40 protein-coding genes (1 of these 40 running past the window's edge) are annotated in these 57,671 nt (G+C 63.5%); 22 read left to right on the plus strand and 18 right to left on the minus strand.

All coding sequences use genetic code 11. The features are described from left to right. Window positions 1-113 precede the first annotated feature (113 nt). On the minus strand, window positions 114-1,289 hold the full coding sequence (gene pncB / locus BC443_RS03855; protein ID WP_071230535.1) for a nicotinate phosphoribosyltransferase: 1,176 nt from the start codon (window positions 1,287-1,289) through the stop codon (window positions 114-116). 71 nt (window positions 1,290-1,360) lie between these two features. Continuing rightward, window positions 1,361-1,654 (minus strand): DUF4190 domain-containing protein, encoded by a 294-nt coding sequence (locus BC443_RS03860; RefSeq protein WP_247643214.1) that lies wholly within the window; start codon window positions 1,652-1,654, stop codon window positions 1,361-1,363. A 176-nt stretch (window positions 1,655-1,830) separates the two neighbouring features. Here BC443_RS03860 and BC443_RS03865 point away from each other — a divergent pair, with 176 nt between their 5' ends. From BC443_RS03865 to BC443_RS03875, 3 genes are all read left to right on the plus strand, one after another. Beyond that, complete coding sequence (locus BC443_RS03865) at window positions 1,831-2,973, plus strand: GNAT family N-acetyltransferase (protein WP_071230537.1); 1,143 nt, start codon at window positions 1,831-1,833, stop codon at window positions 2,971-2,973. Between the two features lie 105 nt (window positions 2,974-3,078). Continuing rightward, window positions 3,079-4,941, plus strand: a complete 1,863-nt coding sequence (locus tag BC443_RS03870; protein WP_083387200.1) for a monovalent cation:proton antiporter-2 (CPA2) family protein — start codon at window positions 3,079-3,081, stop codon at window positions 4,939-4,941. Continuing rightward, on the plus strand, window positions 4,892-5,764 hold the full coding sequence (locus tag BC443_RS03875; protein WP_071230538.1) for a fructosamine kinase family protein: 873 nt from the start codon (window positions 4,892-4,894) through the stop codon (window positions 5,762-5,764). Before BC443_RS03870 ends, BC443_RS03875 begins: the two co-directional genes overlap by 50 nt. A gap of 13 nt (window positions 5,765-5,777) precedes the next feature. Here the strand turns inward: BC443_RS03875 and BC443_RS03880 are convergent, their stop codons facing one another. Together BC443_RS03880 and BC443_RS03885 are read right to left on the minus strand one after the other, a co-directional pair. Then, complete coding sequence (locus BC443_RS03880; protein ID WP_083387211.1) at window positions 5,778-6,734, minus strand: SMP-30/gluconolactonase/LRE family protein; 957 nt, start codon at window positions 6,732-6,734, stop codon at window positions 5,778-5,780. A 190-nt stretch (window positions 6,735-6,924) separates the two neighbouring features. Then, window positions 6,925-7,584 carry a TetR family transcriptional regulator gene (locus tag BC443_RS03885; protein WP_071230607.1) on the minus strand — a complete coding sequence of 220 codons (660 nt, stop codon included), beginning with the start codon at window positions 7,582-7,584 and terminating at the stop codon, window positions 6,925-6,927. Window positions 7,585-7,760: 176 nt separating this feature from the next. Between BC443_RS03885 and BC443_RS03890 the strand changes: the two genes are divergently transcribed. From BC443_RS03890 to glgB, 12 genes are all read left to right on the plus strand, one after another. Further along, window positions 7,761-9,050: an efflux RND transporter periplasmic adaptor subunit gene (locus BC443_RS03890; protein WP_247643215.1), complete on the plus strand. Its 1,290-nt coding sequence runs from the start codon at window positions 7,761-7,763 to the stop codon at window positions 9,048-9,050. After that, window positions 9,050-12,244 (plus strand): efflux RND transporter permease subunit, encoded by a 3,195-nt coding sequence (locus BC443_RS03895; RefSeq protein WP_071230541.1) that lies wholly within the window; start codon window positions 9,050-9,052, stop codon window positions 12,242-12,244. Before BC443_RS03890 ends, BC443_RS03895 begins: the two co-directional genes overlap by 1 nt. 496 nt (window positions 12,245-12,740) lie before the next feature. After that, window positions 12,741-14,219 (plus strand): glycogen synthase GlgA, encoded by a 1,479-nt coding sequence (glgA, locus tag BC443_RS03900; protein ID WP_071230542.1) that lies wholly within the window; start codon window positions 12,741-12,743, stop codon window positions 14,217-14,219. Between the two features lie 59 nt (window positions 14,220-14,278). After that, window positions 14,279-15,553 carry an alpha amylase C-terminal domain-containing protein gene (locus BC443_RS03905; RefSeq protein ID WP_170835843.1) on the plus strand — a complete coding sequence of 425 codons (1,275 nt, stop codon included), beginning with the start codon at window positions 14,279-14,281 and terminating at the stop codon, window positions 15,551-15,553. Then, window positions 15,550-17,415 (plus strand): malto-oligosyltrehalose trehalohydrolase, encoded by a 1,866-nt coding sequence (gene treZ, locus BC443_RS03910; RefSeq protein WP_247643216.1) that lies wholly within the window; start codon window positions 15,550-15,552, stop codon window positions 17,413-17,415. The genes BC443_RS03905 and treZ overlap by 4 nt, the downstream gene beginning before the upstream one ends. Beyond that, on the plus strand, window positions 17,412-19,544 hold the full coding sequence (gene malQ / locus BC443_RS03915; RefSeq protein WP_071230544.1) for a 4-alpha-glucanotransferase: 2,133 nt from the start codon (window positions 17,412-17,414) through the stop codon (window positions 19,542-19,544). Before treZ ends, malQ begins: the two co-directional genes overlap by 4 nt. Beyond that, a complete protein-coding gene (gene treY / locus BC443_RS03920) occupies window positions 19,541-22,285 on the plus strand; it encodes a malto-oligosyltrehalose synthase (RefSeq protein ID WP_071230545.1) in 2,745 nt (914 codons plus the stop codon). The genes malQ and treY overlap by 4 nt, the downstream gene beginning before the upstream one ends. A gap of 108 nt (window positions 22,286-22,393) precedes the next feature. After that, on the plus strand, window positions 22,394-22,858 hold the full coding sequence (locus BC443_RS03925) for a DUF2934 domain-containing protein (RefSeq protein WP_071230546.1): 465 nt from the start codon (window positions 22,394-22,396) through the stop codon (window positions 22,856-22,858). Between the two features lie 56 nt (window positions 22,859-22,914). Further along, window positions 22,915-25,101, plus strand: a complete 2,187-nt coding sequence (gene glgX, locus BC443_RS03930; RefSeq protein WP_083387203.1) for a glycogen debranching protein GlgX — start codon at window positions 22,915-22,917, stop codon at window positions 25,099-25,101. A 229-nt stretch (window positions 25,102-25,330) separates the two neighbouring features. After that, window positions 25,331-27,358, plus strand: coding sequence for an alpha-1,4-glucan--maltose-1-phosphate maltosyltransferase (locus BC443_RS03935; RefSeq protein ID WP_083387204.1), 2,028 nt, complete (start codon window positions 25,331-25,333; stop codon window positions 27,356-27,358). Between the two features lie 21 nt (window positions 27,359-27,379). Further along, complete coding sequence (treS, locus tag BC443_RS03940) at window positions 27,380-30,748, plus strand: maltose alpha-D-glucosyltransferase (protein WP_071230548.1); 3,369 nt, start codon at window positions 27,380-27,382, stop codon at window positions 30,746-30,748. Then, window positions 30,745-32,982 carry a 1,4-alpha-glucan branching protein GlgB gene (glgB, locus tag BC443_RS03945; protein ID WP_071230549.1) on the plus strand — a complete coding sequence of 746 codons (2,238 nt, stop codon included), beginning with the start codon at window positions 30,745-30,747 and terminating at the stop codon, window positions 32,980-32,982. Before treS ends, glgB begins: the two co-directional genes overlap by 4 nt. Here the strand turns inward: glgB and treF are convergent. Together treF and BC443_RS03955 are read right to left on the minus strand one after the other, a co-directional pair. Beyond that, on the minus strand, window positions 32,953-34,509 hold the full coding sequence (gene treF, locus BC443_RS03950; RefSeq protein ID WP_071230550.1) for an alpha,alpha-trehalase TreF: 1,557 nt from the start codon (window positions 34,507-34,509) through the stop codon (window positions 32,953-32,955). The genes glgB and treF overlap by 30 nt on opposite strands. A 156-nt stretch (window positions 34,510-34,665) precedes the next feature. After that, a complete protein-coding gene (locus BC443_RS03955) occupies window positions 34,666-35,430 on the minus strand; it encodes a 3-oxoacyl-ACP reductase family protein (RefSeq protein ID WP_071230551.1) in 765 nt (254 codons plus the stop codon). 224 nt (window positions 35,431-35,654) lie between these two features. Here BC443_RS03955 and BC443_RS03960 point away from each other — a divergent pair, with 224 nt between their 5' ends. After that, window positions 35,655-37,883 (plus strand): mechanosensitive ion channel domain-containing protein, encoded by a 2,229-nt coding sequence (locus BC443_RS03960; RefSeq protein ID WP_244179804.1) that lies wholly within the window; start codon window positions 35,655-35,657, stop codon window positions 37,881-37,883. A gap of 81 nt (window positions 37,884-37,964) precedes the next feature. On the opposite strand, the gene BC443_RS03965 is transcribed toward BC443_RS03960, so the two are convergent. The 3 genes from BC443_RS03965 to BC443_RS03975 form a co-directional block, all read right to left on the minus strand. Next, the gene (locus tag BC443_RS03965) at window positions 37,965-38,870 is read right to left on the minus strand and encodes a LysR substrate-binding domain-containing protein (protein ID WP_071230610.1); all 906 of its coding nucleotides are present in this window, start codon (window positions 38,868-38,870) and stop codon (window positions 37,965-37,967) included. A gap of 83 nt (window positions 38,871-38,953) precedes the next feature. Beyond that, on the minus strand, window positions 38,954-40,990 hold the full coding sequence (locus BC443_RS03970) for a CocE/NonD family hydrolase (protein ID WP_071230553.1): 2,037 nt from the start codon (window positions 40,988-40,990) through the stop codon (window positions 38,954-38,956). Further along, window positions 40,987-42,555, minus strand: a complete 1,569-nt coding sequence (locus tag BC443_RS03975; protein ID WP_071230554.1) for a BCCT family transporter — start codon at window positions 42,553-42,555, stop codon at window positions 40,987-40,989. Before BC443_RS03975 ends, BC443_RS03970 begins: the two co-directional genes overlap by 4 nt. 207 nt (window positions 42,556-42,762) lie before the next feature. Between BC443_RS03975 and BC443_RS03980 the strand changes: the two genes are divergently transcribed. Further along, window positions 42,763-42,969 (plus strand): DUF3820 family protein, encoded by a 207-nt coding sequence (locus BC443_RS03980; protein WP_071230555.1) that lies wholly within the window; start codon window positions 42,763-42,765, stop codon window positions 42,967-42,969. Window positions 42,970-43,021: 52 nt separating this feature from the next. Here the strand turns inward: BC443_RS03980 and BC443_RS03985 are convergent, their stop codons facing one another. From BC443_RS03985 to BC443_RS04020, 8 genes are all read right to left on the minus strand, one after another. Beyond that, window positions 43,022-43,429, minus strand: coding sequence for a hypothetical protein (locus BC443_RS03985; RefSeq protein WP_071230556.1), 408 nt, complete (start codon window positions 43,427-43,429; stop codon window positions 43,022-43,024). A gap of 73 nt (window positions 43,430-43,502) precedes the next feature. Beyond that, window positions 43,503-44,612, minus strand: a complete 1,110-nt coding sequence (locus BC443_RS03990; protein ID WP_071230557.1) for a J domain-containing protein — start codon at window positions 44,610-44,612, stop codon at window positions 43,503-43,505. A 166-nt stretch (window positions 44,613-44,778) separates the two neighbouring features. Then, window positions 44,779-45,225: a cytidine deaminase gene (locus BC443_RS03995; protein ID WP_071230558.1), complete on the minus strand. Its 447-nt coding sequence runs from the start codon at window positions 45,223-45,225 to the stop codon at window positions 44,779-44,781. Then, entirely contained in the window at window positions 45,222-45,950 is a 729-nt protein-coding gene (gene deoD, locus BC443_RS04000; protein WP_071230559.1) for a purine-nucleoside phosphorylase, read from the minus strand. The genes BC443_RS03995 and deoD overlap by 4 nt, the downstream gene beginning before the upstream one ends. Window position 45,951: 1 nt before the next feature. Next, window positions 45,952-47,208, minus strand: a complete 1,257-nt coding sequence (locus BC443_RS04005) for a phosphopentomutase (protein ID WP_071230560.1) — start codon at window positions 47,206-47,208, stop codon at window positions 45,952-45,954. Window positions 47,209-47,255: 47 nt separating this feature from the next. Further along, window positions 47,256-48,614, minus strand: a complete 1,359-nt coding sequence (gene deoA / locus BC443_RS04010; RefSeq protein ID WP_071230561.1) for a thymidine phosphorylase — start codon at window positions 48,612-48,614, stop codon at window positions 47,256-47,258. A gap of 64 nt (window positions 48,615-48,678) precedes the next feature. Continuing rightward, window positions 48,679-49,455 carry a deoxyribose-phosphate aldolase gene (gene deoC / locus BC443_RS04015; RefSeq protein WP_071230562.1) on the minus strand — a complete coding sequence of 259 codons (777 nt, stop codon included), beginning with the start codon at window positions 49,453-49,455 and terminating at the stop codon, window positions 48,679-48,681. A 163-nt stretch (window positions 49,456-49,618) separates the two neighbouring features. Continuing rightward, complete coding sequence (locus tag BC443_RS04020; protein ID WP_071230611.1) at window positions 49,619-50,890, minus strand: NupC/NupG family nucleoside CNT transporter; 1,272 nt, start codon at window positions 50,888-50,890, stop codon at window positions 49,619-49,621. Between the two features lie 363 nt (window positions 50,891-51,253). Here BC443_RS04020 and BC443_RS04025 point away from each other — a divergent pair, with 363 nt between their 5' ends. From BC443_RS04025 to BC443_RS04045, 5 genes are all read left to right on the plus strand, one after another. Further along, window positions 51,254-52,258: a nucleoside-specific channel-forming protein Tsx gene (locus BC443_RS04025; RefSeq protein WP_083387207.1), complete on the plus strand. Its 1,005-nt coding sequence runs from the start codon at window positions 51,254-51,256 to the stop codon at window positions 52,256-52,258. A 115-nt stretch (window positions 52,259-52,373) separates the two neighbouring features. Continuing rightward, complete coding sequence (locus tag BC443_RS04030; RefSeq protein ID WP_071230563.1) at window positions 52,374-53,150, plus strand: DeoR/GlpR family DNA-binding transcription regulator; 777 nt, start codon at window positions 52,374-52,376, stop codon at window positions 53,148-53,150. A gap of 120 nt (window positions 53,151-53,270) precedes the next feature. Next, complete coding sequence (locus tag BC443_RS04035; RefSeq protein WP_083387213.1) at window positions 53,271-54,794, plus strand: NAD-dependent succinate-semialdehyde dehydrogenase; 1,524 nt, start codon at window positions 53,271-53,273, stop codon at window positions 54,792-54,794. Next, window positions 54,794-56,380 (plus strand): PucR family transcriptional regulator, encoded by a 1,587-nt coding sequence (locus BC443_RS04040; protein ID WP_210766242.1) that lies wholly within the window; start codon window positions 54,794-54,796, stop codon window positions 56,378-56,380. The genes BC443_RS04035 and BC443_RS04040 overlap by 1 nt, the downstream gene beginning before the upstream one ends. A gap of 60 nt (window positions 56,381-56,440) precedes the next feature. Continuing rightward, window positions 56,441-57,157 carry a haloacid dehalogenase type II gene (locus BC443_RS04045; RefSeq protein ID WP_071230564.1) on the plus strand — a complete coding sequence of 239 codons (717 nt, stop codon included), beginning with the start codon at window positions 56,441-56,443 and terminating at the stop codon, window positions 57,155-57,157. Window positions 57,158-57,216: 59 nt separating this feature from the next. Here the strand turns inward: BC443_RS04045 and BC443_RS18455 are convergent, their stop codons facing one another. Then, window positions 57,217-57,671 carry the 3' portion of a hypothetical protein gene (locus BC443_RS18455; RefSeq protein ID WP_139284239.1) on the minus strand. 124 nt of this gene lie beyond the right edge of the window, so the window shows 455 of its 579 coding nt (coding positions 125-579); its start codon lies beyond the right edge, outside the window; the stop codon is at window positions 57,217-57,219.

Here is a 57,671-nt window from a genome sequence, read left to right on the forward strand (position 1 = left end):
CCTGAGCCCTGTGCAGTACAGGGCCCAGGCCTTAAACGCCGGCTAAATGAATCGTCCAACTTTATGGGGTCAGTTCAACCGCGTTCGTGGCTTTTTCGTTGGCGAGCTGAAAACTATTCGCTGGGGCGACTGAGGGCGAGCACGCGTTTGGCGAGGGCAATCATTTCCGGGTCGCCGGTATGCTTGTCGGGCACGTCGGAAAGCTTGACCACGGGCAGCCAGTGCTGGCCTTCCGGTCTCGCCTCGACCATCTTGATCACCATGTTCATCGGCTCGACGCCCACGTCATTGGTGAAGTTGGTGCCGATGCCGAACGCCATGCCGACGCGGCCTTGGCAGAACGACTGGATCCGCTCGACCTTCTCGGGTGTCAGCGCGTCGGAGAAGATGATCGTCTTGCTGCGCGGGTCGATCCCCAGTTTCTCGTAATGCGCGATGGTCGAGGCCGCGAAGTCGATGGGGTCCGCGCTGTCGTGTCTGACTCCATCGAAGAGCTTGGCGAACTTCTTGTCGAAGCTCTCGAAGAAGGCGCGGGAAGTGAACGTGTCGGTCAGGGCGATGCCAAGGTCGCCGCGATAGACATCGACCCAGTGCTCCAGCGCCAGGCTGTTGGCCATCTTGAAACCGAAACGGGCGCCGTGAAACATGAACCATTCGTGGGCGTGGGTGCCGATGGGCTTGACGCCGTGGCGCATGGCCAGCAAGACGTTACTGCTGCCGCTGAAGGCTTCGCCGCCATGATGGCGAAGCGCGCCGACCACCCGGTCGTGAACGTCGAAGGAAAACCGCCGCCGGGTGCCGAATTCGGCAATTTTCAGGCCCAGCCGCTGATACTGTTCGATCTTGGCTCGGGTGCGTGCCTCGACCGTTTCATCGTCGTCGCGCTTGACACCTCGCAGGCGATACCAGAGCTCGCTGATCAGCGCCATCAGCGGGACTTCCCACAGGATGGTGCGATACCACAGCCCCTCGATAGCGACCGAGAGTTCGCTGCCGGTCTGCTCGATGATGACTTCGGCGGGGTTGAAGCGAAAGCCGGCCAGAAAGTCCAGGTAGGTCGGATCGAGATAGGGACAGGTAACCTCGAGATAGCGCTTTTCCGCGTCGGTGAGCACGAGGCTGGCCATGGCATCGACTTCGCGTCGCAGGGCGTCACCGAATCCTTCGGGAAACGCATGCTCGCCGCGATTGATGAAAGCGTAGCGGGCCTGTGCATAGGGGAAGCGCTTGATCACGGCGTTCTGCATCGTGATCTTGTAGAAATCGTTATCGATAAGCGAAGTCAGCATGAAAACTCGTCATCAGCGTGAACACAATCCGCGGCCGTTGGCGCCAGCGAGCGTTTCTTCAATGAGATCGGCTACAGGAAAGCCATGATACCGAACATTGTCGCGACGAAACCGCCGAACAGCAAAAGACCGGCCAGCGAAAGCAGAATCAACAGATAGCCCAGTATCAAACCGGCGAGCGCCCAGCTATCGCCGGATTCCTGCCGCTGGCGAATCTGGCGCCGAGCCAGATGGCCGCAGACCACGCCGCCCAGTGCTGCTGGCGGCACCAGAGTGCCCAGCACGCTAAGCGCGAAAGCTGCCAGCGCCATGATATTGGTGGGCGGTGGCGTTGACGGGCTGGGAGGCGTCGGGGTGGGTGTCATCGGGTTGGGGTGGCTCTCTGTCTTGGCTGTTGCCAGAGTATCGCACGCTTGCCCGCGGCTCTCGAAGTTTTCAACATAGACTGAGCGACGAGCGACGAGCGACGAGCGACGAGCGACGAGCGACGAGCGACGAGCGACGAGCGACGAAAGACCGGAAAAGCAACGGGGGAGATCGGATGGCATTGCGGGTCGAGAATATCGGTAGCCTCGCGGCTACCCGTGCGTCGCTCTGGAATCATGTGGTCGGCGATCGTTATCCGTTTCTGCGCCACGAGTTCCTGGTGGCGCTGGAAGCCTGCGGCTGTGCCGATACGGATACCGGCTGGGAGCCGGATCACTTGATGGTCTTCGACGACGACCGGACGGTGGCGGTCTTGCCGCGCTACGCCAAATACCACTCGCGAGGCGAGTACGTATTCGACTGGTCCTGGGCGGATGCCTGGGAGCGCGCTGGCGGCGATTACTATCCCAAGTCGCTGTCGGCGATTCCGTTCACGCCGGCCTCGGGGCCGCGGCTGGCCGTGGTGGGCGACGTGGATCGGCGGGCGGTTATCGCGGCGCTGGCGCCGGTGATCCGCGATACCGGCCTGCAGAGCTGGCATCTACTGTTTGCCGACAGCGGCGAGGTGGACGACTGGCAGGCGGCGTTCGAAGCGCCGTTGATGGAGCGCCAGGCCGTGCAGTTTGCCTGGCGCGACGATGGATTCGGCAGTTTCGACGGCTTTCTGGCGCGGATGAGCTCGCGCAAACGCAAGGAGATCCGTCGGGAGCGTCGCAAGCTGGCGGAGCAGGGCTTCATGTTCGAGCGGCTGACGGGAGCGCGGATCGACGACGAGGCGCTGACACAGTTCTATCGCTGCTACTGCATGACATACCTGGAACGGGGCCAGCGTCCCTATCTGTCGCTCGAGTTCTTTACCCGGTTGCGCGACGACCTGGGCGATACGCTGCTGCTGGTCCGCGCCAGTGTGGAGGGACGGGCCGTGGCAGCCGCGCTCTGCCTGCAGGGAAGCGACACGCTCTACGGCCGCTACTGGGGCAGCGAGGTCGAGGCCGACTTTCTGCATTTCGAGACTTGCTACTACCAGGGGATCGAGCACTGCCTGGCACAGGGCTTGTCCCGTTTCGATCCGGGGACGCAAGGGGAGCACAAGCTGACCCGAGGTTTCGCGCCGGTCATCAGCCGCTCGCTGCACTATCTCGATCATCCGGGGTTTCGGGATGCCGTCGAGGATTTCTGCCGCGAGGAGCGAGCCTACGTTCATGCCTATTTCGAGCAGTGCCGATCTCGCCTGCCGTTCAAGGATCCGCTGCCTTGAGCGTGCAGACGTCAGGCGCGTGCTGCTGTCGTGCCGAGGTGAGTGATATGCTGAACCCAGGTTAAATTGGGCGGCGGATCTTGCCGCGACGAGGACAGATATTCGATGGGCTTTCTCACTGAAGCGGCTGTGCTGCTGGGCGCAGCCATCCTTGCGGTTCCCCTGTTTCAGCGTCTGGGGCTGGGGTCGATCCTGGGCTACCTCTGCATCGGCCTGCTCGCGGGCCCGTCGATCAGCGGCTTCATCTCCGAGCCGGAATCGGTGCTGCATTTCTCCGAGTTCGGCGTGGTCATGCTGTTGTTCATCATCGGCCTGGAGCTGGAGCCGCGTCGCCTGTGGGGGATGCGCAAGCGTCTGCTGGGTCTGGGGACGCTGCAGATGGCGGGCTGCGCAGCGCTGCTGATGCCGGTCGGGCTCCTGCTGGACCTGCCGCCGAGTATCGCCATCTTCCTCGGCCTCACGCTGGCGCTGTCGTCGACCGCCTTTGCGCTGCAGGTTCTCAACGAACGCCGTCAACTGGCGACGCCGCACGGTCAGAGCGCGTTCTCCATTCTGCTGTTTCAGGATCTGGCGGTGATACCGCTGCTGGCGCTGCTGCCGTTTCTGGCTGGGCGTGCCGACGCCGCGCCCGGCGACGGTTGGCTCATCGCCCGCAGCATTGGCGTGGTGATCGCCGCCATCGCCTTCGGTCGCCTGGTATTCCCTCGCGTGCTGGCGCTGATCGCACGTAGCGACGTGCACGAGATATTCACCGCCGCGGCACTGTTTCTGGTGCTGGCGATGGCGCTGGTCATGGAGTGGGCGGGGCTGTCGATGGCGCTGGGTGCCTTCCTTGGCGGTGTGATGCTGGCGGACACCCCGTACCGGCACGAGCTGGAAGCCAATATCGAGCCTTTCAAGGGGCTGCTGTTAGGGCTCTTTTTCATTGCCGTCGGCATGTCGGTCAACCTGGCATTGGTGCTGGACAACGTCTGGCTGGTGCTGGGGCTGGCCGTTGCGATGACGCTGGCCAAGTCCGTGGTACTGGTGATCGTCGGCCTGCTGGCGCGATTGCCCCGTCCGGAAATCCCCCGGCTGGCGACGATCATTTCCCAGGGCGGCGAATTCGACTTCGTGCTGCTGACGGCGGCGGTGGCGGCCGGCGTCATCGATCAGCGCATCGCCAGCCTGTGTATCGCGGCGGTCACGCTGAGCATGGCGGCCACGCCGTTTTTGTATCAACTAGGGGAGAAGGCGGGTGATCGTCTCAAGGAGAGCCGGCCGTTCGATACCGACTTCGGCGACGATACGCCGCCGGTGATCATTGCCGGCCTTGGCCGCTTCGGGCAGATGGTCGGGCGTATGCTGAAAATACAGGGGATCAATTTCACGGCGCTGGACCCCAATATCGCTCAGGTCGAGTTCATTCGCCGTTTCGGTTCGCGCATCTTCTATGCCGATGCGACCCGGCTCGATCTGCTGCGCGCGGCGGGCATCGACAAGGCGCGCCTGCTCGTCATCGCGGTGGATGGCGAGAACACCGCGCTGACCATCGCGAGACTGGCAAAGACGCATTTTCCGCATCTCACCGTCTATGCGCGGGCGCGCAATCGCCATCACGCCTGGCAGTTGATGGAGATCGGCGTCGATGGCGTGGTCCGTGAAACGTTCGCCTCGAGCATGGAGATGAGCGTCGAGGTCCTCAAGGGATTGGGGTATCCCAGCGCCAACGCCATCAATGCGGTGCGCACCTTCCGCGATTTCGACAACCAGTTGCTCAAGGATACCTATGCGCATCGCAACGATACCGAGCAATTGATGGCGACCGAGAAGGCGGCCATGGCCGAGTTGCAATCCCTGTTCCAGCAGGAGCTCAACCGGGGGCGCGCCGGCAGACGCGAAGAGGACACCGACTCCGACGATCGCGAGGAGATGCGCGATGACGCAGACACCGTTGCAGAGACTGAAACGTCGGCTCGCGGCGCTTGAGCTGCCGACCGGCACCGGGCTGGAACTCGACGCCGGCGTCACGCCGCTTTCCGGTGGCGACAGCGGCGCGGGGCTGTGGCGAATCGAGGGTGCGAGACCTTGCATCGTCAAGCAGGATTCGGCGGCGCGCGTCGCCGGAGAGGCCGATGGGCTGCGGGCGCTGGCCAGCGTTTGCCGTCTGCTCGTCGTACCGGCTGTCGTTGCCGAGGATGACGACCTGCTGGTGATGGAAGCCCTGGATGCCACGGGGCGACGCGACGGCGCAGCGCTGGGTGAAGGGCTGCGCCAGATGCACCGCGATTCCCGAGAGCCGCAGGGCGAGCACGGCTGGCCGCGGGACAATGCCTGCGGCGCGACGCCTCAGCCCAACGCGCCGCTAGCGGACGGCCGTGTCTTCCAGCGTGACCGCCGTCTGCTGCCGCTCACGAGGCTGTGTCGCGAGCAGGGGTTGCTGGATGCCGGTCTCGCCGAGCGTATCGAACGTGTCGCCGAGTCGCTCGAAAGCTGGCTGCCCGATACGCCGCCCTGCCTGGTGCACGGCGATCTATGGTCGGGCAACGTGCTGTTCACGCCCGCCGGACCTGCCATCATCGATCCGGCGGTCTACCGGCATTATTCGGAGGTGGATATCGCCATGCTGACGCTGTTCGGCGGGCCGGGCGATGCCTTCTTCGAAGCCTACTGGGATGGCGATCGTCCCGTCGACTGGGAGCGGCGCGAGGCGCTGTTTCAGCTCTATCCGCTGCTCAATCATCTCTCTCTGTTTGGCCGGGGCTATCTCGGTGGCGTCTCGCGCGCGGTGGATCGCATACTGGCCGGATAGAAGTGGACTCTGCTCAGGTTCGGCTCGCTGTGCGAATCTCCGAAGGCGCAATCGCTTCACCGATGACATGGTGGCCACGTGTATTGAGCGTGACTGCATAGAGCGACGTGGTAGCGCAGATATAGAGTCGGTTGCGACTGACGCCACCAAAGCAGACGTTGGCTACGGTTTCCGGAATCAGAATGCGACCAAGGCGTTTGCCATCCGGCGCGTAGCAGTGGACGCCGTCCCCGGCGCTCGTCCAGAGGTTGCCGGCGACATCCAGACGGAAGCCATCGAACAGCCCGCAGTCCGAGACCGCGAAAATCTCGCCGCCGACGAGGCGGTGACTCTCCTCGACCCGAAAGCGACGAATATGCCGGGGGGCATCGGCTCGGTGGGTCGCACCGGTATCCGACACGTAGAGCCAGGCTTCGTCGGGGGAGAACGCCAGGCCGTTGGGCTTTTCGAAATCCTCGGCAACGCGATGCAGTTGGCCATCGACGGTCAGGCAATAGACGTGGCAACCCATCTCGGAAGTTCTCAGCCCCCCTTCGTAATCGCTGTCGATGCCGTAGCTGGGATCGGTGAACCAGATCGAGCCGTCCGACCTGACGGTGACATCGTTGGGGGAATTGAGTCGGCTGCCCTCGTAGGTATCGGCCAGCGTAATGATACGGCCGTTGTGTTCGGTACGGGTGACGCTACGGCTACCGTGCTCGCAGGTAACGAGGCGGCCTTCCCGGTCCAGTGTCTGGCCGTTGCTGAAAGCGGAAGATTGACGAAAGATGGAAACATGACCGTCATTCTCGTCGTAACGCATGATGCGGTCGTTGGGGATGTCCGACCACAGCAGATAGCGCCCGGCAGCGAAATAGGCCGGCCCCTCGCACCAGCGGCCTCCTCGCCAGAGAGAGTCGAGCTGGCCGTTGGGCAGCACCAGGGAAGAGAAACGTTCGTCCTCGATAACGAGCCAGTCGGGGTGGGGCATGATAGGCATTCTTCTCTTGGTCTTGGGAAAGCTCTTGTCTTGGAAAAGTTCTTATCTTGAAAAAAGCTCTTGTCTTGAAAAGCTTCGATCTCGAAAAACGTCCAGTGTCGAGTGTCAAGCCAATCGTGTCTTTGCGACGATAGGAGGAGACCGGACGCTGATCATGGCATGTGGGTCCGGCCTGGCCGTGTCATTTCGTTCGTGCGGCAGGCTTGCCGGGTGAAGACGACGTCACCGAGGGAAGAGAAATGCGTTCGAAGAAGGTGTCGAGCATGCGCGGGCCGACATCGCCGATATCATAGCGCTCAGGATCACGCAGCCAGTCATGCAGGAGGCCCAGAATCATCGACATCAGCATGCGAGAGGCAATTTCCGGTTCGACGTTATCGATCAGGGTTCCGGTATCACGCGCTTCTTCGAAGCGTTCGACCATCGTTTCATAGCAGTCGCACGCCAGTTGATCCTGCAGCGCGAGAATATCGACATCGCTGGCGGACTCGCTGCAGTGCAGCAAAATGGTGTGCACGCGGCGCGAGCGCGGACCCTGTAGTCGCTCGAGAGCGTGAAGCGTGGCAAGGCGCAGGCTTTCCAGCGGCGCGTTGGGCTGGTCGGGATCCTCGACATCATCGAGTAACTGGCGCAGTGGCATCTTGACGCGATCGAGCATGGCGTGGAACAGATCGGACTTGTTCTTGAAATGCCAATAGACCGCGCCGCGCGTCATGCCGGCTTGCCGGGCTATCTGCTCGAGCGAGGTTCGTGACACGCCGCGTTTGAGAAAAATGACCTCGGCAGCGTCGAGCAGCGCTTCGCGGGTAGCCTCGGCTTCGGCTTTGGTACGTTTGGGCATGATGTTGTCGTCGACAGATGAGTGGAGTGCGAGACGTTGGGCCGGCATTTCTTATGATGTGGTTCAAGCTGCCGTTGGCAAAGCATACCAATTTCCCCGCAAGTTTACATTCATGTATGTATGCCTGTAAGCTCGCTGGATTACCCTAGGCATTCTTTCTTCCAGGACGGAGACTCATGCGCCCTAATCTCATGAATTGCACCCTCGGCTTCGGTGGGGCGTTGTTGCTGTCATTGGCACTGGCCGGCTGTGGCGGGGACGATCAGCAAAGTGCTCAGCAAGGTGGAAACCAGCAGCAGAAGCCGCCCACCAAGGCCGAAGTGATGGAAGTCGAGGCGCATGATGTCTCGCTCTCCAAGGAGTATCCCGCCCAGGTTCGCAGTAATCGCGAAGTGACCGTGATGGGGCGTGTCGAGGGCATTCTCGAAGCGCGTCATTACCGCGAGGGCAGCATGGTCGAGAAGGGCGACAAGCTCTTCACCATCGAGCAGGCGCCTTATGAAGCGACCGTCAAGCAGCGCCAGGCGGACGTGCAGAGCGCCAAGGCGGAAGTCTATCGTGCCCAGCGTGATGCCGAACGCTATCAGCGCCTGTACAACCAGAACTCCATCAGTCAGCAGCAGCGTGATCAGGCCCAGGCCGATCTGCGCACGGCTCAGGCGGCCCAGGCTCAGGCTCAGGCAGCGCTGGACAGCGCCCAGATCGATCTCAGCTATACCGAGGTCAATGCGCCGGTCAGCGGCATGATCAGCTTGAGCGAGATCAATGTCGGCAATCTGGTACAGCCGCCCCAGGAGCTGGCGACCATCACACCGCTTAACCCGATCGAGGTGCGCTTCTCGCTGCCTGCCGATGACGCCTTCTCGCTGCGCCAGCAGCGTCAGAAGGAAGATGAAGGCGTGGCGGATACCGCGGTTCTGACCGCACCCGGCACGGAAAGCGCCACCCGAGATGCGCTTCAGCTCCGGGGCAAGCTGGACTTTCTGGGTTCGCGAGTCGATGAATCCACCAGCACGGTGCAGGCCGAAGCCGTATTTCAGAATGAGGATCAGCTCTTCCTGCCGGGCCAGTTCGTGCGCGTGACGCTGCCTAACGTGATGCGTTACGACGTCTATGCCGTGCCGTCGATCGCCGTGACCGAAGGGCTCAAGGGGCCGCAGGTTTTCGTGCTCGATGACGAAGGCAAGACCGAGACGCGATTCGTGTCGCTGGGCGAGATCGCCGGTGACTGGCAGATCATCACCGAGGGGCTGAACCCCGGAGACCGAGTCGTCGTGTCGGGAATCGGCAGTATTTCCCCCGGCGATCAGATCGATGCGCAGCCGTTCACCGGCAAGGTGCCCAAGCCGCAGAACAACGCCGGTGAAAACCCCTCCCAGGAGCCCGACGCACAAGGTGGCGAAGGCGTCGCGGGCGCCCAGCGTGATGCGCAAGAGGCGAACGGCGGACAGAACGGAGCCAACTGATGAATTTTTCCAGCGTTTTCATCAGGCGGCCTATATTCGCGACCGTCGTCTCGGTCATCATTACACTGATCGGCTTGATGGCGATGCGTACGCTGCCCATCGAGCAGTATCCTTCGGTCGTGCCGCCGACGATCAGCGTTTCCGCGACCTATCCGGGAGCCAGTGCGCAGACGGTTTCCGATACGGTCGCCGCCGTGCTGGCGCAGGAGATCAACGGCACCGAGGACATGATCTATCTGACCTCGAGCAGTTCCGATAGCGGTCAGATGTCGATGAGCGTCTATTTCAACATCGGCACCGATCCGCAGACGGCACAGATCAACGTCAACAACCGCGTGCAACAGGCGCTGTCCCAGTTGCCGAGCGAAGTGCAGTCCCAGGGGGTCACGGTCGAGCAACGCTCATCGAGCGTACTGCTGTTCGTCGCGGTGACCGCGGAAGGGGGCAGCGATGCCTACGATTCGCTCTATCTGACCAACTACGCCAACATCAACATCACCGATACGCTCAAACAGCTGCCGGGTGTCGGGCAGGCGGAAGTGCTGGGCAGCCAGGAATTCGCGATGCGCGTCTGGCTCAATCCGGACAAGCTGGCGCAGTACGACCTGACACCGGCAGAGGTATCGTCGGCGATTCAGGCCCAGAACTCGGTAGTTGCCGCAGGCAAGCTGGGTGCCGAACCACAGAGCAACCCCACGCCCTACACCTACACCATCACGACCGAGGGTCGTTACGAGAACGTCGATCAGTTCCGGGATATCGTGCTGCGCACCAACCCGGACGGCTCCTCGTTGCGCTTGAGCGATGTCGCGCGGATCGAACTGGGCAAGAACAGCTACGGCATTCAGGGGTACGTCAACAACAGCCCGATCGCGCCGATCGCCATCTATCTGCAGCCAGGCGCCAACGCGCTCGACGTGGCGGCCGAGGTGAAGGCGTCGATGGCGGATCTCAAGACCCGCTTCCCGCCGGGCCTGAGTTACGAGATTCCCTATGACACCACGCTGTTCATCGATGCTTCCATCGAATCGGTGGAACAAACCTTCATCGAGGCGCTGCTGCTCGTCGCGGTGATCGTGTTCGTGTTCCTGCAGAGCTGGCGCTCGACGCTGGTGGCGATGTCGGTAGTGCCGATCTCGGTAGTAGGTACCTTTGCCGGCATGTACCTGCTCGATTTCTCGATCAACCTGCTTTCGCTTTTCGGCATGATCCTGGCGATCGGTATCGTCGTGGACGACGCGATCGTGGTCATAGAGAACGTCGAGCGCATCATGGAGGAAGACGAGGAGGCGACACCATTCAGCGCCAGTCTCGAGGCGATGAAGGAAGTTTCCGGCGCGGTCATCGCCACCGCCTTCATCATGTCGGCGGTGTTCGTGCCGGTTGGCTTCATGAGCGGCCTGACGGGGCAGATGTACCAGCAGTTCGCGATCACCATCGCGATCTCGGTGGCCATCTCCGCGATCGTGGCGCTGTCGTTCACGCCGGCGATCAGTGCGATCTTCCTGAAGCATCAGGATCGCATGAAGCAGTCCGGGTTCGTGCGTGTCATTCGCAAGCCGTTCGACTGGTTCAACAAGCTCTTCGACAAGATTACCGACCTGTTCATGGCGATCACCAACTTCATCATTCATCAGCTGTGGCTGGTGCTGGTCGGGTTGGTTGCCGCCGGGGTCTTCTCCTGGATGATCTTCGCCCAGTTGCCGGCGGCGCTCCTGCCTTCCGAAGACCAGGGGGTGGCTCTGGCCTCCGTCAGCCTGCCGGCAGGATCCTCGGTGGCACGGACCGACGCCTATGTGCAGGAGTTGAGTCAGCGGCTTCGAGATGCCGTCCCGGGGATCAATTACGTGGTCGGGATACCCGGTTTCGACATCCTGTCTAGCTCGCCCAATACCTCCAAGGGCACGGTCTTCGTCACCATGAAACCATGGGAAGATCGCGATATCACGGTGGATCAGCTGACGCAGAAGATCATGCAGATCGGTGGTCAGATCCAGGGCGGGCAGACGGTTGCCTTCAACCTGCCGCCGATACAGGGCCTGTCTCCCACCGGTGGCTTCACCGGTTACCTGCAGGCTTTCGGCGGCGACACGTCGCAGCAGCTCGCGGATGCCGCCGGCAAGGTGATGCAGGCCGCGGCGGAGCGGCCGGAGCTCTCCGGGGTGTTCTCGTCGCTCGATGTCAATGTGCCGGTCTACCGGGCCAAAGTGGATATCGAGAAGGCGCGTAGTCTCGGCGTGGATATCAGCGACCTGAATACGACCATGGCGAGCACGTTCGGTAGTTCTTTCGTCAACTACTTCACTCGCTCGAGCCGCAACTTCCAGGTCTATCTCCAGTCCGAAGACGATTTTCGTCGTAATCCCGAAGATCTGAGCAAGGTCTATGTACGCGGCGGTGACGGGCAGCGCGTTCCGCTCTCCGAGCTGGTCACGTTGACGCGAGGCAAGGCGCCGACGGTGCTGCAACGCTACAACACCTATCCGGCGGCGCAGTTCTCAGGTGGTCCGGCGCCCGGCTACAGTTCGGGTCAGGCCGTGGCGGCGATGCAGGAAGTGGTTGCCGATACCCTGGGTGTCAACTACTCGATGGGCTGGAGCGGTGAAGCCTACCAGCAGGTCAATGTGGGCACGGCGGCGACGCTGGCACTGTCGTTCGGCGTCATCATGATGTTCCTGATTCTGGCTGCGCAGTACGAAAGCTGGACCTTGCCGCTGGCGGTGGTTTCCGCCGTGCCGTTCGCCTTCGTCGGCGCTATCCTGGCGGTCTACCTGGCTGGCTTGAGCACCAGTGTCTACTTGCAGGTGGGCTTGCTGGTGGTGGTCGGCCTGGCGGCGAAGAACGCCATCCTGATCGTCGAGTTCGCCGAACAGCAGCGCAAGCATGCGGGACTGTCGGTGGTCGATGCGGCCAAGGTGGCGGCACGCCAGCGCTTCCGTCCCATCGTGATGACGTCTCTGGCATTCATCGGCGGTACGCTGCCCCTGGCATTGGCTTCCGGTGCCAGTGCGGCAAGCCGTAATCAGATCGGCACGCCGGTGGTCGGCGGGATGATCTCCATCACGCTGTTGGCGACGGTTTTCGTGCCGGCAACCTATGTGTTGATCATGAAGGTCACGCACGGGCTGCAGGCGAAATTTGGCAAAGGTGAACAGCGTCACGACCGTCAGCCGGAGGCGCGCGAAAGCCAGTAATCGACTGCGTCAAAATGACCAGTAATTCGGTCTTTCGAAGGCAACCCCCCTTGGGGGTTGCCTTTTTTGTTGGCTGGCGTTCATCGGCTGCGGTGACGTCTCAAAACAGGCTTTGACGCTTTCCGGCCGGTGGCATATATCTGTAATCGGGGCTGGAGGTCGGTGCCGGGGCGAGGTCGGTTGCGCCGAAAGATCGCCATCCCGTCGTGCCCGCGAATCATCGCTCAGCACATTGGCAGGTAACCGCGATCGCCGTTGATCTCCTTGATTAACGTCGGTTATGGCTGTGCCTGACGCCTGAGCGCAGGATGATGAGTCGAAGCTGGTTAATATTGACTGGTGAACCGAATGTTCAGGGAGGCTGAACATGACGCAGGCCGCAGTTCATGGAAGGGAAAGTCAGACGGCTGCGAGAGCTGAGGGGAAATCCCGCTGGTCCGCGTCGATAACCGGTCAGGCCTCGTCGAGGTCGCCTGCAGGCGTGTTGTCGCGACCGATGCCCGCATCGCCGACCCGGCGTCGGCGTGTGCTGTTCGTGACGACCGAGATTGCCGATTTCATCAAGGCTGGCGGATTGGGTGATGTCTCCGCCGCCTTGCCTCGTGCACTGAAACCCAATTACGACGTACGCATCCTGATGCCAGGCTACCGGCAAGTGCTGACTGCCGGCCGGCCGATCGTGCATGTGGCCAGTCTGCCCGCCAGTCATGACTTGCCTGCCTGCGAGATTGGGCGTCTTCTCTGCGAGGATGGCCTGATCGTCTACGTCGTGCTCTGTCCGGAGCTCTACGACCGGGATGGTAACGCCTACGGTGACGAACTGGGGGTGGGCTGGCCCGACAACGATATCCGCTTTGCGCGTCTGGCGATGGCGGCCGCCGAGATCGTCAATGACGCGACCCTGCTCGACTGGCAGGTGGAACTGCTCCATCTCAACGACTGGGCGACCGGACTGGCGGCCGGTTATGTCCGCTGGCTCGGAAAGCGTTACGTTCCTTCGGTCTATACCATCCATAACCTCGCCTATCAGGGCATCTTCCCCGCCGAGCGTCTCCCGGCACTCGGGATCCCGGCATCCGCGTTTCATATCGATGGGGTGGAGTTTCACGGCCAGCTCTCCTTCATGAAGGCGGGGCTTTCCTACGCTTCCCATGTCACGACGGTCAGCAGCAATTACGCCGACGAAATCACCACGGCTCCCCTGGGTTGCGGGCTGGAGGGCTTGCTCAAGAAGCGTGCGCTGGAAGGGCGGCTCAGCGGTCTGCTCAACGGCATCGATGATCATTGGGACCCGCGCACGGACCCTCATTTGGCGCCCAACTTCGGTATTAACGACTGGCATGGCAAACGTGCCAATACGCAGCGCGTGCGCCGGATGTTCGGCCTGGATCCGAGCAGTGGCCCGCTGTTTGCGGTGGTTTCCCGCCTGGTGGCGCAGAAAGGGCTCGATCTGACCATTCAGGTCGCCGACGCCATCGTGCGAGCCGGCGGACAGCTGGTGGTGATCGGTCGCGGCGAATACGCCATCGAGCAGGCGCTGGTCGAAATGGCCGCGCTCTACCCTGGGCAGGTCGGCGTCAATATCGGCTTCGACGAGGGCGAGGCGCGACAGATCTACGCGGGCAGCGACTTCCTGTTGATGCCGTCTCGTTTCGAGCCCTGTGGCCTGAGCCAGCTTTACGCCCAACGCTTCGGCTCATTGCCGATCGCGCATCGGACCGGCGGCCTGGCGGATACGATCCAGGATGGCATCAACGGGCTGTTGTTCGACGACATGAGCCTGGAAACCTATCGCGCCACCGTGCTGCGTGCGTTCGACCTGTTCCGCGCCACCGATCTGTTCTACGCCATGCGGCGGGCGGCAATGGCGGGGCGGTTGCATTGGCGCCAGGCCGTGATTCCCTATCGGCGACTCTATGCCGACCTGTTGACGGAGGCGATAGTGCGAACCGAAGACGTCGTGACAAGACCATGATGATCGTTGCCGACAATCGCACGCCGCCTTCGTGGCCTCAGGGCCTCGAGCCTCTGAACATGAATCCGACTGAGGCGGCCTGGACGCTGGCGCTCTCGTCGTCTTTCTCCTCGGATTCGTCTGGTGACAGCGGAAGACAGGCGGCATGGCCCTGGGATGACGGCGACTGGATGCGGGCCAGGGTCGGGCGCCATGGTGGCGATATGCCGCTGGCGCTCTATCGCCTCGATGCCGCGGATTGGTACGTCTCCCGATTCCCGCCGCCCCTGAACTGGAACCATCTGGCACAGGAGCTGGTGCCCTATGTCGCCGATCTGGGATTTACCCATGTCGTGCTCGACGAGGCGCTCATCGGCCAGCCCGATACCGTGGTCTGCCAGTTCGTCGAGACATGCCATGTCGCCGGCGTAGGTGTCATGGTTCGGTATCCGACGGCCTCGCCATCGTCCGAATCCGGCTTTCTCGCCTGGTGCCAGCGCTGTCATATCGACGGCTTCGAGGAAGCCGACGACGCCTCACGCGCCAGCGGCTGTCACCTGTTTCAGAGCGAGACCACCGAGCTATTGCTGACGTTGCATCGACGGCCGCGCTGGCGGGTAGCGAGTGCTCACTATCTGGCGCTCGACCCCGCCGAGCGCTCCCGCTGGCATGCCGATTGGATCGAGGCGTTGACGCCACACGAAACCGATCGGGGACTGCTGGAGCAGATGCCGGACGAGACGTCGGCGCTCGGTCAGTGGCGACAATCCATTCACGGTGACGACTGGCAGCGTTTTGCTGCGTATCGAGCGAGCCTGGGGTTAATGTGGGCGCTACCCGGCGACAAGCAGGTGGCGATGGGCGTCGAGCTGGGCCAGGTGCTGGCCGAGCCCCGGGAGTCCGCCATGCACTGGCCGCTGCTGTTCGAAAGCCGACACGCGGGCGTGCTCCGGCTGATGGCCGATCTCAACCGGCTTTACGTCAACGAGCCGGCGATGCAGATCCGCCACGACGATCAGCTCGGTTTCGAATGGCTGGTCGACGACGATAGAGATAACTGCGTGATCGTTTTCGCCCGCCATACCGAAAGCGGCCATGCCAGCATGATCTGTCTCTGCAACTTCCAGGCCTCCGTCCACTACCACTACCGGTTGGGTGTCCCCAGCGCCGGCTGGTGGCGGGAAATCTTCAACAGCGACAGCGTCTTCTACGGCGGTAGCAATGTGGGCAATAGTCGTGGCGCGACGACGGAGCCGATTCCCAGCCATGGTCACGCCCAGTCGTTGGCCGTGACGGTACCGCCGATGGCCGCGCTGTTCCTGCGCCACGAAAACTGGATCGAGGAAACCCCATGAGCGCGTCTTCCGGTTCCAGCGAATCGAGCATGACTGTCACGCCATCCGATGTCATGAATGAGGCGGCCTGGGCGCCTTTCTATGGCGCGTCACTGACCGCCGAAGGGCGTGTTCGCTTTCGCCTGTGGGCGCCCAGCGCGCAGCGGGTGGATGTGGAGTGCGAAGGCATGGCGCCTCAGCCGATGAACCCGATGGCGGAGGGGGATTTCGAACTCGAGCTGGACTGCCCGCCGCAGGCCGCCTACCGCTACCGTGTTTTCGTCGAGGATGACGATGACGGCATGCCCGTGCCCGACCCCGCCTCGAAAGCGCTACGCGGTGGCGTCGACGGGCTGACCTGCGTGGTCGACTCGAATCGCTACACATGGCGCCATGACGAATGGGCAGGCCGGCCATGGGAAGAGACGGTCATTTACGAAGTTCACCTGGGCGCCTGCGGCGGAATCGACGGCTTGCGCCGACGGCTACCCGCGCTGGTGGAACTGGGTGTGACCGCCATCGAACTGATGCCGCTCGCCGAATGCCCGGGGGAGCGCAACTGGGGATACGACGGCGTCCAGCCCTACGCCGTGGCGGCCTACTACGGTACGCCGGAGGCGCTCAAGGCACTGATCGACGATGTCCACGGGCACGGGCTGATGATCTTCCTCGATGTGGTCTACAACCACTTCGGCCCGGATGGCAATTTCCTGGCGCACTACGCCAAGGCGTTCTTCCGCGATGACCTGCAGACGCCCTGGGGCGATGCCATCGACTTCCGTCGTCCGCAAGTGCGCCGCTTCTTCATCGATAACGCCCTGATGTGGCTGCTCGAGTATCGTTTCGACGGGCTGCGGTTCGACGCCGTTCATGCCATCAGTGAGCGGGATTTCCTGGTCGAGCTGGGACAGACCTTGCGCGAGCGGGTCGGTTCGACTCGCCACTGCCACCTGATGCTGGAAAACGAGCATAACCAGGCTAGTCTGCTGGACCCGGCGCTGTTCGATGCGCAATGGGCCGACGACTGGCACAACGCGATGCATGTCCTGCTAACCGGCGAACGCGAGGGCTACTACGCCGACTTCGCCGAGCACACCACGGAAAAGCTGGCGACCGCGCTGGGCGAAGGGTTCATCTATCAGGGCCAGCCTTCACGCAAGGGCGAGGCGCGCGGCGAGCCCAGCGGGCATCTGCCGCCGACGGCGTTCATCGACTTTCTGCAGAACCACGACCAGATCGGCAACCGTGCGCTGGGGGAGCGTCTATCCCGGCTGGCCGAGCCGGACGCGCTCGATGCGGCAACGCTGATGCTGCTGATGTCTCCCGCCATTCCACTGCTGTTCATGGGAGACGAGTGGGGCTCGACGCAACCCTTTCTGTTCTTTACCGATCATCGCGACGCCCTGGCGGATGCGGTACGGGAAGGCCGTCGCCGTGAATTCGCCGAGTTCGGCGCCTTCGAGGACCCGGCGCAACGCGAGCGCATCCCTGATCCCAATGCCCTGACCACGTACGAGGCTTCCCGGCTCGATGACGATGAGGCCAGCGCGCCGGAACATCGGCGTCATCAGGCGCGTTTTCGGCAGTGGCTGGCGCTGCGTCACGAGCACCTCGTGCCCTGGTTGAAGGGAAGTTGCGCCATCGGCGCTCGTGTGCTCGGTGACAAGGCCGTGGAGGGTCGCTGGTCGCTGGGTAATGGACATACGCTGACCATCGCCATCAATCTCTCGCCACAACCGGTGTCCGTAGTCTGGCAGGAGACACCGCTAGTCTGCTCACGAGATGGCGTGGATGAGCATATCGCAGAGGGTCGACTGCCGGCGCGGACCAGTGCCGTCTGGCTCCAGCCCTCGGGTGACGTGCCGGGAGAGCCAGACGTATGACGACTGTTCAGGATGGATATCAACCCTCTACCGAGTTGCGCCAACTGGCAGAGTCGGTCGGCTTGCTGTGCGAATGGGTCGGTAGCGACAACCAGCCTCAGACGCTGTCCGACGATCGCCAGCGCACGATGCTGGCCCGCCTTGGCTGGCCGGCGGGCGACGACGAGGAGGTCGCCGCCAGCCTGGCCCGTTGGCAGGCGCGACGATGGCCCTCCGCGTTCGAGCAACTGCCGCCGATGCTGATCGCCGATCAGGGCCAGCTCACCCAGGTGCCCGTCGTCGGCAGCGGCGGGTGCGCCTTCGCCATCCGGCTCGAGAGCGGCGAGACGATGGACGGTCATCTCGACGATAACGGTTGCCTACCCGCGATCCAGGAGACGGGGTATCACCACGTCTGTTTTCTGACGGAGCGGGGCGACGACAGCGTGACCCGGACTCTGGCAGTGGCACCGCCGCGCTGCTTTACCCTGGACGATATCGCCCGGGAGCGCCGTCATGCCCAGCCGAGCTACTGGGGCGTGGCGGTACAGCTCTATGGGCTGCGGCGCGAGGGCGATGCTGGTATCGGCGACCTGCAGGCGCTGGACGACCTCTGTGCCGTGGTGGCCCGCGCCGGTGCCGATGCGGTTGCCATCAGTCCGCTGCATGCATTGTTTGCCTCGCATCCCGAACGGTTCAGCCCCTATTCGCCCTCCAGCCGGCTGTTCTACAACGTCTGGCACGCCTCGCCGGAGTGTGTCTTCGATGCGGAAACCCTGGCGCGGGCGCAGGCGCCGTTCAGCGAGGCGATGGCGCAGCAGGCCAGTCTCGAGTTGATCGACTGGCCGACCAGCGCGCGCCTCAAACTGTCGATGCTGGAACGGCTGTTTCTGCACGTGCAGCGCGACGAGAGCGCGCTTGCCTGGCGCTCGCAACTGGTCGCCTTCCGTCGCGATGGCGGTGGCAGCCTCGAGAGTCACTGTCGTTTCGAAGTGCTGCAGGCGCATGCCGACCATGCCGATTGGCGGCAGTGGCCCGAGGCATGGCGGGATCCCCGCGGGGAAGCGGTGGAAGCGTTCGCCGAGCAGCACCGGGAAGCCATTACATTTTCGGTCTTTCTGCAGTGGCTGGTGGCGGCCGGACTCGAGCGTGTACAGAACAACGCGCGTCAGGCCGGGATGGCGGTGGGCTTGATCGCCGATCTGGCCGTGGGCGCCGATCCCACCGGTAGCCAGGCCTGGAGTGATCCGGAAGAGCTGTTTCCGGGGCTCAGCGTGGGCTCGCCGCCGGATGCCTTCAATGCCCACGGCCAGAACTGGGGCGTGGCGGCGTTCTCTCCCCAGGGGCTGGTCGATTCCGGCTACCGGGGGTTCCTGGCCATGCTGCGAGCCAGTCTGGCGCATGCCGGCGGCTTGCGGATCGACCATATTCTGGGGCTTTCGCGACTGTGGCTGGTCCCGGAAGGGGAAACGGCGCAGCAGGGGGCCTATCTGCGCTATCCGCTGGACGATCTGCTGCGACTGGTATCGCTGGAGTCCTGGCGGCATCGGGCCATCGTCATCGGCGAGGATCTGGGGACCGTCGAAGCCGGGCTGCGGGATCGGCTGGCGGCGCGGGGCGTGCTGGGCATGAGCGTGATGTGGTTCGAACGAGAGGGCGAGGCGTTCCTGCCGGCCGAGGCGTGGCGCCGGACCACCATGGCCACCACCAGCACCCACGACCTGCCCACGGTAGCAGGCTGGTGGCTGGAGAACGATCTGCACTGGCGGAACCGGCTGGGGCTGCTGAAAGCGGGCGAGGATCCGGCTGAGCTCAGCGAGCAGCGGAGTCAGGACCGGCGCCGTCTGGTCAGCGCCTGCGAGCTCGACGAGGTCGCCGGCGAAGGCGGTATCGCCAGCGACAGCGTGGACGTCGAAGATGTCATTGATGCCGTACTGGCGCACGTGGCAAAGACGCCGACACCGCTGGCGCTATTTCCGCTGGAGGATCTGCTGGGATTGAAGGAACAGGCCAATCTCCCCGGTACCTTCGACGAGCATCCCAACTGGCGACGCCGGTTACCGGCACCCGCGCCGCAGGCGTTGAACGAGCCGGCGGTGCAGCAACGCCTGTCACGCATCGATGGCATACGCCGGGAGCGCCGAACATGAGACCGCTTCGCGCCACTGTCAGATTGCAGCTGCATGCCGATTTCACCTTCGACGATGCCTGTCGGCAAGTCGACTATTACGCCGAGCTGGGCATCAGCCACTTTTATCTGTCGCCCTTTCTTGCCTCGCGAGCAGAATCGGCCCATGGATACGACGGCATCGACCCGACCCGGGTGGACTCGGAGCTGGGTGGCGAGGCGGGGCTGGGCCGGCTGGTCGAAGCGCTGCACGCGGCGGACATGGGCATCCTGGCCGACATCGTGCCCAACCATCTGGCGGTGGGCTCCGAAAATCCCTGGTGGCAGGACGTGCTGGCGCATGGTCGTGCCAGTGAATACGCCCGCTTTTTCGACATCGACTGGGAACAGTCCGGCGCCGACGGCAAGCTGTTGTTGCCGTTTCTCGGTGACCGTTACGTGCAGGTGTTGGAAGACGGTGAACTGACGCTGGCGTGGGATGCGGAAAGAGCGGCCTTTTTCGTCGTCTACCATGAGCACCGGTTTCCGCTGAATCCGGCGCACACCTCAGCGCTATTGGCATCGGCTGCTGCCGATGCCGATGCTGATCGAGACGGCCTGCAACCCGAACGAGTCCGGTCCTCGGAAATCAGCCACGAAGAGCGCAGGGGCGACGATCCGCTCATCGCGGCCACCCTCGCCCGCCATGACCCCGCCACCGAGGAAGGCAGGGCGCGACTGCATGCGTTGCTGGAGCGTCAGGCCTATCGGCTGGCCTATTGGCGCACCGCCAACGACGCGCTCAACTGGCGCCGATTCTTCGATATTACCGAACTGGTCGGCGTGCGGGTCGAGGACGAGAGCGTTTTCGATCTGTCCCATGCCTACGTGCTCTCTCTGGTAGAACGCGGGTGGATCGATGGTTTGCGCATCGATCATATCGATGGCCTGGCCGATCCCCGTGGTTACGCACTGCGCCTGCGCGCACGTCTCGATGCCATCGCCGAGCGTCGTCAGGAACTGAACGGCGAGCGGCGCAACGAGACTCGACGGCCGATCTACGTCGAGAAGATTCTCGGCGACGGCGAGCATCTACACACCGACTGGGATGTGGACGGCACCACCGGCTACGAGTTTCTCGATCTGGTCTCCGGTATCCAGCACGACCCGGCGGGGCGCGAACCGCTGGCTCGGCTGTGGCGCGAGATCAGCGGCCGCGAGGACGACTTTGCCGCCGAGGTCCAGGCGGCACGCCGGGAAATGCTCGAAGGGTCGTTGGCGGCCGAGTTCGAACGTTGCGTCAAGGCCGTCGGGGCGCTGGCCAGCGCCAGCCCCGCCACCCGCGAGTTCAGCCTGCCGGCGATTCGGCGCGTTCTCGGCGCCCTGGCCGTCGGCTACCCGGTCTATCGCAGTTATGCCGACCAGGATGGGCGGCCGGATGCCGATGCCGAAGATTTCGACCACGCCATGCAGATGGCTCGATCGCAGCTATCGGCGGCCGATGCGGCCTGGTTGCCGCTGCTCGACGACTGGTTCGGCGGCAAGGCGCCCAACGATTTCGACGAGCCCGAACGGCAGTGGCGTCTGACGGCGCTGACGCGGTTTCAGCAGCTGACATCGCCGCTGGCGGCGAAGGCGGTCGAGGACACCGCGGGTTATCGCTCGGCGGTGCTGCTGTCACGCAACGATGTCGGCTGCGAAGGGGCGCACTTTGCCTATGCACCGCAACGCTTGCACGAGGCGAATCGGGAGCGTCTGGAAAGATTCCCCCGCGGCATGCTGACCACCGCGACGCACGATCACAAGCGCGGTGAAGATGTCCGTGCCCGGCTGGCGGCGCTCAGCGAACTGGCCGATATAGTGGTGCCCAGAATGCAGGCATGGGCGCGCGATCAACGCCTCTACGATAGTCGCGAAACGCCCAGCGGCGGGGATCGCCTGATGATGCTCCAGTTGGTGCTGGCGGCCTGGCCCCTGGAGCTGAAGCTGGAGCCGGACGCCGAGTTCGCCTCCCCGGACCGCCAGGCACTGACCGACTTCGCTGACCGTATCGTCGCCTGGCAGCAGAAGGCGATGCGAGAGGCCAAGCTCGACAGCCACTGGCTGGCACCCGAAGAGACCTACGAACAGGCGGGCGAAGACGCCGTGCGCTGTGCGCTGAGCGGCGGCGATCTGACGCGGGAACTGGCCGAGACGGCGGCGCTGCTGGACCTGCCCGGGGCGATCAACGGCCTGGCGCAGACGGTGCTGCGGCTGTGTTCCCCCGGCATACCGGATCTCTATCAGGGCACCGAATTCTGGGACCAGTCGCTGGTCGATCCAGACAATCGCCGCCCGGTGGACATGGCCGCGCGCCGCGAGGCGCTGGAAGGCGCGGAGATGCCGGCCTCGGCCTGGAAGCACTGGCGGGACGGTGCCGTCAAGCAGGCCGTCGTGCAGCGCCTTTTGAGCCTAAGACGGGAGCATCCGAGCCTCTTCAGCGAAGGGGAGTACGTGCCGCTGCAGGCCAGCGGCGCCTATGCGGATCACGTCGTTGCCTTTGCCCGCAAGACGCCGACCCAGACCCTGGTTGTGGTCGTGCCGCGCCTGTCGACGGTGCTGTCGGCGTCATCGCTGGAACGGGAACTGCAGTGGTCGGATACCACGCTGTCTCTCGAGACGCTGGGGCTGGAGGGTACCGGAGACGCCTGGCTGACGTCGGCGCCGGTAGCGTCGCCGGCCAGACTGTCGCTACATCAACATTTGTCGGATTTCCCTTGCGGGGCTTGGGTATGGACATCCTGAACCCGCTACTTTGAAAGTGAGGCGTCGGTCCAGCCGGCGCCGGTCTTGCATGAATTTGGCGGGGCAGGGATGACCCCGCCACGCAACGAAAAGAGAAAGGAGGGCGTCATGATGACCAGTCGCGAACAACGTGTACGGATGCTGGCTTATCGCATTTGGGAGTCGGAAGGCCGCCCTGAGGATCAGGAAGCGCGCCATTGGGAAATGGCCGAGCGAATCGTCGAGGCCGAAAACGCGCGCGAGGAAGAGCACGAATGGCGCACCGCGTCCGATGAACCTTCCCTGTTGGAAGGTGAGGAGCCGCCGGCCGAGCCCGAAGAACTCGGCATCGACGAGATGCGGCTGCCACTGGACGATCCGGAAACGGAAGCCCGCAAGGAAGAGGACACGGGTGTCGAGGTGACGACGCAGCCGGGACGCGCCAAGTCTGCCTCGCGGAGCAAGGCGGCGAGCGGCGGAGCGGGAAGCGATAAACCGGCCCCACGCAAGCGTGCCACGAAAGCCTCGAGTGCCGAGAGCGACAAGGTCAAGCCAGCACCCAAACCACGGAAGCCCCGTGGCAAGAGTGAATGATTTCTCGTCTGGAACACAGGCGGCAAGGTCGATTTGGCTCATTGGGAGAGCAGGACATGAGTGACATGGGATTGGGCCGTGAAGCGGCAATGGGTCATATCGTCCAGGAAGCGAGCTTGTCGCGCTCGCGGATTCGAGAAGGCTTGCCCTATCCGTTGGGGGCAACCTGGGATGGGCTCGGGGTCAATTTCGCACTGTTTTCGGCGAATGCGACGCGAGTCGAACTTTGCCTGTTCGATGAAACCGGAAAGGAAGAAGTGGAGCGGGTCGTTTTGCCGGAGTATACCGACGAGGTCTGGCACGGTTATCTGCCGGACGCTCACCCCGGCCAACTCTATGGTTATCGGGTTCATGGTCCCTATGATCCGGAAGCGGGGCATCGCTTCAATCCCAACAAGTTGTTGATCGACCCTTATGCCAAGCAATTGGTGGGTGAGCTGATCTGGGACGATGCACTCTATGGCTACACCATCGGCCATGAGGATGACGACCTCAGCTTCGACGAGCGAGATAGTGCTCCGTTCATGCCGCGTTGTCGGGTCATCGATCCGGCGTTCACCTGGGGGCGCTCCAGTGAGATTCGGGTGCCGTGGAGCGACACCGTCATCTACGAGACGCACGTACGCGGTTACACCATGCGTCACCCGGATGTGCCGAAAGCGCTGCGTGGCACGTTCTCCGGCCTCGCCGTACCGGAGGTGATCGAGTATCTCGGTGACCTTGGTATCTCCTCTCTGGAGCTGATGCCGATCCACGCTTTTGCCGATGATCGTCATCTGCAGGAAAAGGGACTGCACAACTACTGGGGCTATAACACGCTGGCATTCTTCGCCCCTCATCCGAACTACATGGCCAGCGAGTCGATCAGTGAGTTCAAGCAGATGGTGGCGCGTTTTCACGCTGCGGGTATCGAAGTTCTGCTCGACGTGGTCTACAACCACACGGCGGAAGGCAACGAGATGGGGCCGACGTTATCGTTCAGGGGAATCGACAATGCCTCCTATTACCGCCTGATGCCGGAAGAGCCGCGCTTCTATATCAACGATACCGGTACCGGCAATACGCTGAACCTGTCGCATCCTCGGGTACTGCAGATGGTCACCGACTCCTTACGCTACTGGGCCGATGAGATGCGTGTCGACGGTTTCCGTTTCGATCTGGCGACGATTCTCGGACGCGAGGCCGAAGGTTTCGACGAAGGCGGCGGTTTCCTCGATTCCTGCCGGCAGGACCCGTTGCTGTCGCAGTGCAAGCTGATCGCCGAACCCTGGGATTGCGGGCCTGGCGGCTATCAGGTCGGCAAGTTTCCGCCTGGTTGGGCAGAGTGGAACGACCGGTTCCGCGATGACATGCGGGGATTCTGGCGTGGCGACGAAGGCAAGCTGCCGGCCTTCGCCAACCGTCTGACGGCCTCGGCCGACCTGTTCAATCACCGGGGGCGCAAGGCCTTTTCGTCGATCAACTTCATCACCGCCCACGACGGCTTCACGCTGCGTGACCTGGTCAGCTACAGCGACAAGCACAACGAGGCCAACGGCGAGGACAATCAGGACGGCCATGACCACAACGTTTCCTGGAATCACGGGACCGAAGGCGAGACCGACGATCCCGAGATTCGGGAATTGCGTATGCGCCAGATGCGCAACCTGCTGGCAACGCTAATGCTCTCGCAGGGAACGCCGATGCTGTTGGCCGGCGACGAATTCGGCCGCACGCAGGGCGGCAACAACAATGCCTATTGTCAGGATGGTGAAATCGGTTGGGTCGATTGGGATTTCTCTGATGAAGGTCGGGAGCTACTGGCTTTCACCCGGTATCTGATCAGTTTGCGCCGCCATTATCCGATCCTGGAGCGCGGGCGCTTCATGACCGGAGAGCTGAACGAGAATCTGGGCATCAAGGATGTCACCTGGCTCACGCCGGCAGCTGAAGAGATGGGCGTGGAGCATTGGCATGATGGAGAGGTCAAGGCGATTGGGGTGGTCCTCAATGGCCACGCACAGCCCACTGGTATCTGTCGTTATGGCTCCGACGTAACGGTTTTTCTTGCTCTCAATGCCGGAGATCAGGATATCGACTTCGTATTGCCGGACGTGCCTGGTGGTAGCGAATGGCGTAGACGTGTCGAGACCTTCGATCCGGGCGCTGCCAACGTACGTTGCCCGATGCAGAGCGATTATCAGGTCAAGGCCCGAAGTCTTTCACTTTTCGAACTCATCGAAGTGGAGGCTCCGTATTGTTGATCATCTGGAGCCTGCGAGGCAGCAGGTCGCCTATGGCTGACAGTGGCTCTCGCCCATCACGGACAGATGAGGCTTTTCACTCCGGCGCCTGTCATGACAGGGCTTTGCGACAGGGCCGGATCATTCGTCCACGAGAGCAGTAATGAAAGCAGTGATATAGCGCGACATTGCCGTCCGGGACGGCAATGCCGGAACAGCAACTCCACCCCAAGGATGGAAGGAGGCGCCAATGGTTACGCGCTCATCGCCGTATCAGACGCCGGATGCGTCATCATCGTCGGGAGACGAAAGCGCCCACGCGGCAGCGCATTCACCGCGTATCGCCATCGAGGCCGTGCAGCCCTCGCTGGAACAAGGGCGTTTCGCAGCCAAGGCGATCGCCGGTCGACCCGTGACCGTCTCCGCGGTGATCTTCGCCGACGGTCACGATGTGCTGGCCGCTGCCGTGAACTGGTGCGATGACCAGGGCCAGCACCGCCGCGAACCGATGCACCTCATGCGTCCGCTGGGCAAGGATCTCTGGGAAGCGGCGTTCACCCCCACGCGGGTCGGTCGGCATACCTTCGTGATCGAGGCGTGGTGGGATGTGTTCGGCACCTACCGCGACGAGCTGTTCAAGAAGCATCAGGCCGGCGTTCCGGTCGGGCTCGAACTCGAGGAAGGGCGGCGTCTGCTGGTGGCCGCTGCCGAGCGGATGGAAGGCGAGGCGCGCGAAGCACTGGAAAACATTCATGAACGTTTCCAGGCCTGTGACAGCGACGGCGAGCGGGTCGGCATCATGCTCGACACGCGGACCGCCCAGTGGATGCATGCCGCCGATGCCCGGCCGCACCTGACGCGCAGCAACTCGGTCTACCCGCTCGAGGTGGAACGCCGGGGGGCCCAGTTCGCCAGCTGGTACGAGCTGTTCCCGCGTTCGGAAACCGACGACCCCAACCGTCACGGTACTTTCGGCGATGTCCACAAGCGCTTGCCGATGATTCGCGACATGGGCTTCGACGTGCTCTATTTCCCGCCCATACATCCGGTGGGCCGCGCCCACCGCAAGGGCCGCAACAACACCCTCCAGGCCGGCCCGGACGATCCCGGCAGCCCCTATGCCATCGGAAGCCAGGAGGGCGGCCACGAGGCGATCCATCCCGAACTCGGCACGCGCGAGGATTTTCGCGCCCTGGTCCAGGCCGCTGCCGAGCACGGCCTGGAGATCGCGCTGGATTTCGCTATCCAGTGCTCGCCGGATCACCCCTGGCTCCAGGAGCATCCCGGCTGGTTCTCGTGGCGGCCGGATGGCTCGATCCGTTACGCCGAGAATCCGCCCAAGAAATACCAGGACATCGTCAACGTCGACTTTTATGCCGAGGACGCGGTGCCCTCGCTGTGGTTGGCACTGCGCGACGTGGTGCAGGGCTGGGTGGACGAAGGGGTGAAGATCTTCCGCGTCGATAACCCCCACACCAAGCCGCTGCCGTTCTGGGAGTGGCTGATCGCCGACATCCGCGCGCGCGACCCGGGGGTGCTGTTCCTCGCCGAGGCGTTCACGCGGCCGGCGATGATGAAGCGCCTGGGCAAGATCGGCTTCAACATGAGCTACACCTACTTCACCTGGCGCAATACCAAGGCCGAACTGACCGACTACCTGACCGAGCTCAACGAATCGCCGATGCGCGAGTGCTACCGGCCCAACTTCTTCGTCAACACGCCGGACATCAACCCCTACTTCCTGCAGTCTTCCGGCCGTCCCGGGTTTCTGATCCGCGCCGCACTGGCCACCATGGGCTCCGGGCTGTGGGGCATGTATTCCGGCTTCGAGCTGTGCGAGGGCGAGCCGGTGCCGGGCAAGGAGGAGTATCTCGATTCGGAGAAGTACCAGATCAAGCCGCGCGACTATACCGCGCCCGGCAACATCAGCTACGAGATCGCCCAGCTCAATCGTATTCGCCGCGAGAATCCGGCGCTGCAGACCCATCTCGGGGTTGCCTTCTATCCGGCATACAACGAGCGCCTGCTCTACTTCGGCAAGCGCACCGACGATCTGGGCAATTTCGTTCTGGTGATGATCAATCTCGATCCGTTCGAAGCCCAGGAAGGGGCCTTCGAGCTGCCGCTGTGGGAGTTCGCGCTTCCCGACGATGCGGCCCTGCACGTGGAAGACTTGATGTCCGGTCATCGCTGGACATGGCAGGGCAAGTGGCAGTCGATGCGGCTGGAACCATGGCACTTGCCATTCGCCATCTGGCGCATCCACCCGGTGCGCTGATCAGCCAAGGAGGAAGGCACCATGATGGATGCCAGCAGCGAGTCGCACGCCGTCGAGACCATCGATTTTCTCGAGGATCCGCTATGGTACAAGGACGCCGTCATCTACCAGGTACACGTCAAGTCGTTCTTCGATGCCAACGATGACGGAATCGGCGACTTCCAGGGGCTGATCGACAAGCTGGACTACATCGTCAGCCTGGGCGTGAACGCTATCTGGATCCTGCCGTTCTACCCATCGCCGCGCCGCGATGACGGCTATGACATTGCCGAGTACACCGGCGTCAGCCCCGACTACGGCACGCTCGAGGATGCCCAGCGTTTCATCGAACAGGCGCACAAGCGCGGCCTGCGAGTGATCACCGAACTGGTCATCAACCACACCTCGGATCAGCACGAGTGGTTCCAGCGCGCCCGCCGCGCGCCGCCGGGCTCGCCGGAGCGCGACTTCTACGTGTGGTCGGACAGCGATCAGAAATATCCCGGCACGCGGATCATCTTTCTCGATACCGAATCGTCCAACTGGACCTGGGACCCGGTGGCGGGTGCCTACTTCTGGCACCGTTTCTATTCCCATCAGCCGGATTTGAACTTCGACAATCCGCAGGTGCTCGACGAAGTGCTCAAGGTGATGGCGTACTGGCTGGACATGGGAGTCGACGGCCTGCGCCTGGATGCGATTCCCTATCTGGTCGAGCGCGAAGGCACCAACAACGAGAACCTGCCCGAGACGCACGAGGTGCTCAAGAAGATCCGGGCGGTGATCGACGAGCGCTACCCCGATCGCATGCTGCTGGCCGAGGCCAACCAGTGGCCCGAGGACACGCGGCCCTACTTTGGCGGCAACGAGAGCGGCGAGGGCGACGAATGTCACATGGCGTTCCATTTCCCGCTGATGCCGCGCATGTACATGGCATTGGCCCAGGAGGATCGCTTTCCGATCACCGACATCCTGCGTCAGACGCCGGAGATCCCCCCCAATTGTCAGTGGGCGATCTTCCTGCGCAACCATGACGAGCTGACCCTCGAGATGGTCACCGACAAGGAGCGCGACTATCTCTGGAACCACTACGCCGCCGATCGCCGCGCGCGCATCAACTTAGGCATCCGCCGGCGCCTGGCGCCGCTGCTCGAACGCGATCGCCGACGGATCGAACTGCTCAACAGCCTGCTGCTGTCGATGCCGGGCACGCCGGTACTCTATTACGGCGACGAGATCGGCATGGGCGACAACATCTATCTGGGCGATCGCGATGGCGTGCGCACGCCGATGCAGTGGTCGATGGATCGCAATGGCGGCTTCTCGCGGGCCGATCCGGCCAAGCTGGTGCTACCGTCGGTCATGGATCCGTTGTACGGCTTCCAGGCGGTCAACGTCGAAGCCCAGACCCGCGATCCGCACTCGCTGCTCAACAGCATGCGACGCCTGCTGGCGGTGCGCAGTCAGCATCGTGTATTCAGCCGCGGCACCATGCAGCCGCTCTATCCGGCCAACCGGCATATCCTCGCCTACCTGCGCGAGCTGGTGCTCGACAATGGCGAGAGCGAAGTGTTGTTGTGCGTCGCCAACGTGGCACGCAACGCTCAGGCGGTGGAGCTCGACCTGTCGTCATTTGCCGGCCAGGTGCCGGTGGAGATGGTCGGTGGCAGCGCCTTCCCGCCGATCGGCAAGCTGTCGTATCTGCTGACATTGCCGCCCTACGGCTTCTACTGGTTCCTGCTGGCGCCCGAGACGGCGATGCCCGCCTGGCACGTGCCGGCGCCCGAGGCGATGCCGGATTACGTCACGCTGATCGTCAAGCGTCATCTGGAAGAGATCCTCGACGCCCCGTCGCGCGGCATGCTCGAGCACGAAGCGCTGCCCAAGTACCTGCCCAAGCGGCGCTGGTTTGCCGCCAAGCAGTCGCGGATCGACCGGGTACACATCCTTTATGCCGTGCGCATCGAGGATACTCGGCACTCCATGCTGCTAAGCGAGATCGAGGTTCAGCACTCGCAGGGTAGCGATCGCTATCTGCTGCCGCTGGGCTTTCTCGGCGAGGACGATCGCAGCGGTGCCGTGGCTCAGCAGCTCGCCTTGGCGCGGGTGCGTCGCGGGCGCGATGTCGGCCTGTTGACCGATGCGCTCGGGCTGGATGCCTTCGCGCTGCGCATTCTCGACCTGCTGCGTAGCGGGGCGAGCCTGCCTTGCGCCGACGGCGAGATCCGCTTCGTGCCGACGCCGGCGCTTGACGAGCTGGAACTGCCCGAGGATGTCGATGTCGCCCACAACAACGTCGAGCAGTCCAACAGCTCGGTGATCATCGGCCACCAGGTGGTACTCAAGCTGTTCCGGCGTCTGGAGCCCGGCGTGCATCCCGAGGCCGAGTTCGGTCGCTACCTGAGCGAACAGGGTTTCGAGAACGTGCCGCCATTGTATGGCGAGGTGGCGCGCCGCAACGCCGCTGGCGAAGCCCAGACCCTGATGCTGGTGCAGGGCTTCATCGCCAACCAGGGCGATGCTTGGTCATGGACACGCAACGCGCTCGAACGGGCGATTCGAGAGGCGGGCGAGGAGAGCGAGTCCAGTACCGAAGAGAGTGGCTACAGTGCCTTCGACGAACTCGAGGGATTCGCCACGACCCTGGGCCAGCGCCTGGGCGAGCTGCATCGGGTGCTGGCGTCGCCGAGCGATAACCCCGACTTCGCACCGGAACTGGCTGATAAAACGCATGTGACCGCCTGGACGCAGCGAGTCCGCGAGCAGATCGAGAAAGCGCTCGACCTGCTGGCGCGCCACAAGGGCAATGCCAGTGAAGCCGACCAGGCACTGGCCGACCGGGTGCTGGCCGAGCGCGATGCGCTGATGTCCGCCGTCGAGCCGCTGGCGCAGCGCGCCAGGGGGAGTCTGCTCACGCGTATCCATGGCGATCTGCACCTCGGTCAGGTGCTGGTGGCCCACGACGATGCCTACATCATCGACTTCGAAGGTGAACCCGCCCGCTCGCTGGAAGAACGACGCGCCAAGGACTGCCCTTTGCGCGACGTCGCCGGCATGCTGCGCTCCTTCGACTATGCTGGCGCCAAGATGGACGAAGCCGCTGTCGGCAAGTCGAGCGACGAGAGTGTCAGCGAGGTGACTCATGATGTCGCCGAGCGCTACCTGATTGCCAGTCGTCGTGCCTTCCTTGAGGCCTATTGGCAGAGTACCGCCGATATCGCCCACCGCTGGACTTCCCCGGAAGGCGCTGATGCCGCACTGGAACTGTTCGTGCTGGAAAAGACGGTCTACGAGATCGCCTACGAAGCTGCCAATCGCCCCGCCTGGCTGGGCGTGCCGCTGCGCGGCCTGGCAGCCATCGTCGACCAATTGTCCACGAGCGAACAACTGTCCAAGAGAGAGTCACAATGACCGATCTGAACGTCACTACCGTCAAGGACGACGCCCTCTGGTTGTCCGCCGATGATGCCGAGGCGCTGGTTCGGGGTAGCCACGGCAACCCGTTTTCCGTGCTCGGCGTGCATGCCTGTGGCGAGGAGAGTGAGGAAACCTGTCTGCTGCGGGTCTACCTGCCCGGTGCGTTGGGTGTGGATGTGCTCGACCGTGATACCGGCGAGCGTCGTTGCAGCCTGACGGGCATCCAGAAGCCCGGGCTGTTTGCCGGCAGGTTGCCGCATGTTGCGCCGTATAAACTGCGCATCCGCTGGCCAGGCGGCGAGCAGGAAACCGAGGATCCCTACTCGTTCGACCTGCTGCTCGGCGAGATGGATCTTTACCTGATTGGCGAGGGCAATCACCGTAACCTGGGGCACTGCCTGGGCGCCCAGTCGATGGAAATCGATGGCGTGTCCGGGGTGCGCTTCGCCGTCTGGGCGCCCAATGCTCGGCGTGTCTCGGTGGTGGGCAACTTCAATGGCTGGGACGGCCGGCGGCATGTGATGCGCCTGCGTCATCCCGCCGGGGTCTGGGAGCTGTTCATACCCCGCCTGGGGCCGGGCGAAGCCTACAAATACGAGATTCTCGATGCCCACGGCACCCTCGCGCTCAAGGCCGACCCGGTGGCGCTGGCCACCGAGACGCCGCCGCACACCTCATCGGTGGTCGCCGATACCACGCCGTTCACCTGGCACGATGCCGAGTGGATCGCCCATCGCGGCGATCATCAGGCGCCCGACCGGCCGATCTCCGTCTATGAAGTGCATGCCGCCTCGTGGCGCAAGCATGGCGGGCACGACGGCGTCACCTATAGCTGGCGCGACCTGACCGAACACCTGATCCCCTACGTGCTCGGGATGGGGTTCACCCACGTCGAATTGCTGCCGATCATGGAACATCCCTTCGGCGGCTCCTGGGGCTACCAGCCACTAAGCCAGTTCGCGCCCAGCGGGCGTTTTGGCAAGCCCGAGGACTTCGCCTACTTCGTGGATGCCTGCCACCAGGCTGGCCTTGGGGTGATCCTCGACTGGGTGCCGGCGCACTTTCCTACCGACCCGCATGGTCTGGCGCGCTTCGATGGCACGGCACTCTACGAGTACGAGCATCCTTTCGAGGGCTTCCACCAGGACTGGAACACCTACATCTACAACCTGGGACGGCGCGAGGTGCACGGCTTCATGCTGGCCTCGGCGCTGTACTGGCTGCGCCATTTCCACATCGATGCGCTTCGCGTCGATGCCGTGGCCTCGATGCTGTATCGCAACTACTCGCGCAACGAGGGCGAGTGGATTCCCAATCAATACGGCGGCCAGGAGAATCTCGAGGCGATCGAATTCCTGCGCCATTTGAACGACGTGGTCGCGGAGGAGGTGCCTGGCGCGGTGGTGATCGCCGAGGAATCCACCGCCTGGCCGGGCGTGACCCAGCCAACCCGTGATGGCGGCCTGGGCTTTGCCTACAAATGGAACATGGGCTGGATGCACGACACCCTGGAGTACATCGCCAAGGATCCGGTCTATCGCTCGTATGCCCATCACGAACTGACCTTTCCGATGGTCTACGCGTTCTCCGAAAAGTACGTGCTGCCGATCTCGCATGACGAGGTGGTGCACGGCAAGGGGTCGCTGATCAACAAGATGCCGGGCGACGAATGGCAGCGGTTCGCCAACCTGCGCGCCTACCTGTCGATCATGTGGACCCAGCCCGGCAAGAAGCTCTTGTTCATGGGCTGCGAGTTCGGTCAGTGGCGCGAATGGAATCACGACCGCGAGCTCGACTGGTCGCTGCTCGGCGAGTCTCACCATGCCGGCATCCAGCGCCTGATCGGCGATCTCAACCGGCTCTATCAGGAGAAGACGCCGCTGCATCAGCGCGACACCGAGCCGGAGGGCTTCGCCTGGGTGGTGGGCGACGACAGCACCAACAGCGTATTCGCCTGGCTGCGCTGGAACCTGATCGGCGAGCCGCTGCTGGTGGTGGCCAACATGACCCCGGTGCCGCGCCACGATTATCGGCTCGGCGTGCCGGTCATGGGCGCCTGGGAGGAGATATTCAATAGCGACGCGCAGTGCTATGGCGGATCCAACCTGGGCAACATGGGGCAGATCCAGGCCCTCGATGCGCCGCTGCACGGGCAGACGGCCAGTATTTCGCTGACGCTACCGCCGCTGGGGGTGGTGTTACTCGTGCCCGGCGCGTCGGGCGAGTAACGCCCGGGTTACGCCGTTGGTCCAGGCAAAGCCGTCCTGCAGCGGATATTCGCCGCCGGTAGCGAAATCCGCGCCCGGGTAGAGCACGTACTTTTCGACCAGCTTGTGTTCGCGGCGATAGAGATCCTCGACCAGGGCCAGCCAGCGGTCGGCGATGTCGTCGGCGAGTTCGGTGAATCCGTAGCGCCGCAGCCCTTCGGTCGCCATCCACTGTAGCGGTGCCCAGCCGTTGGGATGGTCCCACTGCTGGTGACTATCGGTGATCTCCGTGGTGGCGAGTCCGCCTGGCGCCATGAGGCGGTTGGCGACGATATTGGCAACCCGCTCTGCCTGTGCTTCGGAGGCTGCGCCGACGAACAGCGGGACGACGCAGGCGGCCGTCAGGTGAACGCTACTGCGGCCGCGCGTGAAATCGTAGTCATAGTAGGCGCCTCGCGAATCGCTCCATAGATACTCATCCATGGCGGCCCGCCGGCGAAGGGCTCGACGTCGAAAGTTTCCCGCCTTGCGATGGTCGCCAACGATGGCATGGAGACGTTCCAGTGTCTGCTCGAGGTGAAACAGCAGGGCATTGAGCTCCGGCGTAACGAAGTGAGTCGTGCGGATCGAGCCGAGATTCTGCACGTCGTCCAGCCAGCGACCGCTGAAGTCCCAACCAGTTTCCGCGCCGGCGCGGAGATTGCGATAGAGCTGCTCCGCTGGGCGATCCGAGCCTTGGGCCAACTCGTAGTCCTCGCGGTAAGACTCCTCCCGCGGCGTGGCGCGGTCGTCCCAGTGGCGATTCAGCCAGGCCGCCTCGTCTAGACGGACGCAGCGTCGGTGAGATTCTCCGGGCGACAGCCTCTCTTCGCCATTCATCCAGAAGGCATACTCCCGCTCCAGTTGAGGCAAGTAGTCGACGGCGTTCCGCAAGCCCTGACGTTCGGTCAGCTCGACCATCATCGAGAACAGCGGCGGCTGGGAGCGGCTCAGGTAGTAACTGCGGTTGCCGTTGGGCATGTGGCCGTAGCGCGAGATCAGGTCGGCACAGTTATCGGTGACGGCGCACATCAGGTGATTTTCACCGCTGGCAGCCAAGCCCAGCATGGTGAAGTAGGAATCCCAGTAGTAGTACTCGCGGAAGCGTCCACCGGGGACGACATAGTCATGGCACAGTTCGAGCAGCGACGACCAGCGCGGGTGCTGGCGGGAATTGCGGGTGAGGATGGGCCAGAGACTATCGATATGCGTGACCAGGTCGTGCTCGGGGCGGGACTCGTAGCCCTTGCCGGGGAGCATGTCACTGTAGAAATGATCGGCCACGAAGGCTCTCAGATCGAATCCTGGCCGGTTTCGCTGCTGCTCGTAGGCCTCCATGATCTGCGCGGGTGGCAGCTGCGGGATGCAGTCGGCAAACGTCTTGGAATCATGAAAGATATGGGCAAGAGCGACCGCTTCGAACAACTCCCCGTAACGGTCATAAGGCGTGACCGCCGCTTCGTCTATGGATTCAGCGTCTTCGAACTTCACCTGAATACTGTCGAGCATGCCTTTTCCTGTGTGACGAACACATTGTCGGTGGCGAAAATATTATCTCTGACAAAGCCTTGTCGATCGCGAAACATGGGCGATGTCAAAAGCATTAACGATGGCAAAAGCATTGACGATGCAAAAAACATTATCGATGGCAAAACAGCGGCACCATCATTCCTCATATTGCCATAGCAGGCCACCATCTACCGGCAGCGATGCCCCAGTCATGTAGTCGGCGTCGTCCGAGGCCAGGAATTCGACCACGCCGGCCACGTCTTCGGGTCGGCCCAGCCGGTTGAGCGGAATGTTGCCAAGCAGATGGCGCAGCTTCTCCGGATCTTCGTCGAGTGCCGAATTGATCGGTGTCTTGATCGCGCCGGGCGCCACGCTGTTGACCGTGATCCCGAGCGGCGCCAGCTCGACGGCCAGGTTGCGGGTCAGCATGCGCATGCCGCCCTTGCTCATGCAATAGCTGGTAAAGCCTGGAAACGGCAGATCCTCATGCACCGAACTCATGTTGATCACGCGGCCGCCGCGGCCTTCGTCACGCAGATGGCGAACGAAGGCCTGGGTCGTGAAGAAGACGCCTTTCAGATTGGTCTGCATGACCTTGTCATAGTCAGCCTCGTCGAGGTCCAGAAAAGGGGAGTCGATCTCCAGGCCGGCGTTGTTGACCAGGATATCCAGCCGGCCCATGGCCTCGACGCTCTCATCGATCAGGCGCCGGTTGGTCTCGACATCGCCGATGTCACCGGTGACGATCGCGGCTCTTCGGCCGTGGGCGCGAACGCGCGCTGCGGTTTCCTCGGCGCGCTCGGAAGGACGGCTGCCGCTGACGACTACATCGGCGCCGGCCTGGGCGAGTCGTTCGGCGACGGCACGGCCGATGCCCTGGGTGCTGCCGGTGACCAGGGCCACCTTGCCTGAAAGGCGCATGTTGCTCTCCTTGCGTAGGAATCCTTGCGTGACACTTCGATCGAGGCGCGCCGACGTTTCAGATAACACCCAGAGAGGGCTTCTGTCAGACGCGTCTGTTGAAGATAGAGCAGCATCGAGGTCAGGACCAAAATCGGTTTGGCGTTGTCGTGACTCCCCTTGGATAGCATGATGTCCGACGACAAGCCATCGAAGGCTCGATAGGCATGCAGACAGGAGTCACCGTGAGCGGATTGAGACAGTTGGGATGGATGTGGGTGCTGGCCCTGACGTTGATGATCAGTCTGCCGGCATCGGCGCAGTCCTTGACATCACTGGTGGGCGGCGGTCAGAGCAGCGAGCCGAGTGCGGCATCGGCGCCGTCTCCGCAAGAGCTGCGCACTTCCCTCGATCAGATCATCGCCACACTCGAAAACAGCGACCAGCGCCAGGCCTTGCTTGACCATCTCAAGCAATTGCGCGACGTCACCGCGGCGGATACCGAACAGGCGAGCGGTTCGGCCGGGCTATTGGGCGCACTGGCGCAATCGTTTTCATCGCTGGAGACGGACGGGCTCGACAACCCGATTCGGTACTGGTCGGCGCGGGCCAGCCAGGCGGGCAAGGATGTGTCGGGGCTGCTCGACGATCCTCGGCGGTTGCAGGGCATCCTGCTGGACCTGCTGTGGGTGACGGGATTGTGGGTCGGCGTGACGTTGCTGATCGCCATGCTCTGGCGCTGGGCGGTGCGTCAGTTTGGGTTGCCCTGGCACTTGCCCGAGGATCCGACGACCTGGATGCTGATCCGCCACATCATCCGGCGCGTGGTGCCATTGGCCATCGGCTTCGCCGTCGCGCTGACGACCGTCCATCAGGTCGAATCCGCATCGGTGGGTATCGCTCTGGCCATGGTCGCGGCCTACGCCACGCTTTGCGGGGCGGTCTTCTCTTCGGTCTGTGAAATCGTCTTCTCGCTGTTCGGCAACGGCCATCGACACACGGCGCTGCGCATATTGCGCCAGCGTGGCGCCCGCTGGTTGTTCGCGCTTGGCGCGCTGGTCGCGCTGGGCGATGCCGCGCATGCCGAGGCGCTGGTAGTGCCACTGGGCGAAGGGCTGACGGCGCTCGTTGCGCTGGTTGCCAATGTCTGCGCCGCCCTGCTGCTGGGCATCTTCGTCATGGTGTTCCGGCGCCCCATCCGGCATCTGATTCGCAACCGACCCTACTCGCAGCGTCAGGAACGTCGTGCGACGACGGAACTGATCCGTGCGTTCAGCCGGATCTGGCACATCCCGATTCTGATCATGGTGGGAGTCTCGCTGATCGCGATGATCCTGTCCGCTGAGGATTCGCGCAGCGCGTTCTTCCGGGCGATCGTGACCGCGGGTCTCATGATCGCGACGCTGGTCGTCACCGGGCTGATTCATCGGCGCGGCGAGAACGCCCGGGAGAAATCCTCATCGGAGTATGCGTCACGGCTGGTGCGCTTCGGTTTCACGCTGGCCCACCTGGTGAGCTGGGTAATCTTCGCCGAACTGGCGATGCGGGTCTGGGGTTCGTCGCTCTGGGCCGTAGGCGGCTCGGCGGGTATCGGCCAGCAGATCGCCAAGGGCGTCTTCGGCCTGGGGATGACGTTCCTGGTGGCGTGGCTGGTGTGGATTCTGGCCGATACCGCGATCAAGCACGCGCTGTTGCGCAGCAGCCGCCGCCATGGTCGTCGGGCCAATGCCAGTGCCCGCGCCCAGACCATCACGCCGCTGTTGCGCAACACCGTCTTCGTGACCATCGCGGTGATCGCTTTCATCATTGCACTGGCGAACCTGGGCGTGAACGTGACGCCGCTGCTGGCGGGTGCCGGTGTCATCGGTCTGGCAGTCGGTTTCGGCGCCCAGACGCTGGTCCAGGATCTCATTACCGGGCTGTTCATCCTGATCGAGGACTCCCTGGCGATCGACGACTTCGTCAACCTGGGATCGCACATGGGTACGGTCGAGGCGCTGAGTATCCGTACCGTCAAATTGCGCGACCTGGACGGTATCGTGCATATCATTCCGTTCAGCCAGATCCAGGGAATTCAGAACTACTCCCGGGAATTCGGTATCGCGTTGATGCGAATCCGTATCGCCCATCACATGAAGATCGACGAGGCGATCGAGATCGTGCGCGGGATCGCCGAGGACCTGCGCAACGACCCGATGATGCGCCACTACATCTGGTCCGCGCTGGAGGTCCAGGGGATCGAGAGCTTCGATGCCGGCGCGGCCATCCTGCGGGTTCGCATGCGTACGGCGCCGATCATGCAGTGGGACGTGGCGCGTGCCTTCAATTTGCGTCTCAAGCAGCGCTTCGACGAGCAGGGCATCGACCTGGCCATGCCGCGAATGAGCGTGGTGATGGAACAGGCGCCGGTGGCTGCCGGCAGCACCGGGCCAAGAGAATCGGTGACGGCACCGGGCGCGCCGGATCCGCAATGACCGGTGGGCCAGACAGCCCGAGGCAGATAGTTCAAGACAGACAGTCCGGCAGCCGTTCATAGCGATTGGCCGTACGGCGGGCTAGCGCAGCACCCACTCCCGGAAGGCGCGCATCGGTTCGGTCAGGTGCCGGTGTTCGGGCGTGAAGAGAGAGAGGCGGCCGCGGCTGGGCAAGGTTTGCGGCAGTGCCTGGACCAGGGTTCCCTGATCCAGCTCGGCCGCCAGCAGCCGCATCCAGCCCAGCGTGATGCCTTGGCCCGCCAGTGTCGCGTTCATCAACAACTGGAAGCTGTTGGCCCGCAGCGTGTGAACGGGCGGCTGCCACGCCAGGCCGAGTTCCCGGAACCAGAGCTCCCAGGTCAGCCAGTCGTGATAGTGATCCTCGACCACCATCAGCGTGTGCCGGGTGAGCAGCGCCGCCGGGTCCAGGATCTGTCCATGGCGTTCCAGATAGACCGGGCTGCAGACGGCGGCGACGCTCTCCTGCTCGAAGATGGCATCGGCGTAAACCCCGGGCGGGTCCACCTCGTTGTGCACGTGGTAGTAGATACCGAGGTCGAACTCCGCCAGATCCAGCCGGTGCGGGTCCTCGACGGTCAGGATGCGAATTTCGATATCGGGATGGGCGCGCTGGAAGTCGGGCAACTGACGCGCCAGCCAGATCGAGGCGATGGTCGGGCTGGACGCCAGGGTCAGCTGGCGATCGTCGCCACGCCGGCGCAGGCGGGCCGTTTCGTCACGCAGATCACGCAGCAGCCGCTGAACGACGCGAAAGTAGTGTTCACCCGCCGGGGTCAAACGCAGCCCATCGTAGTGGCGCTCGAAGAGCGGTCTGCCGAGGTCGCTCTCCAGGCGCTTGATCTGCCGGCTGACGGCGCTCTGGGTCAGGTGCAGTTCGCTGCCGGCCTGAGTGAAGCTGCCATGGCGCGCGGCCGCTTCGAAAGCGCGAAGGCAGGAGAGTGGCGGGAGGGGATCACGCGAGGGCATGCAGGCATCCGGAGCCATGGGATCACGGCTCCGGAGCATAACACGGGAGGCTCCGATACCGGCCTCCGCGGGGCCTTTCACCGTCAGATCGCCGTCCGCGGAATCTCCCGCGTCCAGGACTTCTCGCTGACCAGCGTCTCGCCCTCGTGGGCGATCTGCTCGGCGCTGAGATAGAACGTCTGTTCGTCGCAGTGCAGGTGGTAGCGACTGGTGACTTCTACCGCGAACTGCGCTTCTTTATCGCCATGGCCTTCGTCGCGGCTGGCGCGGTAGACCCACTCGATATCAGCACGGGTCCGCGTGGCGTCGGTCGGGTGGCTGGTATAGATTTCCTTCGCCTTCTGCTCGACGCGCAGGCCGTGATCGGCGAAGCGGATATCGCCCATGTCGTCCTCGACGGTCACCGTGACCTCGCCGCTGCCGACATCCTCGCTGATGGTGCGCTTGGGCTGACCGGCACGCAGGGTGTCGACCCGGCAGGGCGTGGCGCTCTCCGGCGGCTCGAACGGCATGGGTACGTATTCCGCCTTGCAGATCGGCAGCGACAGCGTCGGCGTGCCGGCCTTGAGGATGAGGTCGGCGCGTTTCTTCGGCGACCACACCAGCGGAAAGCTGGCACTGGAGAGCGCCACGCGCAGGCGATGCCCCTCGGGCAGGCGGTAGCCGATCAGGTCCAGCGCCATGCGTATCTGTATTGGCTCGCCCGGTACCGGCGGGGCGATCGTGCCCGGATCGTCTCGCAAGTTGAGGTTGAGCGTGGCGTAGCTGATCAGCGCGCTCTCGCCGCTCGGCGCCACGTCGCACAGGCGCACGTGCAACTGGCCGCAATCCTCGGCACTCGTCAGCGTGGCGGTGAGTGTGGGCTGGCCGAGGATATCGAGACCGTAGAGATAGGGCTCGGAGTCGAAGGTCAGCGCCAGGCCGTCGTCGCGGCGCTGATCGGGCGGGAAGTCCGCGCCGAACCACAGTGGAATGTATTCTCCCTGCAGCGAGCCGGCGGTGAGCGGGGAGGCGATCGCGCGGTCCTGGCTCAATCGGCCGTTCGGCGTCAGACCGGTGTCGCCCAGCGCAAGCGACCACTCTTCGACCTCATCCGCCGGCGCGGGCCAGCCACGGGTGTGAACCCACCGGCCGGGGCGCTCCAGATACCTGGGCGCCGGCGGCACGCCATCCTGCAGGTAGAAGGTGCACTCGGGCTCGTCCATGATTCCGGTGTCGATGTCCTTGAGCCAGTAGTCCCACCAGCGCAGCGCCTCCTGCAGGAAGCCGATGGCGGGATCGGGAATCGCGAAGTGCGGGTACTTGTGCATCCACGGCCCCAGCAGCGCCTTTTTCGGGCAGGAGAGATTCTCCATCATCCGCGGGATCGTATTGATGTACGAATCCCCCCAGCCGCTGATCATGTAGACCGCTGCCTCGATATCTTCGTAGCTCTCGCAGATCGAGCCATGCTTCCAGTAGTCGTCCCGGTGCTGATGCGTGAGCCAGGGATCCATCAGCAGCGGCATGTGGTCGAGCCGGTGCTTCCACATCTCGCGCCAGCGTTCGCCCACCAGCGCCGGGTCGGGCACGGCGGCGGAAAAGCTCAGCATGGTCGCCGCCCAGCCGAGATTCTCCAGCAGCATGTTGCCGCCCTTGTAGTGGATGTCGTCGGCGTAGCGGTCGTCGGTGGAGCACAGCGTGATGATCGCCTTGAGCGGTTCGGGGCGCAGCGCCGCCACCTGCAGGCCGTTGAAGCCGCCCCAGGAGATGCCCATCATGCCCAGCTTGCCGTTGCACCAGGGCTGGCTGGCGATCCAGTCGATCACTTCCAGCGCGTCGACCTGCTCCTGCGGGGCGTACTCGTCGAGCATCAGCCCGTCGGATTCACCGTTGCCGCGCATGTCGACACGCACGCAGGCGTAGCCGTGACCGGCAAAATAGGGATGGGTCAGCTCGTCGCGCACCGCCGTGCCATCCCGCTTGCGGTAGGGCAGGTATTCGAGGATCGCCGGCACCGGAGTCGCTTCGGCATTCTCGGGTAACCAGATTCTGGCGGCCAGGCGGGTGCCGTCGGTCAGCACGATCCATTGGTTCTCGATTTCACGCACGCGGTGCGGAAAGTCCTGTTTGATCTTCATGCGTCATCCTTGGCTGCGCGGGAGGAAGTTGAGCGTGTCGGCACGGCATCCAGCCGTTCGGGATGCTTGAGCCAGACCCACAGCGAGCCGGTAGCCAGCAGCACGATCAGCATGGCGGGCAACCCGCCCAGGTTGGAGAGCATCTTGATACCGTCGATGCCGACGAAGCTGACCATCACCCAGGAGACCATGCCGACGATCACGCCCCAGATCACCTTCATCGGCACGCCGGCATTGAGATCGGAGTCCGCCGTCAGGCCGCGAGTGCAGAGGTTGCCGATGGCGTCGGTCTGCGAATCCGCCGCGGTGACGTAGGAGATGTAGGCGATGAACAGCAGCAGCGGAATCCACACCTCGGAGAACGGCAACTGGCGGAACAGCTCGTAGAGCACGTTTTCGACGCCGCGATCGTTGAGTACGGCATAGAGATCGACGCCGGCAGTGTCGGCGTGAGCCTGAAAGTAGAGCGCGGTACCGGAGAAGATCAGTATCCACACGCTGGCGAACAGCGCCGGGTAGAGCAGATTGACGCGCAGGAACTCGCGCACGGTGTAACCCCGCGAGATCTTGCCCAGGAACAGCGCCGCCACCGGCGCCCAGGCGAACCAGACCGCCCAGTAGAAGATCGACCACCACTGCGGCCACGGATCGTTCCCAGCAGCGCCGGTGAACAGGCTTTTGGTGAAGAAGTTGTCGAGATAGACACCGAACGATTCGACGCCCAGCGCCAGGCAGAACACCGTCGGCCCGACGATGAACATGAACACGCCGAGAATCGCGAGCAGAATGGCGTTCAGCGACGACAGCCGGGCGATCCCCTTCTGCAGGCCGCTGGCGGCGGACAGCACGAAGGTCACCACGATGATGGCGATGATCACGCCGAGTCGCAGCGGGCTGGTCTCGCCGCCGAGATATTGACCCGCGCCGCCGGCCAGGGTCAGTGCGCCGGTCCCCAGCGACGAGGCCATGCCGGCCACCAGCGCATAAAGCGAGATGGCGTCGATCAGACCGCCGAAGCGCTTTACCTTGGGGCCGAAGATCGGCTCCAGCATGCTCGAGATCGAGAAGCGCAGGCGCAGGTTATAGAAGGCCAGCGCGAAGATCAGCGCCGGGACGGCGTAGATCGCGTAGGGCGTGAACGACCAGTGCAGGAACATGGTCGACATCGCGAACAGAATGGCATCGCCGGAGCCGGCTTCGAGCCCGGCGGACTCGGGCGGGGCCATGAAGTGGTAGAGCGGCTCGGCGGTGGTCCAGAACAGCACGCCCACGGCCAGGGTGGTACACAGCGTGATCGAGAACCAGCGCAGGCGGGAGAGTAAAGGCGTGGCATCCCGGCCGCCGATACGAATGCGTCCGACCGGCGAAAAATAGACGACGACGGCCATGATCAGCAGGTAGAGGCTGCCCAGGCTGAATAGCCATGAAAAGTTGGTCAGAACGGCGTCGTTGAGCGCGCTGGCAGTGGCCAGAAACGCATCCAGATCGACATAGCTGGCGATCACCGCGGCCAGCAGTATCAGAAAGGTCGGCCAGAATACCAGCGGCCGGAGTGAAGTTTGCATTCCCGTCTCCCGTTATCGTTATCGTAGGCGCCGATGCGCAGCGCTCATGGCGGTATAACCTAACGTCCTTCGTACCTGCTTGGGCAAACGGCTTCTGGGAATGAGGATATGCGTCCAGTGCATGGCTGGGCTGACATGATTGGCCGCATGGCTCGGCGCTGGCGCCATCCGTGTAGAATGGCGCGCAATGTCACGAGAGGAGGCGAGATGGAGTCTGAAGACCTCAAGAAGCTGATCACCCGCAAGATGCCGTTCGGCAAGTACGAAGGATGGTTGATCGCCGATCTCCCCGGCCCCTATCTCAACTGGTTCGCCCGCGAAGGCTTTCCCTATGGCGAGATCGGGCGCCTGCTGGCGCTGATGCAGGAGATCGATCACAACGGCTTGAGCCCGCTGCTCGAGCCGTTGCGCTGAAGAGCCCGGGGCAGGACGTGTGCCCGCACAGCCAGGTACCGTCGGCCGGTCGCTAGCTCATCCAGCGTCCGGCGACATGCGCGGCAATCAACCCGACCACGACGGCCAGAACGAGCCAGCCCCGGCGGCGCCAGCGTGTCTGGTGATTTCCCAGCGCCATTTCCAGCTGCCGCGCCAGCAGTTCATGGCGAACCACGATGCGTTGCGGCAAGACGGAAAAATCGTTGGCGGCGTCTCCCTGCCAGTGGGGCGCATGGGTCATGCCCAGGCCCGCCCGCAGCCTGCCGAGATCGCCCAGCAGGTCATGGAGGTCGTCGTAGGCTTCCCGATGTGTCGCCTCTCCCAGCGCGCTCAGCGCATCCGCTTTCAGGGTACGGTTGTTGCAGCGCTGCGCGGCGCGAATGATGGTATCGGCAGGGGCGTCCTTGCTGACGCCGAGGCGGCGATAGAGATCTCGCATATCGTGTTGGACCGTCCTCGTCAGGGAATCGTCGTTGGAGCGTCGTCAGGGAGTCGTCGTTGGAGCGTCATCGTTAAAGGGTCGTCATCAGATAGTCGTAGGCGTTCTTGATGCGCTGGAAGCGCTGCGAGGCCAGCGAGATGCGCAGCTCGCTCTGGCCATGAAAGCGATCGGGATGATGGCGCTGCGCCAGGCGACGATAGGCTCGCTTGATCTCGGTGGGCGACGCGTTCTCGTCGAGTTCCAGCACTTGTAGCGCCAGGCGGATCCGGTAGTGGGGTCGCGCCGCTCCTGCGGTCTGCTGCTGTTGTTTCTGTTCCTGTTGTTTCTGTTCCTGTTGTTTCTGTTCTTGTTGCTGCTGGCGCCATCGTTCCCGCCGGTAGGCCTCCTCCCGCTCCGCCTGTTCCCGGCGCCGGCTTTCGGCCTCGCGCTCCTGCTCCTGGCGCCTGGTCTCTTCCTCGCGCGCTTGTCGTTGACGTTCCTGCGCTTGACGCGCTTCCGCCTGATGTCGGCTCTTGGCCTGGCGACGCAGACGGATTCGTTCCTGGCGCAGCTGCCGCCGCTGCGCCCGGGCCGCGCTGGCGCGTAGCCGCCAGCCTCGCCAGCAACGAATCTTCGGCGCGAGCTCGGCGGTTTCTCCATCGTTGTTTCCGTCGGCTTCGCTTGTGTCCCTGTCGGTTCTGTTTGTCTCCTGATCCGCCGCCGCTTCGGGGTTGTCCTCCCGATGCCAATAAGCCAGGCGGCTGGGGTCGTCCGGTGCCTTCAGCGGACGCCCCGTCACCTCGCGAAACAGACGGGCGAAATCGCCCGGCGTCGCGCCGGAAAGATCGGCGAGAAAGCGCAGGATGTGATGATTTCGCAGGCTCGGTTCGCCCTCGCTGGTGGCGAGGCCGATCGCACGGCGCAGAAAGGGGTGCGACTGCTCATCGACGTGTTCGCGCAGCACGACTTCGGCCGCCAGCTGGATGGCCGTCAGATCGGTCCGGGCGATCGTCAGCAGCGTTTCCAGATCATGGGAGTGACGAAAGCCGTTGGCCAGCGCTTCGAGATAACGCTGGTCCTCGGCAAGCACGACGCGCTTGTTGACGTATACCCACGTCAGCAGCAACAGGGATGCAGTATCGGGCGGATAACGACTTTTCAGCAGCAGGAGCTCGAAAGCGGAAAAGCGCGCGGGGGCCATCGACGAATCCAGGCGGAGAAAGGGTTGTTGTCATTTGTTGGACCCGAGTATACCCAAACTCGATGACGAGTCGTCACCGTTGTGCTTTTCCTTCTTCGCGTCTGCTTCTGCGCCTTCTCTTATCGCTTCTTCTGCCTGCTGCTGCTGCTTCCCGGGCTAGCGGGCGTCAACGCGTTGTCGCCATGCCCGAGGTCCTGTTCAGGTTCTCCGGGCCGAAGGAGTCGGGCAGCAGTTCGTCCATGGTGTAGTGCTTGAGCGGAGCGCCTTCGCCGTCGAGCACGATGATTTCGGTTTCCGGCGTGGCGAATTCGCGGATTCGCTGGCGGCAGTCGCCGCAGGGCGTACAGAGATGTTCGCCGGGGCCGATGACGTAGATCGTGCGGATCTGTCGTTCCCCGCTGGAGACCAGGCCGGCGATGGCGCTGGCCTCGGCGCAGAGTCCCTTGTAGTTGGCGCTTTCGACGTTGCAGCCGGCGTAGGTCTTGCCGCTCTCGCTGATCAGCACGGCGCCGACGGGATGGTCGGAGTAGGGCACGTAGGCGTGATCGCGGACGTTCAGTGCCGTCTGGCGGATCTCGTCGGGAACCCGGATATCGTTCGTCGTCTTGCTCATCGTTTCGCTTCCTCGTCGTCGCGCAACAGACCTTCCAGTGTGATCGCCATCATCTCGGAAAAGCCGGTCTGCCGGGCCTGGGAGTCGAGCGCTTCCCCCTTGAGAATATGGTCGGAAACGGTGCAGACCGTCAGCGCGCGGGCACCGAATTCGGCGGCAACGCCGTACAGGCCGGCGGCTTCCATCTCGACGCCGAGAATGCCGTGGCGCTTCATGCTCTGGAAGAATTCGATGTCCGGGGTGTAGAACAGATCGGCGGAGAAAAGATTGCCGACCTTGACCTTCGTACCGCGTTCACGCGCCGCCTCGACGGCATGACGGGTCAGGTCGAAATCGGCGATGGCGGCGAAGTCGTGGCCGTTGAATCGCGCCCGGTTGACGCCGGAATCGGTGCACGCTCCCATGCCGATGACGATGTCGTTGACCGCGACGTCGTCGCGTACCGCGCCGCAGGAACCGACCCGCACCAGCCGCTCGACGCCGTACTCGGTGATCAGCTCCTTGGCGTAGATCGACAGCGACGGAATCCCCATGCCGCTGCCCATCACCGAGATCTTGCGCCCCCGGTAGGTGCCGGTGAAGCCGAGCATGTTGCGCACGCGATTGACGCACCGGGCGTCTTCGAGAAACGTCTCGGCGATGAACTGGGCACGCAGCGGATCGCCGGGCATCAGTACGGTATCGGCGAAGTCGCCCGGCTGGGCTTCGATATGGGGAGTGGGCATCTCACGGGTCTCCGTTGTCGGGGGTGTCTTTCAGCAGGGACCGTCCGTATTCCATCGGCGACAGGCCGAGATACTCGGCCAGCGTCTGGCCAATGTCGGCATAGGTCTCGCGGCGGCCGTAGCTGCCGGGCGCCAGCACGTCGCCGGCGATCAGAACGGGCACCTGCTCGCGGGTGTGATCGGTGCCGCTCCAGGTCGGGTCGTTGCCGTGGTCGGCGGTCAGGATCAACAGGTCGCCGGGTTCCAGCTTCGCGATGATCTCCGGCAGGCGGCGGTCGAACGCTTCCAGCGCACTGGCGTAGCCTTCCGGGTCGCGGCGGTGACCGTAGAGGGTGTCGAAGTCGACGAAGTTGGTCATTACCAGTGTCTGTTTATTCGCCACTGAACGCTCGGCGGCCTCGTCGATGGCAGATAGCGTGGCGTCGAACAGGGCATCGTGACCGTGGGCCTTGATCACTTTCGAGATGCCACAGTGGGCGTAGATGTCGCCGATCTTGCCCACGCCGAGCACCTTGCCGCCGTCGTCATGCAGCTTCTGCAACACGGTGGGCGTCGGCGGCTCGATGGCATAGTCGCGGCGGTTGCCGGTACGTTCGAAGGTCTCGGGGGTCTCGCCAACGAAGGGGCGGGCGATGACACGGCCGATGTTGTAGGGCATCAGCAGTTCGCGGGCGATCTCGCAGAGCCGATAGAGGCGGTCGAGGCCGAAATGGGTCTCGTGGGCGGCGATCTGGAAGACCGAGTCCGCCGAGGTGTAGACGATCGGCTTGCCGCTCTTGATATGCGCCTCGCCCAGCGCTTCGAGGATCGGCATGCCTGACGCCTGGCAGTTGCCGAGCACGCCGGGCAGGTCGGCGCGCTCAATCAATGCTTCCAGCAGGTCGGATGGAAAGCTGTTCTCGCGTTCGTGGAAGTAGCCCCATTCGAACAGCGCCGGGACGCCGGCGATCTCCCAGTGGCCGGAGGGCGTGTCCTTGCCGGAGGAGATCTCGCTGGCGCAGGCGTAAGCCCCTTCGACGACCTCGGGAACGTCGACGCCTGTCGCCCAGTCGCCGGTGCTCAGGTGGTGGGCGTGATAGAGCCCGAGACGAGCCAGGTTGGGTAGTTGGAGCGGGCGGCCGGCATCGGCGCGATAGCGGGCGATATGGCCGAGCGTGTCCGAGCCGGCATCGCTCGAGCTGGCATCGCCATAGTCGGCGGCGTCCGGCGCGTTGCCGATGCCGAAGGAATCGAGAACCAGCAAAATGGCGCGTTTCATGTCGTTTCTCCCGTGCATGTCGCGTTCTTGTCCGTCTCTCGTCTCGGTCATGCCGACTGGCCTTCGCGCAGGGTGGCATGGACCAGCGGCGGGATGGCGACGTCGTCCGTCTCGCTCAAGGTAAAGGCGCGACGCAGACGCTGGGTGACGGCTTCGGCATCGGCCCGTTCGGCGGCATGGATGCGCAGCAGCGGCTGGCCCGGTTCGACTCGCTGGCCGAGCGCGGCGATGTGCGACAGGCCGACCCGATGATCGATGGCATCGCCCGCGTTGCGCCGGCCACCGCCCAGTTCGACCACGCCGAGACCGAGCGAACGCGTGTCGATGGCGCTGATGCATCCCGCCCGGTCGGCGTCGAGATCGATGGTGATCGGCGCGGTGGCGAGGTGGTCTTCGGGGCGTTCCGCCAGATCGGCGGGGCCGCCGAGCCCGTGGACCATGCGCGAGAAGCGCTCCAGCGCCTCGCCGGAATCGAGCGCGCGGTCGAGGCGGGCTTCGGCGTCTTCGGTATCGCTGGCGATGCCGGATTGAAGCAGCATCTCCGCCGCCAGCGGTCGGGTGACCCGGTAGAGGCGACTATTCCTGCCTTCGCCACGCTCTTCATTGCGTCCGTCGCCACGCAGCAATCGTAGCGCCTCGAAGACTTCCAGCGAATTGCCGGCGCAGTCGGCCAGCGGCTGGTTCATGTCGGTCAGAAGCACGCTGGTCTTGGTACCCGCGCCGCAGCCGATCGCGACGATCGCCTCGGCGAGTTCGCGGGAGGCCTCCTCGGTGGGCATGAAGGCGCCACTGCCGACCTTGACGTCCATCACCAGCGTCTCGAGGCCGCAGGCCAGCTTCTTGCCCAGGATCGAGGCGACGATCAGCGGGATCGACTCCACCGTGGCAGTGACGTCGCGCACGCCATAGAGGCGCTTGTCGGCCGGCGCCAGCGATCCGGTCTGGCCGATGATCGCGACGCCGACGTCCTTCACCAGCCGGCGGAAGGTCTCGTCGCTGGGGGTGACGTCGTAGCCGGGGATCGACTCGAGCTTGTCCAGCGTGCCACCGGTGTGGCCCAGGCCGCGCCCGGAGACCATCGGCACGTGACCGCCGCAGGCAGCGACCCATGGCCCCAGCACCAGCGACACCAGATCGCCGACGCCTCCGGTGGAGTGCTTGTCGAGCACCGGACCGGCAAGATCGAGATCGTCCCAGCGCATCACCTGGCCGGAATCCCGAATCGACTCCGTCAATGCGACGGCCTCGTCCCGGTTCATGCCGTTGAGATAGACGGCCATGGCGAAGGCGCCGATCTGCGCATCGCCGATACTGCCGTCGGCGATGCCCCGCATGACCAGATCGAGCATCTGGCGATTGAGCGTCTGACCATCGCGTTTACGACGAATGATTTCCTGGGTCAGCATGATATGGGTCCGCAGTGATGGGCGGGTTTCTCGGTAACCGCGGCTGATCAATAACTACTGTCGATCAGTAACCGCTGGTAGTCGTCGGTCGGCTGTCGTCATCGGAGAGCGTGGCGAGCAGCGCATCCAGCAACCCCGAAGCGCCGAAGCGGAAGTGAGACGGCGTGAGCCAGGCCTCGCCCATGATACCGGCGGCCAGGTCCAGATAGGCCTTGGCATCCTCGGCGGAGCGAATGCCGCCGGCCGCCTTGAAACCCACGTCGCGACCGCTGTCGCGAATGGCGGTCAGCAGAATCTCGGCGGCCTCGAGCGTTGCGTTGACCGGCACCTTGCCGGTGGAGGTCTTGAGGAAGTCCGCGCCGCAGGCGAGGGCGATATCCGCGGCCTGGCGGATCAGCGCAGGATCCTTGAGTTCGCCGGTTTCCAGAATCACCTTGAGCAGGCAATCGCCGCAGGCCTCACGGCAAGCCGTCACCAGCGCCCGGCCGGCATCGGCGTCACCGCCGATCAAGGCCTTGTAGGGAAAGACCACGTCGACTTCGTCGGCGCCGGCCGCTACGGCTGCGCGGGTTTCGCGGGAGGCGCGCTCGACGTTGACGCAGCCGTCCGGGAAGTTGGTGACGGTGGCGATCCGCACGCGTTCACGCATGCCCATGTCGACCAGTTCACGGTTCGCCGTCTCGATGAAGGCGGGGTAGATGCAGACCGCGGCCGGGGCGCCGTACGGCGTATCGGTGCGGCGGCACAGCGCCCGGATGGCGGCGTCGTCATCGCCGTCGTTGAGCGAGGTGAGGTCCATCATGGCCAGCGCCTGGCTGGCGGCGTGCTTGAGGCTATTCATCTTCTTGTCTCCATGTTCGGCGTGGTCACGACGGCCTCCTGCCGTTTCCGTGTTCTGGCTCGCGCAAGGATCCGGCAGTACTTCCGCGAGTCTGCCGGATTTTCATGACGATCCTGTCCAGAGCGGTCCTGTCCAGAGCGATTCTGTCCAAAGCAGTTCTGGGTCAGGCGGTGCCGGCCAGCGAGAGGAAGATCCCCGCCAGGGTGGCGGACATCAGATTGGATAGCGTGCCGGCGAGTACGGCCTTGAGACCGTAGCGGGCGATCTCTGGGCGGCGGCTGGGCGCCAGCGTGCCAAGACCGCCGAGCAGGATCGCGATCGAGGACAGGTTGGCGAACCCGCACAGCGCGAACGACAGGATCGCGGCGGTGTGGGCGGACATTGCCTGCCCGGTCGACTCCACGATGGTGTCGCCGCTGATGTACGGGGCCAGATTGATGTAGGCCACGAATTCGTTGACCACCAGCTTCTGGCCGATGAACGAGCCGGCCAGCATCGCCTCGTTCCAGGGGATGCCGAGCACGAACGCCAGCGGCGAGAACAGCCAGCCGAGGATCATCGACAGACTCAGCGAGTCCATGCCGAACCAGCCGCCGATGCCGCCCAGGATGCCGTCGATCATTGCGATCAGGCCGATGAAGGCAAGCAGCATGGCGCCCACGTTGGCGGCCAGCATCAACCCGGATGACGCGCCGGCAGCGGCCGCGTCGAGCACGTTGGCCGGCTTGTCCTCGGCTTCCAGGATCTCCTTGGCCTGCTCGGTGCGGTCGTCGGGCTTCTCGGTTTCCGGCATCAGGATCTTGGCGAACAGCAGGCCGCCCGGGGCCGCCATGAAGGACGCGGCGATCAGATACTCCATCGGGATGCCGAGTTCGGCGTAACCGGCGAGCACGGAACCGGCAACGGAGGCGAGCCCGCCACACATGACGGCGAACAGCTCGGACTTGGTCATGCTGGCCAGGAACGGTCTCACCACCAGCGGTGCCTCGGTCTGGCCGACGAAGATGTTGGCGGTAGCGGAGAGCGATTCGGTGCGCGAGGTGCCCAGCACTTTCTGCAACGCGCCACCCAGGATCCGCACGACCCACTGCATGATGCCCAGGTAGTAGAGCACGGCCGTCAGCGACGAGAAGAAGATGATGATCGGTAGGACCTTGACGGCGAAGACGAAGCCGACGTTGGCCGGGTCGGCGAGGTTGCCGAACAGGAAGCCGATACCGTCGTTGGCGTAGTTGATGACCTGGCTGACGGCGCTGGAAACGGAGCCCAGCACGGCCTGGCCGAACGGTACATAGAGCACGAAAGCTCCGATGCCGGCCTGAATGGCGAAGGCGCCGATGACGGTACGCAGGCTGATCGCCTTGCGGTTGCTCGAAAAGATCAGCGCGATCAGCAGCAGCACGATGACGCCGACCAGACCCATGAGGAGTGTCATGTTGTTGTCCTTGGTGTTGGCCTTGATGAGTCGAAAATGCATGCCAGGACGTGCCGGAGCCAATGAAACGGAACGATGTCATGCCGACCGTTTCATGCCGTCCGCTCACGCATTGGTCAATGCCTTTTCTTGAGAGGTTTTTAACATTTTTTGGTTTTGCTCGTCACTTATTGTTTTTATTCTCACAAGCTCATAGAGTAGTTCCAGGCGAGGCAGAGGCCCATATATAGTGCTTTCGGCTCGATCTGGCGATGTTCGGGTCATGCGTTCGCTTTCTCTCTAACCGCCTCGATCACAGGCCAGACGAGAAAATAGTCACAAAAATCAGCATCAAAACGCCATAACAACAAAGTGGGGGATGGCATGGTAGAAGGACTCGCACAGCCGGCATCGGCTGAACGGTGGGCAGGCAAGGGATCTCGTCTTCTGGCGCTGTCGGTCTCGTTGGGATTGGGATCGATGACACTGGCGGCCGCGCCGGTCTGGGCTGCGGACGATCAGGGCGATGCGCCGGTCATCGAACAGGAAACGCCTGACGAAGGGCCGATGTCGGAAGGCCAGACGGCCGACGGACCCTATCTCTCCGACTGGTATCACCAGAACGTTACGGTCATCGGCAGCAAGAACATTCGCTTCGGCCCGCAGCAGGTCGACGATATCTATCTGGAATACGAATTCTTCGGTCGCAAGGGGCCGCTGGATCTCTACGGCTATATCGATTTTCCCAAGTTCTTCGGCACCGGTAACGCCGCGGACAGCGGTATCTTCGACAAGGGCTCGCCGGTCTTCATGGAGCTGGAACCGCGCCTGTCGATCGACGACATGACCGGCCAGGATCTGAGCTTCGGCCCGTTCAAGGAGTGGTTCGTCGCCTTCGACTATATCTTCGACTGGGGCCACAACACCGAGAACCGCCAGAACACGCTCTACGCCGGTCTGGGAACCGATATCGAAACCGGCTCGCCGCTGGGACTCTCGTTCAATTTCTACAAGCGCCGCCAGTGGGAGAACTATGGCGCCGCGAACGAGAATTCCTGGGACGGTTACCGCGCACAGCTGAACTACTCCTATCCGCTGGCCAGCTTCGATAACGGCGCGTCGCTGGTCTACGTCGGTTTCACCAACCACGACTTCGGTTCGGATCTGGGCGATAACGACCCGACGCGTACCAACGAGTCGACCGTGGCGACCAACGTGCTGTTGTACCAGTTCACGCACCTGCGCTTCATGGCGGTGGCGCGTTACTTCCATAACGGCGGACAGTGGAACGACGGCGAGATGGCGCCGTTTCCCAACAGCCATGGCGACAGTTTCGAACTGCGCTCCACCGGCTGGGGCTACTATTTCGGTGTCGGCTGGCAGTTCTGACGCGACAGCGATGGATGTCATCGACGAGGAGCCTTCGGGCTCCTCGTTGCGTTGCGTTTCAAGTAGAGATCGGGGATAAGATCTGACCCTCAGAAGGCAGGATCGGGAGAATGTCATGAATGGCCGCAGCGCCGTACGGCTCGAGAGACTTCGTGAAGCGATCAGGCGCAACGGCACCCTGCCGTTGGCCGAGGCGGCGGCGCTGTGCGACGTCTCCGAGATGACGGTGCGGCGGGACATTGCCGCCAGCAACGGCGCGATCGTCTCCTTCGGCGGCCATCTGGTCATGGCCGACAACCCCCAGTTTGCCGCCGCCTACAATCTCGATGCGCAGAGGGATCAGTACGCGAAGGCCAAGCAGCGCCTGTGCGAGGCGATCGCGTCGAGGATCGAGGACGGCGATACCGTGTTCGTCGACTGCGGCACCACGCTGATGCCGTTCTGCACGCTGCTGCCGCGGGAGATGAACGTCACCATCGTCACCTACGCGCTCAACGTCGCCAACGCCTTCAGCCAGCGCGATATGCCCAACATGCGGCTCGTGGTGCTCGGCGGGCTCTACTACGCCTCTTCGGACTCCTTCGGCGGGCAGGATGTCACCACCGCGATTCGCCGGCTGGGCATCAACAAGGCGCTCATTTCCGCCGCCGGCGTACATGCCGAGAAAGGGGCGAGCTGCTTCCACTTCCATGAGGTGGCGCCCAAGCAGGCCGCCATCGAACACGCGGAACGACGCATCCTGGTCGCCGACGAGAGCAAGCTCGATGTCATGCGCGCGGCATTCTTCGCCGACCTTGCCGACTTCGACACACTGCTGACCAGCGGCGATCCGGGCCGGGCGTGGCGGGATGGGATGAAGGAAAGCGACGCCGCGAAAGTCGAAGTGGTGTGACGGTTCCTGCCTTTCGTAGGCTTTTATCGCACCCTGATCCTGTCATGAGCAGGAGGTATTCGGCTCGTCCGGCGGTTAGGATGGCTGGACTTCCTACTTTCTGCACAGGTGACCGAATCGATGTCCTCTTCATCAACGTCTTCCTCTTCAACGCCTCTTCAGAATCAATCCGCGCCGTCTCCCCAAAGCCAACTCGCGTCGCTCGAAGCCCCCGCTGACGCTGCCTATTATCCCGCGGCCATCGTCGGCTTCGATGCCGACGGGGCAGGCCGCTACGCCGTGCGTTCTCCCGCCACCGGCGAGGTGATCGCCGAAGTCGCCGATTGCGGCGTCGAGCAGGCGAAACTGGCCGCCGACAATGCCCAGCGCGGTTTCGAATCCTGGCGCAGGACCACCGCATTCGAGCGTGCGGCGCTGCTCAAGGCGTGGCACCAGGCGATGCTGGAGGCGAAGGAAGTCCTTGCCGTGACCATGGCGCGGGAGATGGGCAAGCCGATCCGCGAGGCGCGGGGCGAAGTCGACTACGCCGCCAGCTTTCTGGAGTGGTACGCCGAGCAGGCCAAGCGCATCGACGGGGACATCCTGCCTGCCCAGCATCCGGACAAGCGACTTGCCGTGCTGCGTCAGCCGGTCGGTCCGGTGCTCGCGATCACGCCGTGGAACTTCCCGGCGGCGATGATCACCCGCAAGGTGGCGCCGGGGCTGGCGGCCGGCTGCACGGTCATTGTCAAGCCGGCAGAACAGACGCCGATCACGGCGCTGCAGCTGGCCCAGCTCTGGCAGCAGGTCGGCGGGCCGGCGGAGGTCTTCCAGGTGATCACGGCGGAGCGCCCGGCCGCGGTCAGCGATGCGCTGATGGATGATCGGCGGATTCGCAAGGTGACCTTCACCGGGAGCACGCCGGTCGGCAAGCATCTGTACGCCAAGTCGGCCGCGACCATGAAGCGAATGTCGCTGGAACTAGGCGGCCACGCGCCATTTCTGGTCTTCGACGATGCCGACATCGATGCCGCCGTGGCCGAAGTGATGGCGAGCAAGTTCCGCAACGGCGGCCAGACCTGCGTCTGCGCCAATCGCATCTACGTGCAGCGCGGCATTCTTGAGACGTTCTCCGCGCGCCTGACCGCCGCGGTGGACGAGCTGCGCGTCGGGCAGCCGGAAGACGAGTCGACTCAGATCGGCCCGCTGGTCAGCCAGGCCGGGCGCGACAAGGCGCAATCCCACATCGACGATGCGCTGTCCAAGGGCGCCAGGCGCCTGACCGCCGCGCGCGATGTCGACGGCTTCTTCGTTGCGCCGACGGTGCTGGCGGATGTCACCGACGACATGCGGATCATGCAGGAAGAGACCTTCGGCCCGGTCGCGCCGTTGATCGCCTTCGACAGCGAAGAAGAGGCGATCGCGGCGGCCAACGCCACGCCGTTCGGGCTCGCCGCCTATCTCTGGACCCGCAATCTCGGGCGCGCGGCACGCGTCTCCGAGGCGCTGGACTACGGCATCGTCGGGGTCAACGATGGCGCGCCGTCCGTACCGCAGGCGCCGTTCGGTGGCGTCAAGGACAGCGGCCTGGGCCGCGAGGGCGGCCGCTACGGTATCGATGAATATCTCGACCTCAAGTTCGTCTCGACGCGACTGGACGGCTGATGGCAATGGGGGATGAGGACGCCAACGCAGCGCGGTTGCCGGCCGAGCTAGATCTCGCCACCGCGCTGCGCGAGACCAACCTGCGCCAGGCCCGCGTGGTGGCCGGTGAGCGTTCGCTGGGCCGGCCGCTGCGCTGGGTCCATATGGTGGATCATCCCGACATCATCGCCTGGGTGCGCGAAGGCCAGCTGCTGCTGACAACCGGCTATCACTGGCCCGACGAGCCGGAAGCCGAGCGAGCGCTGATCGAGGCGCTGGTCGACAAGGGCCTGGCCGGCGTGGCGCTGGCGGTGCCGCGGTTTCTTACCGCGTTCCCCGAAACCAGCCGCCGCGTGGCGGCATCGCTCGATTTCCCGCTGCTGGAAATCCCCTGGGACGTGCCGTTCAGCCAGATCACCGAGGAGGTGCACGCCTGGCTGATCGCGCGGCAGGGCCAGTTGATCGCACGGGCGGAACGCATTCACCGCGATCTCACCCGCTCGGCGTTGACGGCGCGCAGTCTGGGGGACATCGCCACAGCCTTGAGCCTGCTGCTCGAGCGGGATGTGCTCTTCACCGGGCTGGACGGCGAATGGCTGGGCGGCAGCGCCGAGCTTGAGACGATGCGCTTGCCCACGCCGACCATGCTGACCGAGGCCCAGTTTCTGGCCGAGGCCACGGCTCGCTCCTTCGGCGAGGAGGCCGGGTGCCGGATGCTGGCCTGCCCGGTGCGAATTCGGGAAGCGCCGGCGGCCACGCTGTGGATCGATGAAACGGCCTCTCATGTCAGCGAGCTCGAACGCCGGGCGGCGGAGCAGGCTGCGCTGATCTCCGCGCTACATCTGTCGCACCAGCGGGCGTTGCAGGCGCAGGAGACCCGGCTGGGCTACGCCTTCGTCGACTCGCTGCTCGAAGGACGCTTCGAAGCCACGCCGGCAGCGCTGGAGCGGGCGTCGTTGCAGGGGTGGGAGCCCCATGGCGCGTATCACGTCTGCGCGATCCTGCTCAACGAACCGGTGCCGCTGACCCGCGAGGGGCTGCTGCGGCGGGAGCGCTGGGAGCGCCGGCTGGGCGATCGTCTCGAAGCGCTCGGTCTGCCACGGTTGATCTCCGTCTCCCTCAACCAGCTGTTGTTCCTGGTTCGCGCCGATATCTCGACCGAGGCGCTATGGCGCGAGTTGAGCGACGGCGAAGCCGCCCTGGCGATCAGCCGCGAGGCGAGAGGGGCGGCAGCCATCGCCCGGGGAGCGGGCGATGTGGCGCGGCTGCTGCCTTCGCTCAAGGCCGGCGAACGGCGGGATTTCGAGACGCTGCTGTTCACCCGCGTGCTGGAAGGCGACAGCGAAGCGCGGCAACTGTTTCTGGCGCGCATCTCGCAAGCGCTGGGCGAGGGGGCTCGTCGTCACAACGCCTTCGAGACGCTCTCGGCGCTGGCCGCAAGCGGCTTCCAGCTGGCGCAGACCGCGCGGGCGCTCGACATTCATATCAGTACCTTGCGCTATCGCATCGAGCGGTTGGAAACGGCATTGGGCATGAACCTGAACGACGCTGATATCCGGCTGCAACTGCAGGTGGCGATGCGGCTGCTCAATGACGATGCCGATTGACGACCGATCATCTCGTTACGCTTTCACGAACGTACCCGACATTCAATCAGAGAGACGACCATGCAACTGACGGATTTCACTACCCTGACCTTCGATGTCTACGGCACCCTGATCGACTGGGAGAGCGGCATCGTGGCCGGGCTGCAGCCACTGCTGCAGCGTAGCGAACTGGGCCTGAACCGTGATCAGGTTCTCGAGGCGCACGCCCGGCACGAATCCACCCAGCAGCGCTACACCCCGCATCTGCAGTACCGGCTGCTGCTGGCGGTGGTCTACAAGCGTCTTGCCGAGGAGTGGGGCGTCAGCGTCAGCCACGACGAATGCCTGGCCTACGGCGACTTCGTCAAGCAGTGGCCGGCCTTCGCCGATACCGCCGAGGCGCTGGCCTACCTCAAGCAGCACTACAAGCTGGTGGTGCTCTCCAACGTCGACAACGAAAGCTTCGCCTACAGCCAGCGCAAGCTCGGCGTCGAGTTCGACGCGGTCTACACCGCCGAGGACATCGGCTCCTACAAGCCGTCGCCGCGCAATTTCGACTACATGCTGGAAAAGCTCGGCGAGCGCGGCATCGACAAGTCGCAGATCCTGCATACCGCCGAGAGCATGTTCCACGACCACCAGCCCGCCAACCGTCACGACCTCGCCAACTGCTGGATCTATCGCCGCCACGACAAGCAAGGCTTCGGCGCGACGATGAACCCCGGCGACATGCCCACGGTCGACTTCCGCTTCAACAGCATGGCGGAGCTGGCCGAGGCGCATAAACAGCTGAAATAAATAGGTTGAATTTAAAGGTTTTGATAGCTGCCAGGCTTTGGGGTGAGAAGGTGATATTATTATTCTTCTTTTTCTTCTGGCAGTTGTTTCAGGATGGCATTTTCACCTAGTCCAAATAGAGTTATAATTAGTTCGATCATAAAAATAATGGAAGCCCACAAGGCCGTCCAAGATATTATGGATAGGCTGTTTGCGTATGGAAATATTTTTTGCAGAATTCCTATCGTAATTGTTCCTAGGGCGATCAGTAGCGGTGTTGCCATTTCAGCATTTAAAATCAACGCTGAGCCAGGTTTTGGGTTTGGTTGAAGGTCGTCGATAAACGTTTTTTGTAGTTCTCTAATGATTGTGCTTTTTAAGCTAAATATTAATGCATATACCCCTATGCCAAATCCCAAGAGGCTCGGAAATATGGATATTATTAGCTCTCCTGGCAAGGTTGCATCGGAATAACTTACGTTGTGGCATAAGAAAGCCATTGATGTCGCAACAATGAACTGTATTCCGAAACTTT

It is taken from the genome of Salinicola sp. MIT1003, assembly GCF_001858555.1.
GTDB classification, from domain to species: domain Bacteria; phylum Pseudomonadota; class Gammaproteobacteria; order Pseudomonadales; family Halomonadaceae; genus Salinicola; species Salinicola salarius.

Coding starts and splice junctions, on each gene's coding strand:
- treS (WP_071230548.1), top strand. CDS start 27,380: ATGATGGATGCCAGCAGCGAGTCGCACGCCGTCGAGACCATCGATTTT.
- BC443_RS03985 (WP_071230556.1), bottom strand. CDS start 43,429: ATGCGAGATCTCTATCGCCGCCTCGGCGTCAGCAAGGACGCCCCTGCC.
- deoD (WP_071230559.1), bottom strand. CDS start 45,950: ATGCCCACTCCCCATATCGAAGCCCAGCCGGGCGACTTCGCCGATACC.
- BC443_RS03885 (WP_071230607.1), bottom strand. CDS start 7,584: ATGCCCAAACGTACCAAAGCCGAAGCCGAGGCTACCCGCGAAGCGCTG.
- BC443_RS03965 (WP_071230610.1), bottom strand. CDS start 38,870: ATGCCCTCGCGTGATCCCCTCCCGCCACTCTCCTGCCTTCGCGCTTTC.
- BC443_RS04040 (WP_210766242.1), top strand. CDS start 54,794: ATGGCAATGGGGGATGAGGACGCCAACGCAGCGCGGTTGCCGGCCGAG.
- treY (WP_071230545.1), top strand. CDS start 19,541: ATGAGACCGCTTCGCGCCACTGTCAGATTGCAGCTGCATGCCGATTTC.
- BC443_RS03870 (WP_083387200.1), top strand. CDS start 3,079: ATGGGCTTTCTCACTGAAGCGGCTGTGCTGCTGGGCGCAGCCATCCTT.
- BC443_RS04025 (WP_083387207.1), top strand. CDS start 51,254: ATGGTAGAAGGACTCGCACAGCCGGCATCGGCTGAACGGTGGGCAGGC.
- pncB (WP_071230535.1), bottom strand. CDS start 1,289: ATGCTGACTTCGCTTATCGATAACGATTTCTACAAGATCACGATGCAG.
- BC443_RS03890 (WP_247643215.1), top strand. CDS start 7,761: ATGCGCCCTAATCTCATGAATTGCACCCTCGGCTTCGGTGGGGCGTTG.
- BC443_RS04030 (WP_071230563.1), top strand. CDS start 52,374: ATGAATGGCCGCAGCGCCGTACGGCTCGAGAGACTTCGTGAAGCGATC.
- BC443_RS04005 (WP_071230560.1), bottom strand. CDS start 47,208: ATGAAACGCGCCATTTTGCTGGTTCTCGATTCCTTCGGCATCGGCAAC.
- treZ (WP_247643216.1), top strand. CDS start 15,550: ATGAGCGCGTCTTCCGGTTCCAGCGAATCGAGCATGACTGTCACGCCA.
- BC443_RS03895 (WP_071230541.1), top strand. CDS start 9,050: ATGAATTTTTCCAGCGTTTTCATCAGGCGGCCTATATTCGCGACCGTC.
- glgB (WP_071230549.1), top strand. CDS start 30,745: ATGACCGATCTGAACGTCACTACCGTCAAGGACGACGCCCTCTGGTTG.
- deoC (WP_071230562.1), bottom strand. CDS start 49,455: ATGAATAGCCTCAAGCACGCCGCCAGCCAGGCGCTGGCCATGATGGAC.
- BC443_RS03925 (WP_071230546.1), top strand. CDS start 22,394: ATGATGACCAGTCGCGAACAACGTGTACGGATGCTGGCTTATCGCATT.
- BC443_RS03875 (WP_071230538.1), top strand. CDS start 4,892: ATGACGCAGACACCGTTGCAGAGACTGAAACGTCGGCTCGCGGCGCTT.
- BC443_RS03865 (WP_071230537.1), top strand. CDS start 1,831: ATGGCATTGCGGGTCGAGAATATCGGTAGCCTCGCGGCTACCCGTGCG.
- BC443_RS03990 (WP_071230557.1), bottom strand. CDS start 44,612: ATGGCCCCCGCGCGCTTTTCCGCTTTCGAGCTCCTGCTGCTGAAAAGT.
- BC443_RS03970 (WP_071230553.1), bottom strand. CDS start 40,990: ATGAAGATCAAACAGGACTTTCCGCACCGCGTGCGTGAAATCGAGAAC.
- BC443_RS03980 (WP_071230555.1), top strand. CDS start 42,763: ATGGAGTCTGAAGACCTCAAGAAGCTGATCACCCGCAAGATGCCGTTC.
- treF (WP_071230550.1), bottom strand. CDS start 34,509: ATGCTCGACAGTATTCAGGTGAAGTTCGAAGACGCTGAATCCATAGAC.
- BC443_RS03995 (WP_071230558.1), bottom strand. CDS start 45,225: ATGAGCAAGACGACGAACGATATCCGGGTTCCCGACGAGATCCGCCAG.
- BC443_RS04035 (WP_083387213.1), top strand. CDS start 53,271: ATGTCCTCTTCATCAACGTCTTCCTCTTCAACGCCTCTTCAGAATCAA.
- BC443_RS04045 (WP_071230564.1), top strand. CDS start 56,441: ATGCAACTGACGGATTTCACTACCCTGACCTTCGATGTCTACGGCACC.
- BC443_RS03860 (WP_247643214.1), bottom strand. CDS start 1,654: ATGACACCCACCCCGACGCCTCCCAGCCCGTCAACGCCACCGCCCACC.
- BC443_RS03935 (WP_083387204.1), top strand. CDS start 25,331: ATGGTTACGCGCTCATCGCCGTATCAGACGCCGGATGCGTCATCATCG.
- BC443_RS04020 (WP_071230611.1), bottom strand. CDS start 50,890: ATGACACTCCTCATGGGTCTGGTCGGCGTCATCGTGCTGCTGCTGATC.
- BC443_RS03880 (WP_083387211.1), bottom strand. CDS start 6,734: ATGCCCCACCCCGACTGGCTCGTTATCGAGGACGAACGTTTCTCTTCC.
- BC443_RS03955 (WP_071230551.1), bottom strand. CDS start 35,430: ATGCGCCTTTCAGGCAAGGTGGCCCTGGTCACCGGCAGCACCCAGGGC.
- glgX (WP_083387203.1), top strand. CDS start 22,915: ATGAGTGACATGGGATTGGGCCGTGAAGCGGCAATGGGTCATATCGTC.
- BC443_RS03975 (WP_071230554.1), bottom strand. CDS start 42,555: ATGCAAACTTCACTCCGGCCGCTGGTATTCTGGCCGACCTTTCTGATA.
- BC443_RS03905 (WP_170835843.1), top strand. CDS start 14,279: ATGAATCCGACTGAGGCGGCCTGGACGCTGGCGCTCTCGTCGTCTTTC.
- malQ (WP_071230544.1), top strand. CDS start 17,412: ATGACGACTGTTCAGGATGGATATCAACCCTCTACCGAGTTGCGCCAA.
- glgA (WP_071230542.1), top strand. CDS start 12,741: ATGCCCGCATCGCCGACCCGGCGTCGGCGTGTGCTGTTCGTGACGACC.
- deoA (WP_071230561.1), bottom strand. CDS start 48,614: ATGCTGACCCAGGAAATCATTCGTCGTAAACGCGATGGTCAGACGCTC.